This window comes from Geodermatophilus sp. SYSU D00525 (assembly GCF_054050475.1).
Window position 1 is genome coordinate 1 of sequence record NZ_JBJGZK010000025.1, and the last position, 56,475, is coordinate 56,475.

Below are 56,475 nucleotides of genomic sequence, written 5' to 3' on the forward strand. Positions count from 1 at the left end.
CGGGGGGAGGCCCTGCGCGCCCGCCGCGACCCCCGCGGCACGAGGAAGGGTGGCGCCCCCCCCCCGGCCCCCCCCCCCCCCCCCACGACACGCCGTCGGTCGGTGGTCACGGCGCCGTGATCGTCAGGACGGGCGGGGACGGCGTCAGCCCGTGGGCAGCAGGCCCTCGGCGGCGGCACGGGCGACGGCCTCGGTGCGGGAGCCGGCGCCGAGCTTGGCCAGGATGTTGCTGACGTGCACGCTGGCGGTCTTCTCGCTGATGTAGAGCTCGCTGCCGATCTGCCGGTTGGTGCGGCCGCGGGCGAGCAGGGCCAGCACCTCGGTCTCGCGCGGGGTGAACACCGCCGCCGTCTCCACCACCCGCCCGGCGCCGGGCAGCTCCAGCCGCGCCCGGCGGGCCAGCGCGGTGACCGCGGCCAGCAGCGGCGCGGCGCCCAGCTCGCGCGCGGTCCGGGCGGCGGCGGACAGTGGCTCCAGTGCGGCCTCGCGGTCGCCGGCAGCGACCAGCGCCTCGGCCAGCCGCCACCGGCTGCGGGCCTGCTCGTACACGTGCCCGTAGCCGAACGCCTCGACGGCGGCCGCCCACAGCTCCGGCGCCGGGCGCCCGGCCAGCCGCGCGGCCTCGGCCTCCACCCGGGCGGTCCACGCCGCCGCCTCGACGCCGTGCGGGCCGATCAGCCGGGCGTGCGCCTCGACCGCCGAGCGGGCGATCTCCACCAGCGACTCCCCCGCCGCCGTCCACTCCCGCTCCGCGGCGGCGTCCCCGGTGAGCCGGGCCGTGGCCGCCGCGTCGCCGACCGGCGCCAGCGCGGTCGCGGCGAGCCGGACGACGGCCAGCCGGTCGTCGCCCCACAGCCCGGTCAGCGTCTCCGTGGCCGACCGCGCGGTGGCCAGCGCGGTGGCGGGATCGCCGGCCCACGCGGCCACGTCGATCTCCGCGCCGGCGGTGGCCAGGAGCAGCAGCACGTGCGCGTCGAGCCGGCCGACCAGGCCGCGCGCCCAGGCGATCCGCTCCGCGGCGGCCGGGTCGCCGCGGCCGACCTGCACGAGCAGCCCGGCCGCGCGCACGTGCGCGGCCATCTCGGGCACCCGGGCCAGCCGGTCGGCCAGCGCCAGGCTGCCGTCCCAGTCACCGACGACGTACCGCGAGACGACGCCGAGGTGGCGCAGCTCCGCGGCGTAGAACGACCACTCGACGCCGAGCTCGGCGGCGCGTGCCAGCGCCGTGTCGCTCCAGCGCAGCGTCTCGCCCGAGCACCCGGCCTCGTAGGCGACGATCGCCAGGTTGAACAGCACCCGCATCTCGACGTCGGGGTCCCCCGACCGGCGGGCGCGGGCCAGCACCTCCTCCAGCCGCGCGGGCAGCTCCTCCCCGCCACGCGAGCGGGCCAGCGACACCGCGACGTCGGCCCACGCGCCGTCCAGCCCCAGCGCGTCGGCCGCGGCCAGCGCCTCCTCGGCGGCGGCGTCGCCCTCGGCTCGGCGGCCCACGTCGTAGCAGACGCGGGCGTGCGTGGCCGCGGCCCAGGTGCGCACCGGCGACGGCGGCACGGCCGGCACCAGCTCCATCGCCGCCGTGCTCTCCCGCAGCGCGGCGGCCTGGTCCTCGATGCGGCCCAGCGCCTGCGCCAGGGTCGAGTGCAGCCGCGCGCGCAGCTCCCGGTCGCCGTCCGGGCCGAGCAGCTCCTGCGCCGAGCGCAGCAGCGCCACCGCCCGGTGCAGCTCCCCGCCGCGGCGGGCGGCGGCCGCGGTGTCCAGCAGCAGCTCGGCCTGCGAGCGCCCGGCCCGCGCGGCCGCGTCGGGCACCGCCGGCCACAGCGCGAGCACCGCCTCCAGGTGCTGCAGCTGCTCGGCCGGGGCGGCCACCCGCCGCGCCTCGTCCGCGGCCTCCAGCGACGCCGACAGGGCACCGGCCAGGTCGTTGCTCTCCCGCAGGTGGTGCGCCCGCTCCGCGGCGGTGCCCGCGCCCGGGACGCCGGCCAGGTGGGCGGCGACGGCGGCGTGCAGCCGGACCCGCTCGCCGGGCAGCAGGTCGGCCAGCACCGCCTCGCGCACCAGGGCGTGGCGGAACCGGTAGGCGCCGTCGGGGTCGACGACGAGCAGGTGCGAGTGCACCGCCTCGCCCAGCGCCGCCTCCAGGTCGGCAGGCGCCAGCCCGCCCACCGCCGCCACGAGCTCGTGCCGCACCCGCCGCCCGGCGACCGCGGCCACCCGCAGCACCTGCTGCCCGGCCGGGGTCAGCTGCTCCACCCGGGCCAGCAGCACGTCGGTGAGCAGCAGCGGCAGCGACTCCCCCGCGAGTCCCGCGGCCAGCAGCTCCTCGGCGTAGAACGCGTTGCCCTCCGCGCGGGCCACGACGTCGTCGACGGTGCGGTCGGGCACGCCCGCGGCCAACCCTCGCACGAGCTGCTGGACGTCGGCGTCGGGCAGCGGACCGAGGTCCAGCCGCTCGACGCCGGGCAGCCGGACCAGCTCGGCGAGCAGCGGCCGCAGCGGGTGGCGGCGGTGCAGGTCGTCGGAGCGGTAGGAGGCGACGACGGCGACCGGCTCGCCGGCCAGCCGGGCCAGCAGGTAGCGGACCAGGTCGCGGCTGGAGCGGTCGGCCCAGTGCAGGTCCTCGAGCACCACCAGCAGCGGGGTGTCGGCGGCGAGCCCGGACAGCGCGGTGGCGACCGCCTCGAACAGCTGCAGCCGGCCGTCGTCGACCGGTGGGCGCAGCGCGCGGACCGGGCTGCCCAGGTCGGCCGCCTCGGGCTCGCGCGCGGCGGCCGACCGGGCGGCGAACAGCGCGGCGGCCCCGTCGCCGAGCTCGTCGGCGACGGGGCGCAGCAGGTCGACGAAGGGCAGGTAGGGCAGGCCGACCTCGCCGAGGTCGACGCAGTGGCCGGTCAGCACCCGCAGGCCGCGGGCGGCCGCGCGGCCCGCCAGCTCGTCGAGCAGGCGGGACTTGCCGACACCGGCGTCGCCGGCGACCAGCACGGCCGCGCCGCGGCCGGCGACCGCCCGGTCGACGGCGGCCAGGAGCGTGGCGAGCTCCGTCGCCCGCCCCACCAGGGGTCGCTCGTCCCACCGCGCCACGTCGGCGATCGTGGCACGGGCCACCGACGGGACGGCCACCAGCGCCGTCAGCGGGACCGCCGGGACCGCCAGGGGGCGCGGCGGGTGCGGGTGCCCCGGCCGAGCTCCTGCAGCACCTCACGCCGGTAGGCGAGCTCGGCCTCGAGTCCGGGGTTGGGATAGGTGTTCACGACGGTCTCCTCGGTGTCGTCGTCCGGTGGGTACGGCGACCACGGTCGTGCTGAGGCGACGGCGCGGGCATCGGGCGACCGGGCAGTCCTCACCTGCTCCCGGCGTCTGAGGCCCCCTCAGACGCACCCGGCGCGCGCCTGAGGGGCGGGGCGGCGAGGCTGGGCGCATGGCCGACCTCCGCCCGACCGTCTTCGTCCTGTTCGGCGCCACCGGCGACCTGGCCGCGCGCATGGTCCTGCCGGCCTTCGACGTCCTGCAGCGCCGCGGGCTGCTCCCGCCGGACTGGCGGATCGTCGGCAGCGGGCGCGGCGAGCGCTCCGACGACGAGTTCCGCGACCTGGTCCGGGACGCCCTGGCCGAGCACGGCGACGGGGAGCCCGCCGAGGGGCTGCCCGAGCGGCTGCGCTTCGCCGGCGGCGGCTTCGCCCCGGAGGACCCCGGGCAGCTGCCCGACGCCGTGGCCCGCGCCCGTGAGGAGCTCGGCGACGACGCCCAGCTCGTGCACTACCTCGCCGTCCCTCCCGAGGCGTTCGGCGGCATCACCCGGGCCCTGGACGCCCACGGCCTGGCCGACGGCGCCCGCGTCGTCTACGAGAAGCCCTACGGCACCTCCCCCGACGGGTTCCGCGAGCTCGACGAGCTGGTGCACGCGGTGCTCGACGAGGAGCAGGTCTTCCGCATCGACCACTTCCTGGGCAAGGAGGCCACCCAGGACCTGCACGTGCTGCGCTTCGCCAACGGGCTGTTCTCCTCGGTGTGGAGCCGCGAGCACGTGGCGCAGGTGCAGGTCGACGTCCCCGAGACCCTCGACGTCGCCGACCGCGCGGAGTTCTACGACGCCACCGGCGCCACCCTCGACATGCTGGTCACCCACCTGTTCCAGGTGGCCGCCGAGGTGGCGATGGAGCCGCCGGTGTCCCTGGCGCCGGGCGACCTGCAGGAGGCCCGCGAGGCGGTGCTGGCGGCGTTCCGGCCGCTGGCCCGCGAGGACGTCGTCCTGGGGCAGTTCACCGGCTACCGGGACCTCGACGACGTCGCCGACGACAGCGGCACCGACACCTTCGTCGCGGCGCGGCTGTGGGTCGACACCGACCGCTGGCGCGGCGTGCCGTTCCTGCTGCGCACCGGCAAGCGGATGGCCGAGAGCCGGCAGCAGGTGACGCTGGTGCTGCGCCGGCCCGACGGCCCGGTCGGCGCGGTGCCCGGCGGCGGGAACACCGTGTCGCTGTCGCTGTCGGGCGCCGGCGCGCTGGACCTCGGGCTGGTGGCCAAGCGCCCGGGGCCGGAGCTGGAGCTGTCGGTGGCGGAGGCGTCGCTGGACCTGGGCGCGGTGCCCGAGGGCGAGCCGCTGCCGCCCTACGCCACGCTGCTCTACGACGTCCTGGTCGGCGACCGGTCGCTGTTCACCACCAGCGGCGGGCTGGAGCGGGCGTGGCGGGCGGTCGCGCCGGTGCTCGGGGACGGGCCGGAGGTGCACCCCTACGAGCCGGGCTCCTGGGGGCCCGCGGAGGCGGCGGCCCTGGCCGGGCCCGGCGGCTGGGTGCTGGGGAGCTGAGGAGGGTCCGGACCGGGCTCTGGTCGCCTCGCGGCGAGAAGCACGACGCGGCTCCAGACCCCCGGCCGAGGCCGGGGCGGTGGTCCGCGAAGGCGGTATCCAATTGGCACCCGGGGACACAGATCGCCCGGTCCGGACCCCACCGACGGTACCCCGCTCCCGGCCGTGACACGCGCGGGTCAGCCGAATCCGCGGGAGTCCTGCTTGAGCGCCGTGTCGACGGTCAGCGCCGAGGCCAGCACCAGGCTCGCCAGCGGCTCGGGCAGCCGGGCGTGCACCCGCACGACGTAGTGGTCGGCGGTGGTGAACAGCGTGCGGGCCAGGCCCTCCCACGTCTTGGTGATGCGGGCGACCTCGGTGCCCAGGTGGTCGGTGACGGAGAAGTCCCAGGCCCGCCAGTTCTCGGCCTGGATCGCGCCGGCCGGCTGACCGCCCACCACCAGGTCGAAGCGGATCCGGCCGAACACGTTGGCCTGGACGACCTCCCCCACCGGCGCGCCCTCGGGCGTCTCGACGACGACCCGCGACTTGACCAGCTTCGCCGGACGGGTGAGCACCAGGACCGGCCCGTGGGCGTCGCGCACCTCGAGGCGGTGGGTGAGGTACTGGTCGAGGCTGCTCATGAACCGGACGACCTTCTTGGCCGCCGACTGCCCGACCTCGACGACGGCCCCGATCTGCGTGCCGTCGCCGGCGAGGACGGCGTACTCGTTGGTGAGCTCGACCAGCTTGGTCTTCTGGTTGACCAGCAGCACCGGTTGGTCGTGCAGCACCGAGCGGCGGGGCTGGGCGCCGTACTGCTGCTGGCCCCCGTACTGCTGATGGCCCCCGTGATGCTGCTGGCCGCCGTACGGCTGCTGGACCGGCTGGGCCTGCTGCTGGGGCTGCTGGTGGGCCGGTGCGGGGGTGGGCTGCGGCACGGGCTGCGGGGCCGGCTGCTGGACGTGCCCGGTCCAGGTCCGGCCGTCCCACCAGCGGGAACCGCCGCTGCCGGCGGGGTCGGGGTACCAGCCGGGCGGCGGGAGGGGCTGCGTCACGGCGGCGACGGTAACCGCCGCGCCTGTGCGTGCCAGACTGCCGAGCCGTGTCCGACCTGAGCCGTGCCGAGGCCGCCGTCCTGGACGCCGTCGACGAGGCCGCCGCGGTCGACCTGCTCTGCCGGCTGGTCGCCGTCCCCTCGGTCGGCGGCACCGCGGCCGAGAGCGAGGCGCAGGCCCTCGTCGCCGGCGAGCTCGACGCGCTGGGCTGCGACGTCGACCGCTGGGCGATCGACCTCGCGGCGGCCGCCACCGCGCCGGACGCGCCCGGCCAGGAGGTCGAGCGCGACGAGGCGTGGGGCGTCGTCGGCACGCTGCCCGGCGCCGAGGACGGCGAGCCGGCGCTGGTGCTGTGCGGGCACACCGACGTCGTCCCGACCGGCGACCGCGCGCTGTGGGCCGGCGACCCCTTCACCCCGCGGGTCGACGGCGGCGGGGTGCACGGCCGCGGCGCCTGCGACATGAAGGGTGGCCTGGTCTCGGCGCTCGCCGCGCTGGCCGCGATCCGGGCCGCGGGCGTGCGGCTGCGCCGGCCGGTGGCGCTGCACAGCGTCGTCGGCGAGGAGGACGGCGGCCTGGGCGCGTGGGCCACCCTCGCCCGCGGGCACCGCGGCGACGCCTGCGTCATCCCCGAGCCCACCGACGGCGCCGTCGTCACCGCCGCGGCCGGCGCGCTGACCTTCCGGCTGGAGGTGACCGGCCACGCCGCCCACGCGGCGACGCGCGACCGCGGCGTCAGCGCGGTGGAGCTGTTCGCCGAGGTGCACGCCGACCTGCGTGCCTTCGAGGCGGGGCGGCAGCATGACGCCGACCCCCGCTTCGCCGGCGAGCGGTTCCCGTTCGGGCTGTCCATCGGCACGGTGCGCGCCGGCGACTGGGCCTCCAGCGTGCCCGACCGGCTGGTCGCCGAGGGCCGCTACGGCGTGCGGCTCGGCGAGCCGGTCGAGGCGGCCCGCGCGGCCTTCGAGGAGCGGGTGGCGGCGTTCGGCGCCGGGCACCCGTGGCTGGCCGCGCACCCGGTGCGGGTCACGTGGACCGGCGGCGCGTTCGCCAGCGGGCAGCTGCCGCCGGGGCACGAGCTGCTCGGGCAGGTCCGGGGCGCCGTCGTCGACGCGGGCGGGGCGGCGCCGCCGGAACGTGCGGTCGCGGCCGGCACCGACCTGCGGCTGTACGCGGCCGCGGGCGTCCCCGCGCTGCACCTGGGCCCGGGCGACCTGCACCTCGCGCACGGCCCGGCCGAGCGGGTGCCGGTGGCCGACGTGACCGCCGTGGCCCGCGCGCTGGCGCTGCTCACCGTGCGCCGCTGCGGGGTCGCGTGATCGCTTACGGGGACTTCGCGGCCCTGACCGGCGACTCCCCCGCCGCGCGCGACGAGTGGGCCGCCGTCGTCGCCGCCTGGAGCGAGCCGCACCGCCGCTACCACGACCTGCACCACCTGGCCGCCGTCCTCGGGCTGGTCGGCGCGCTGAGCCCGGCCGCGGACGACCCGGCCGCCGTCGCGCTGGCCGCCTGGTACCACGACGTCGTCTACGACCCCACCCGCGGCGACAACGAGCAGGCCAGCGCCGACCGGGCGCGGGCGGGCCTGTCCGGCCTGGTGCCGCCGGCGCGGGTGGACGAGGTGGTCCGGCTGGTCCTGCTGACCGCCCGCCACGACGCGGCCGACGGCGACGCGGACGGCGCCGTCCTCTGCGACGCCGACCTCGCCGTCCTCGCCGGGCCGCCGGAGGCCTACGCCGCCTACGCCTCGGCCGTCCGCGAGGAGTACGGGCACCTGCCCGACGAGGTGTTCACCGCCGGGCGGATCGCCGTCCTGGAGTCCCTGCTGGCACTGCCGGCGCTCTACCGGCTGCCGGCGACGCGGGAGTGGGAGCCGCGGGCGCGGGCCAACCTCGCCGCCGAGCTCACCCTGCTGCGCGGTCGCGCTTCCTGACCCGCAGGCCCGCGGCCGTCAGCCGGGCGAGCAGCTCGCGCGCCCCGACCGGCTCGGCGCCGGCGGCCACCGCGATGTCGTAGAGGTCCTCCGGGACGTCGTAGTGGTCCCCCTGGAACGCCCGGCGCGGGATGCCGAGCTCGGCGGCGACGAAGGCGTGCAGCTCGTCGTGCGACACGTCGCTGACCAGGTGCGACCAGCGGCGCCCCCGCCACGGCCAGACGGGACTGTCGATCAGCACGGCCACGGGGTGCAGTCTGCCCGGCGACTAGCGTCGTCGCCGTGAGCGAGCAGATCCGCTGGGGCATCGTCGGGCCGGGGCGCATCGCGCAGAGCGTGATGGGCGACTTCGCGCACGTGGAGGGTGCGCGGCCGGTGGCCGTGGCGTCCCGCTCGGCCGACCGCGCGCAGGCGTTCGCGCAGCAGCACGGGCTGGAGCGCGCGTACGGCTCCTACGCGGAGCTGCTCGCCGACCCCGACGTCGACGTCCTCTACGTCGCCACCCCGCACCCGCAGCACCACGCGGTCGCGCTCGCCGCCATCGAGGCGGGCAAGGCGCTGCTGGTGGAGAAGGCGTTCACCGCCACGACCGCCGGCGCGCAGGAGGTGGTGGACGCCGCCCGGGCGAACGGGGTGTTCGTCATGGAGGCGATGTGGACGCGCTTCCAGCCGGCCGTCGTCCGCATGCGGGAGCTGATCGCCGACGGCGCGATCGGCGAGGTGCGCTCGGTGCAGGCCGACCTCGGCGTCGACCGCGTCTACGACCCCGCCGACCGGCTGTTCGCCCTCGAGCTCGGCGGCGGCGCGCTGCTCGACCTCGGCGTCTACGTCGTCTCCTTCGCCCAGATGGTGCTGGGCACCCCCGACACCGTCACCGCCGCCGGGTCCACCTACCCCACCGGCGCCGACGCCGAGGCGGCGCTGCTGCTCGGCTGGGCGGACGGCCGCTCGGCCACGCTCACCACCTCGCTGCGCTACCCGACGCCGGGGCAGGCGCGGGTGTTCGGCACCGGCGGCTGGATCGACGTCCTCCCCCGCTTCCACCACCCGGCCACGCTCGTGCTGCACCGCACGGGCGCCGAGCCCGAGGAGATCACCCGCCCGGCGACCGGCGTCGGGTACTCCCACGAGCTCGCCGAGGTCACCCGCTGCCTGCAGGAGGGGCGCACGGAGTCCGCGGTCGTGCCGCTGGCCGACACCCTCGCCGTGCAGGAGATCCTGGGCCGCGCCGCCGAGCAGCTCGGCGTGCGGCACCGCGAGGACCCGCACGTGCTCGGCTGATCAGGCAGCCACCCACGCCGCGCCGGTCGCCTCCTCCGGGGTCGGCACCCGGGTGGGCGTGCGGCCGGCCCGGCGGACCGCGCCGGCCAGGGTGACCGCGTCGACGACGGCGGCGCCGCCCGGGTCGTTGTTCAGGTAGACGAACGCGTCCTCGTCGTCGGCGTACGCCTCGGCCAGGCGCTGCGCCCACTGCTCGAGCACCGCCGGCGGGTAGGCCCAGCCGTCCGCGCCGGTGTGCAGGCGGAGGTAGCCCCAGCCCGCCGTCCGCCACAGCGGCGTCACCGGCCGCTCGGCGCGGTCGGCCCAGCACAGCGCGGCGCCGTAGCGCTCCAGCAGGGCCCGGACCTCGTCGGTCCACCACGTCTCGTGCCGGGGCTCGACGGCGACCCGGATGCCCGGTGGGAAGCAGGCGAGGCAGTCCCGCAGCAGGCCGGCGTCGGCCCTGAGCGTCGGCGGCAGCTGCAGCAGGACGACGTCGAGCCGGTCGCCGAGGCCCGCGGCGTGCTCCACCAGCCGGGCCACCGGCTCCTCGGGCTCGCGCAGCCGCTTGACGTGGGTGAGGAAGCGGCTGGCCTTGACCGCCCAGCGGTAGTCGGGCGGGGTGCGCTCGCGCCAGGCGGCGAAGGTGTCCCGGGCGGGCAGCCGGTAGAAGGCGGCGTTGCTCTCGACGGTGGCGAAGTGCCGCGCGTGGTGCTCCAGCCACAGCCGCTGCGGCAGGCGCTGGGGATAGAAGCGGCCGCGCCAGTCGCGGTACTGCCACCCCGAGGTCCCGATCACCACGGCCATGGGCAACCGCCTACCCCGGCCCGCCGGGTGGGACGCACCCCTTGCATTGGGGGGTCGTGCTCCCCCTCGCCACGGCTGCCTGCCGCACCGGCTCCGGACGAGCGTGTCGCCCACCACGAACCGGGCCCACGGAGGGCGCGGCGGCGACCACGGAGTAGGCGATGACCAGGACACGACCGACCCTGCACGGCGGTCGCGGGGGTGCGCACCGAGCCGTTCCCCCCGCGTCGCGAACGACCCGTTCCCGCAAGCGGCTGATCGCCGGCGGCCTGGCCGCCGTCGCGGTCACCGGCGCGGCGGTGACCTTCGCGGCCACCGCCCAGGCCGGCAACCCGCCCCTGGGACCGGGCAACATCGAGATCTTCCCCAAGCGCGACATGGTCGCCCTCGAGGGCTACACCGACCAGGCCGGCGAGACGGCGACCGTGACCGTCTCGCGCAACGGGCAGCAGGTCGGCATCGGCGAGGGCGTCGTCGACGCGACCGGTTTCCTGGAGTTCAACCACCCCGGTGGCTCGTGCTGGACCGGCGTGACGCCCGACATCCGGGGCGGTGACCTCGTCGAGGTGCGGTTCAGCGAGACCGCCTTCACCGACGGCGCCTACGTCAGCTCGGCGAAGATCACCAGCGTCACGCACACCGACTTCGCGGCCACGGCGACCGAGGGCGACGTCGAGGGGTCGGTGACCATCAGCGGCACCTACGGCGACGACTTCGGCACCCGGTTCGACCTCTCGCGCTTCGTCGTCGAGGTGGTCAACCCGGAGATGCGCCGCCCCGACCCCAGCACGCCCCCGACCCTCATCGGGGAGCGCGCCATCGGCTGGACGCCCGTCGTCGACCCCGCCGAGCCCAACGGCGGGCCCGGGTACGAGGTCACCGGCACCGCCGAGAACGGCACCTTCTCGGTGACCTTCGGCATGTACTCGGCCGCCGACGCCGAGCGCGTGCTCGACGGCGAGCACGTGGTGACCTCCTGGATGCAGGACTCGGGCGAGCTGGCCCTCGGCAACTCGCTCTACGAGTTCGGCGAGACGGACGGCCCCGGCTTCGGTGGGTGCCCCTCCGGCCCCGCCAACCAGGCACCGGTGCCGCCGACCACCGTCGAGGCCACGCGCAGCGGCACGGACGTCACGCTCTCCTGGACGACCCCGGCCCAGCCCGCGGACGCCAACCCGGTCTCCGAGTACCGGGTGGCCGTCATCGACACCGTCACCGGCCAGGAGATCGCCGTCCGCCAGGGCGCCAGCGAGGGGGAGAACTCGGCGACCGTCCACGGCCTCGTCGAGGGCCAGGCCTACCCGATGATCCTCGAGGCGACCAACGGCCTGTGGAGCCCGGTGGTCGAGCTCGGCACGCTGAACGCCGACGGCACCGTCACGCCGGCCGACGACCCGACCAACCCCGACACCGGCGGCGGTACGGGTGGCGGCACGGGTGGCGGCGGCACGGGTGGCGGCGAGACCCCGACCGACCCGGTCGCGGTCGCCCCCACGGCGCCCACCCTCACCCGGGTGCTGGCCGGCCACGAGTCGGTCAGCGCCGAGTGGACGGCGGCTCTGCCGGGCAACGCCACCAGCCCGCTCACCGGCTACGAGATCGTGGTCACGCCGCCGGCGGCCGCCGACGGCACCGCGGGCACCCCGGTGACCGCACGGGTCGCGGCCACGGCCACCTCGGGCGCGGTGACCGGCCTGACCAACGGGGTCGACTACACCGTCCAGGTGTTCGCCGTCGCCGGTGAGCAGCGCACGGGCAGCACCACGGCCACGGGTGTCAACGCGGTCGTCAAGCCGGCGGACGTGGTGACGATCAGCCGGGCCCAGTACCGCTCCGACCGGCGCGAGTACCGGATCTCCGGCACCGTCCAGGACACCACCGCCAACCGGGTGCACCTCCGGATCGGCGACGTCACGGGCAGCGGTGCGGTCATCCAGCTCAACGTGCCGGTCCTGGCCGACGGCACCTGGTCGGTCGACCTCCGCAACGGCCCGGTGCTGCCGGCCAGCAACCTGTTCAACGTGGTCTCGGACTCCGGCGGCAGCACGGTCGCCCCGATGACGCGATCGCGCTGAGCCAGGCCGGTCGCCGGGGCTTCCCCGGGCCCCGGCGACCGGCCGCACCCCGAGGGCCCGTCACCACCGCCGGTGACGGGCCCTCGGCCTGTGCGTGCCCGTGGTGGGGTGGGCACGTGGCCGACGCACCCGCCCGCTTCGAGGACCTCTGCATCGACGCCCGCGACCACCGGGCCCTGGCCGACTGGTGGTGCGCCGCCCTGGGCCACGTCCGCCGCGACACCCTCCCCGACGGCACGCCGCGCGAGCGCGACCGGCCCGTGCCGATCGAGGACCCCGCCGGCGCCGGGCCGCCGCCGGCCTGACCCACCTCGGGCCGGCACCTGCGGGGACCCCGCCGCCCGGGACGCGCCGGGGACGACGTCTCCCCCGCAGTCGCGCGCCGGCGAGCGTGAGCAGGACTCGGGAGCCGAACACACGGCCAGCGCCCTCTCCGCCGTCGGGAGGGGGCATCCGGCGTGTGTTCGGCCCGTCGAGACGCCCGTGAACGCCGACAGGGGCGGCCCCGCGCGATGCGGGACCGCCCCTGCCGGGCGTTGCTGGTGTTACGAGGGGGCGGGACTCAGAAGTCCATGCCGCCCATGCCGCCGTCGCCACCGGGCATGGCCGGGGCGGCCTTCTCCGGCTTGTCGGCGATGACGGCCTCGGTGGTGAGGAAGAGCGCCGCGATGGAGGCGGCGTTCTGCAGCGCCGAGCGGGTGACCTTGGCCGGGTCGATGATGCCGGCCGAGACCAGGTCCACGTACTCGCCGGTGGCGGCGTTGAGGCCGTGGCCCACCTCGGAGTTGCGCACCTTCTCCGCCACGACGCCGCCCTCGAGGCCGGCGTTGACGGCGATCTGCTTCAGCGGCGCCTCGAGCGCGACGCGCACGATGTTGGCACCGGTGGCCTCGTCACCCTCGAGGTCGAGCTTCTCGAAGGCGACGGCGGTGGCCTGCGCGAGGGCGACGCCACCACCGGCGACGATGCCCTCCTCGACGGCGGCCTTGGCGTTGCGCACCGCGTCCTCGATGCGGTGCTTGCGCTCCTTGAGCTCGACCTCGGTCGCGGCGCCGGCCTTGATGACGGCGACGCCACCGGCCAGCTTGGCCAGGCGCTCCTGCAGCTTCTCGCGGTCGTAGTCGGAGTCCGACTTCTCGATCTCGGCGCGGATCTGGTTCACCCGGCCGGCGATCTGGTCGCTGTCACCGGCGCCCTCGACGATCGTCGTCTCGTCCTTGGTGACGACGACCTTGCGGGCGCGGCCCAGCAGGGAGACGTCGGCGGTGTCGAGCTTGAGGCCGACCTCCTCGCTGATGACCTGGCCACCGGTGAGGATGGCGATGTCGGTCAGCATGGCCTTGCGGCGGTCGCCGAAGCCGGGGGCCTTGACGGCCAGCGACTTGAAGGTGCCGCGGATCTTGTTCACGACCAGGGTCGCGAGGGCCTCGCCCTCGACGTCCTCGGCGATGATGGCCAGCGGCTTGCCCGACTGCATGACCTTCTCCAGCAGCGGGAGCAGGTCCTTGACCGAGCTGATCTTCGAGTTGACGACGAGCACGTACGGGTCGTCGAGGACGGCCTCCATGCGCTCGGCGTCGGTGACGAAGTAGGGCGAGATGTAGCCCTTGTCGAAGCGCATGCCCTCGGTGAGCTCGAGCTCGAGGCCGAAGGTGTTGCTCTCCTCGACGGTGATGACGCCTTCCTTGCCGACCTTGTCCATCGCCTCGGCGATGAGCTCACCGATGGCCGGGTCGGCGGCGGAGATCGACGCGGTGGCGGCGATCTGCTCCTTGGTCTCGACGTCCTTGGCGGTCGAGAGGAGGTACTCGGTGACCGAGGCGACGGCCTTCTCGATGCCCTTCTTCAGGGCCATCGGGTTGGCGCCTGCGGCGACGTTGCGCAGACCCTCGCGGACGAGCGCCTGGGCCAGCACGGTGGCGGTGGTGGTGCCGTCACCCGCGACGTCGTCGGTCTTCTTCGCGACCTCCTTGACCAGCTCGGCGCCGATCTTCTCCCAGGGGTCCTCGAGCTCGATCTCCTTGGCGATGCTCACACCGTCGTTGGTGATGGTGGGAGCGCCCCACTTCTTCTCGAGGACGACGTTGCGGCCCTTGGGGCCGAGCGTCACCTTGACGGCGTCGGCGAGGGTGTTCATGCCCCGCTCGAGGCCGCGGCGCGCCTCTTCCTCGAAGGCGATCATCTTGGCCATGTGGTGATGTCCTCCATGCATGGATCGCTGCACGGCCGGGACCGGCGCCCGCGACGGACGACACCGGCGCGGCGGGCTCCCATGTGGCCCGCGCTCCTGTGCCTCACCGTTCCGACCTGATTGGCACTCGGCACTGTCGAGTGCCAACCGGAAGTCTGGCACTCGCCCCTGCCGAGTGCAAGAACGGGGGGTGGGTGGCGCCTGTTCCCGCGTGGGTCAGTCGGCGAACCGCGCCAGGACGGCGGTGAACGCGGCCCCGAAGAGCAGGAGGGGGACCAGCCAGGACCAGCCGTAGCCGGAGAACCCGATGACGGTCACCCACACCCAGCCGCTCTCGGGGTGGGAGGCGGTCAGGCCGGTCGCCAGCCAGGTCCACGGCAGGACCGCCCAGCACGCCGTGCCGGCCAGCCAGTGCCCGAGCCGGCCGGGGCGCCGCGGCCCGACCGCGCGCGCCACCACCACGACGACGAGCAGCGCGAGCGCCCACGTCGCCACGGGGACCACGAGCGGCGGTCCGGTCCACCGGCCGGCGTCGTCCTGGCCGCCGCTGCGCACCCCGGAGAGGTGCAGGACCCCGGAGACGGCCGACAGCAGGACGAGGACCGCGGCGTGGGCGGCCAGCAGTGACGGCGCCCAGCTGACCGGTGGGCCGGGAACGGCTGCGGCCCGGCTCCCACGGAGGGAACCGGGCCGCAGCACGGGGGTACGGAGGAGCTCAGGCGACGCGGACGCCGTCGGCCTGGGGGCCCTTCTCGCCCTGGACGACCTCGAAGACGACCCGCTGGCCCTCGTCGAGGCTCTTGTAGCCGTCCATCTGGATGGCCGAGTAGTGGACGAAGACGTCCTGGCCGCCGTCGACGGCGATGAAGCCGAAGCCCTTCTCGGCGTTGAACCACTTCACGGTGCCCTGTGCCACGTGTGCTCCCACGTTGGTGCGTGCGGACGGTCCCCGTGATCCGGGGACCGGGGTACAGCTCTTCCGCCCGTCGGACACGTGCGTGGAACTGACGACCGCGCGAGACGGTACAACAGGCACGCCGCCGTGGGGAGATCCTGGACACACGACTCGGGGACGATCGGGCGGGATGTCACCCGCCGGATCGACGTCGCCGGCGAGCCTACGCCCCCGCCGGGGGTCAGCCGATGAGCCCCGCGGACCGGACCGACCGCAGCGAGGGCTCCACGCGGTGGGTGAAGCCGACGACCGGCAGCAGCGGGTCGAGGGTCTTGAGGCCCTCACCGGTGTTGAGGACGACGGTCTCCCTGGTCGGGTCGAGCCGGCCGTCCTCGACCAGCTGCCGCAGCACCGCCACGGTCACGCCGCCGGCGGTCTCGGCGAAGACGCCGGTGGTGCGGGCGAGGTCGCGGATGCCCTGGACGATCTGCTCGTCGCCGACCCGGCCGACGGCGCCGCCGGTGCGGCGGATGGCGTCGAGCGCGTACGGGCCGTCGGCGGGGTTGCCGATGTTCAGCGACTTGGCGATGCCGGTGGGCTTGACCGGCTTGACGACGTCCCAGCCGTTGTCGAAGGCGGTGGCGATCGGGTCGCAGCCGGCCGACTGGGCGCCGAAGACCCGCCACTCGGTGTCCGCGACGATCCCCGCCTTCACCAGCTCCCGCCAGGCCTTGTCCACCTTGGTGAGCAGCGAGCCCGAGGCCATGGGGATGACGACCTGGGCCGGGATCCGCCAGCCGAGCTGCTCGGCGATCTCGTAGCCCATCGTCTTCGAGCCCTCGGCGTAGTAGGGCCGCACGTTCTGGTTGACGAACGCGGTGTCCTCGAACTCGTCGGTCTCGGCGAGCTCGCTGGTCAGCCGGTTGACGTCGTCGTAGGAGCCGTCGACGGCGACCAGCGTCTGGCCGTAGACCGCCGACTGCACGACCTTGCCCGGCTCGAGGTCGGACGGGATGAACACGAACGACGGCAGGCCGGCGCGGGCGGCGTGGGCGGCCACCGAGTTGGCCAGGTTGCCGGTCGAGGCCGCGGCGATCCTGCGGTAGCCCAGCCCCCGGGCGGCGGTGGCGGCGAGGCTCACCACGCGGTCCTTGAACGAGTGGGTGGGGTTGGCCGAGTCGTCCTTGACCCACAGCCCGCCGGTGAGGCCGAGCTCGGCGGCGAGCCGGTCGGCGCGCACGAGCGGGGTCATGCCGGGATCGAGGCTGACCCGGTCGCCCGGGTCCTGGCCCACCGGCAGCAGCGCGGCGTAGCGCCAGATGTTCTGCGGGCCGGCCTCGATCTGCTCGCGGGTGACGGCGGCCATCAGCTCGGGGTCGTAGTCGACCTCGAGCGGGCCGAAGCACTGCGCGCAGGCGTGCTCGGCGATCAGGCCGAAGGTGGCGCCGCAGTTGCGACAGACGAGGCCGCGGGCGGGGCTCGGGGCGACCGGGCCGCCGGCGGCGGAGTCGGCCTGGAGGGAACCGGGAGCGGTCAGGGTCATGCGACGACTACCTCCTCATCTTCCCCGCGTCGGGCCGTCGAGCCGCGCGGGACGGAATTGGCACCTCTCGCCGCTCGCGCGAGCGCGGTTGCCGGGGCTTCACCGGGCCGTGTCCCTCTGCCCCTCTGGATGAGTGGAACGGGCCCGACTCTACCCGGCTGCCGGGACCGCCCCGGGCCCCGGCCATGCTGGGCGCCGTGGCTGCGCGCATCGTCTACACCGACCTCGACGGCACGATGGTCGGACCGCGGGGGTCGTTCTGGCACGCGGCCGACGGTTCCCCCACCGCCGAGCCGGCCGCGGCCCTGCTGGAGCTGCACACCGCGGGGGTCGCGCTGGTGATCGTCAGCGGGCGCACCGCCGACCAGGTCACCGAGGCGGGGCGGATCTTCGCCGCCGACGGCGCGATCGCCGAGCTGGGCTCGCTGGTGACGTGGAAGGGCGGCCGGGAGCGGCACGGGCTGACCGGCGAGCTGCCCGCCGAGTACGCGGGCCGCACGCCGATGGACGTGATGGCCGAGCTCGGCGTCGTCGACGCGCTGTGCGCCGCCCACCCCGGCCGGCTGGAGTGGCACGCGCCCTGGCACACCACGCACGACGGCGACGCGCTGCTGCGCGGGTTCGTCGACCCGCTCGCCGTCGACGCGTGGCTGGCCGAGCGCGGGTTCGGCTGGCTGACGCTCAAGGACAACGGCGCGATCCCCGCCTCGGCCCGGCTGCAGCTGGCGCCGGAGGGACAGCTGGCCCGCGTCTACCACCTGATGCCGCGCGGCATCTCCAAGGGCGCGGCGATCGCGTGGGACCTCGAGCGGCGCGGCGTCGACCCCGCGGACGCCGTCGCGATCGGCGACAGCGTCAGCGACCTGGAGATGGCGCCCGCCGTCGGCCGGTTGTGGATCACCGCCAACGGCGCGGACGTCGAGGGCATGGCCGGGCTGCTGGGCGCCGTCCCCAACGTGTCGGTGACCGACGAGGCGATGGGCGTCGGCTGGGCCCAGGCGGTCAGAGCCTCGCTCTAGCTCGTGACGTCGCGCCGGGTGAAGTGGCGGAAGCCCAGCGCGGTGAAGACCGCGGCGTAGACCAGCGACTGGACCACGCCGCGGAACAGGTCCGAGGAGTCGACCGGTGTCTGCAGCAGGTCGGTCCAGGCGAACTCCTCCGCGGTGGGGAACCAGTCGCGGATCGACCCGAGCTGCTCGACCTGGTCGAGGATGGCGAACACGACCGTCGTGAACACCGCCCCGCCGACGGCGGCCAGCGGCGCGTCGGTGACCGTGGACAGCCAGAACGCCAGCGTGCCGACGACGAGCAGGTGCACGGCGAGGTAGCCGAGCATCCCGGCCAGCCGGAGGAACCCCTCGCCCTGCGACAGGGTCACCCCGATCGGCGTCTCGATCTCGCCGAACCCGAACGCGAGGCCGCCGGCGACCACCGCGACGACGGCGAGGGTGAGCAGCGCGCCCACCGACTGGACCAGCGCCGCGAGCCACTTCTGCCGGAGCAGCCGCGTCCGGGGCACCGGCGTGGCCAGCGTGTAGCGCAGCGAGCCCCACTGCGCCTCGCTGGCCACCGTGTCGCCGAAGAACAGCGCGTAGACCACGACGAGGAAGAACGACGTCGTCGCGAACAGCACGAACAGCGTGAAGTTCAGCCCGCTGGCGGTGGCGACGTCGACCAGGTTGATCCGGCTGTTGGTCTGCGCCTCCTCGCTCGCGCCCAGCTGCAGCGCCGCGATGAGCACCAGCGGCAGCGCCACCATCGCCACGAAGACGCCGATCGTGCGGCGCCGCTTGAACTGCCGGCGGAGCTCCACCGACAGCCGCAGCGTCCGCTCGGGCCGGTAGCCGGCGACGGCGCCGGTGGGCTGGACGTGCTCGGTCGCGGTCACGACTCCCCCACGAGTGCCAGGAACGCGTCCTCCAGGCGGCGGCGCGGCGTGAACTGGTCGACGGCGACGCCCGAGCCCACCAGCGCCTGCAGGGCCGCCGCGCGTGGGGTCCCCGGGCCGAGGTCGGCGACCAGGCCCTCGTCGGTGCGCTCGACGGCGACCCCGGGCAGCCCGGACAGGACGGCGGCCGCGCGGTCGGCGTCGGCGTCGTCGGCGAGCCCGACGAGCACCGCGCCACCGGTGCCGACGATCTCCTCGACCGTCCCCTGCGCGATCTTCTGCCCCTTCGCCATGACCACCACGTGGGTGCAGGTCTGCTCGATCTCGCTCAGCAGGTGGCTGGAGACGATGACCGTGCGGCCGGTGGCGGCGTAGTCGCGGAGCACCTCGCGCATGGCGTGGATCTGCGGCGGGTCCAGCCCGTTGGTCGGCTCGTCGAGGACCAGCAGGTCCGGCAGGCCGAGCATGGCCTGGGCGATCGCCACCCGCTGGCGCATGCCCTGGCTGTAGCGGCGCACCGGCCGGTCGATGGCGGCGCCGAGGCCGGCGACCGCGATCGCCTCCTCCACGTGCGCGTCCTCGGCCGGGCGGCCGGTGGCGGCCCAGTACAGGCGCAGGTTGTCGCGGCCGGACAGGTGCGGCTGCAGCCCGGTGCCCTCGACGAAGGAGCCCAGCCGGGACAGCACCGGCGCGCCGGGGCGGACCGCGTGGCCGAACACGGTGATCCGCCCGGAGTTCGGCCGGATCAGCCCCATGAGCATGCGCAGCGACGTCGTCTTGCCCGCGCCGTTGGGGCCGAGCAGGCCGAGCACCTGGCCGCGGCGGACCTCGAAGGACAGGTCGCGGACGGCGACGAAGCCGTCCTTGTACGCCTTGGTGACGCTCTCGAAGCGCAGCGGCACGTCCTCGCCGTCCGGCTCCACCTCCGAGGTGACCCGGCGCCGGCGGCGGCCCCACAGCACCGCGGCGAGCCAGCCGAGCAGGCCGAGCGCGACGACGGCGCCGAGCAGCCACCACCAGCGGGAGGTGCCGCCGTCGGCCTGCGGCTGCCCCTCGACGGTGGGCACGGCCAGCGCGGTGCCGCCGTTGCCGGCCCCGGCGAGGGCGACGGAGTAGACGGTGGCCTCGGCCGGCAGGGCGAAGGCCTGGTCGGTCGAGGAGACGACGACGCGCATCGTGTGCCCGGCCTCGAAGCGGTGCACGATGCCCGGCAGCGTGACTGCGACCTCCGTGGGCGCGGCCGGGTCGGTCGACAGGCCGGTGAGCGCCAGCGGGGCGACCAGCCCGCCGGGCAGCGTCTGCGCGCCGTCGGGGCCGACGTCGTAGAGCTTGGCGAACAGCGTGGCGCTGCCGGTGGGCGAGGCGACGGCGAGCTCGACGGTCGGCGCGCCGACCACCTCGACCGCCTCGTCGAGCGGGTCGCTGGCGAACGCGGCGAACTGGCCGGGGATCTCCACGGCCCGGCCGCCGAGCGCCGAGGCGAGCGCGCCCAGGCCCGGGACGGTGGTGATCGCCGCCGGGGTGCCACCGGCGGGCGTGACCACCGGCTGGGTGCCGCCGTCGAGGGCGACGCTCTCCCGCTGCGCCGGGTCCCCGCCGTCGAGGCCGGGGTAGGCGCCCGCGAGCACGCTCTGGGTGCCGCCCTGCACGCTGCCCAGCCCGCTGCCGAGGCCGGTGGGCGCGGGGAACTCGAAGCCGGTGCCGGGGTCCTCGCCGCGGGCGGGGTCGTCCTCGTCGCGCAGGTACCAGTCGAACCAGCCGGCGACCTGGTCACGCAGCTCGGCGGCCTCCCGCTCCGACGGCGGGGAGTCGTGGCCACCGGCGTACCAGACGACCTTGACCGGGGTGCCGTTCGCGGCGATGCCGCGGGCGTTGGCGTCGGCCTGGCCGAGGCCGAACAGGGAGTCCTCGGTGCCCTGGACCAGCAGGGTCGGCGCGGTGACGCGGTCGAGCACCGCGGCCGGGCTGCTGCGGTCGAGCACCGCGGCCACCTCGGGCGTGAGCGTGCCCGAGGCGGCGGCGGTCTGGTAGGCGGCGCACACGTCGGCGCGGAACCGGCCGCAGGTCAGCGCCTGCTCCACCGCCGCGGGGTCCACCGACGACGGGTCGACCGGCAGGGTCGGCGGGGCGTCGCCGGAGACCGGGGCCGCGTCGCCGGTGCCGCCGGTGCCGCCGGTGCCGCCGGTGTCCTCGCCGTCCTCGGTCTCGGCCGCTCCCCCGCCGCCGAGCGCGTCCAGCAGCCCGCCGGTGGGCGCGGCGCCCACGCCGAAGAACAGCCCCGCCCACAGCCGCTTGTAGACGCCGGCGTCGGCGGTCTGCGGCGTGGCGGCGGGGGTCTGCGCGTCGGCGGCGCCGGTCTGGGAGGGGAAGAGCGCGGCGGTCAGCGAGTTCCAGGTGATCTGCGGCGCGATGGCGTCGACCCGGTCGTCGTAGGCCGCGCCGAGCAGCGACAGCGCCCCGCCGTACGAGCCGCCGGCCACGCCCACCCGCGGGTCGCCGTCGCCGTCGAGGAGGACGTCGTCGCGGCCGGCGAGCAGGTCGAGCAGCGTGGACAGGTCGGCGACCTCGTAGCGCGGGTCGTCCAGGCCGATCTGGCCGGTGCTCGCGCCGAACCCGCGCGCGGAGTACGCGAGGACGACGTAGCCGCGGCCGGCGAGGTCCCGGGCGTCGTCGGCGACCGACTGCTTGCTGCCGCCGAAGCCGTGCGCGAGGACCACGGCCGGCGCGGGGTCGTCGGCGGTGGCCGAGGCCGGGAGGTAGAGCGTGGTGTCCAGCTCGACGGCGTCGGCGCCCGAGCCGGAGGGGATGCGCGCGTCCTCGGTCCGGACGTCCTCGGCGGCGGCCGCCGGGGTGGGCAGCGCTCCGACGAGGGTGCCGGTGAGCAGGAGGGCGAGCAGGGCGCCGGCCACCCCGCGGGCGCCGGGGCGCGGGCGGGGTGTCACGGGCCCGCGGAACGGACGCACGCTGCGGCCAACGGACGGTGCCGCGCCGGGGTTCCGCGGGTGTCGGGGCGGGGTGCGACGCGGAGCGGTCAGGGCTGGAGCCCGCCGGTGACGACGACGACCAGACCGGGGTCGGGCACGTCCGGCACCTCGAAGAACCGCACCGCGGGCCCGGTGGTGATGCCCGGGAAGGCCTCCATGAGCTGCAGGGCGGACTGGCGCTGCGACTCGTCGCCCTCGTCGAAGAAGACGGTCGTGGCGGCGACGTCCCCGCCCTGGTAGGCCCCGACACCGGCCGTCGTCCAGCCCTGGGCGGCGAACGCGGTGGCGACCTCCGCGGCCAGCCCGCCGGTCTGCGTGGCGTTGAGGACGGTCACCGGCACCCGCACCGGGGTGCTCGGCGCCTGCTCCACCGGGGGCAGCGGCTCGGCCGAGAGCGGGGGCAGCGGGCCCGACGAGGGCGCCGCCGACACCGACGCCGGCGCCGACGGCTCGCTCGTGGGTGTCGTGGCCGAGCCGGTCTCCTGCGCCGCCGGGGAGGTGAAGCTGTAGACGCCGAGCACGACCAGCGCGACGACGACGACCGCCAGCAGCGCGACCCCGGTGCGACGGCGCGGCGGCGCGTCCTCGCCGTCGGCGGCGCGCAGGGCGGCGCGGGAGACCCCGGCCCGGCGCGCGGCCCTGCGGCGCTCGGCCTCCAGGGCCTGCCGCTCGGCCTCCTTCGCCTGGCGCTCGGCGCGCACCGCGGCGCGGTTGCCCACGACGCCGGTGCCGCCGGTCGACGGCCCCGTCTCCGGCTCGGCGTCGCGGTCCCGCCGGTCCCCGTCGCCCCGTGCCCGGTCCCGGCGGCCCGCGACCTCGCGGTCGGGGATCGCCTCGGTCAGCGGCGCGGCCGGGGCGCGGTCGCCGGCCCGGTCGCGGGACACCTCGCGGTCGGGGATCGCCTCGGTCGCGGGGGCGGGCGCCCGGTCCGCGGACGCCACGCGGTCGCGGGACACCTCGCGGTCGGGGATCGCCTCGGTCGGCGGGGCGGCCGGCGTCGCGGTGCCCGCACCGGAGGGGCGGGTCCAGTCGCGGTAGCCGTTCGCGGCCGGGCTCCCGTCCGGGGTGCGGTCCCGGGGCTGCGCGGGCTCGGCCGCGGGCGGGGTCTGGGTCCGGCCCCGGGCCGGCGGGCGGGCCGGCTGGTCCCAGGGGTCCAGGGGCGCCGCCGCCGGCTCGGCGGCCTCGGCGTCGGGCCGGGGGACCGCCTGGAACGGCGCGACCGTGGTCTCGGGCGGCGCGGGGCGGGCCGACGCCTGGGGCGCCGGCCGGGAGGCGGCGGGGGGCTGGGGCGCCGGGCGGGAGACGGCCGGCGACTGCGCGGTCGGCGGCCCGGCCGCCGGGCGGGCCGGCGGCTGGGGCGCGGGGGCCTGCCGGGTGGCCGCGCCGGCGGCCACGGGCGCGGGCACCCGCGGGCGGGCCGCGGCGGGCGGCGCGGGGCGGGACCGGACGGCCGGCGCCTCGGGCTGCGGCGCGGGGACCGGCGGGCGCTCCGGCTCGGCCGGGCGGGCGGGGGCCGCCGGCCGCGCGGCCGCGGCGGGGCGCGCGGACCGGCCGGTGAGCCGGCGGCGGTCGGTCTCGTCGCCGGCGCCGAGCAGCGCGTCCCGGCGGCGGTCGGCGCGGCTGCGGCCGGGACCGGGCGTCGTCGGGTGGTCGCTCAGCTCGGCGGCGCCGGGGTCGACACGGGGACTGCGCGTCGTCGGCAGGTCGGGCAGGGGTTCGCTGGGGTGGTCGGTGCGCCGCCGGCCGCCGGCCACCGGGGCTGACGGCCGGTCCGGTTGGTCACCGCCTGGTGCCGCATGCCTGCCCACGGTCACCAAATCTAGAGGGCGGACGAGCCCTTGCCCAGCACGTGAGGCGAACGCCGCTGCCGCCGCGCGGTGCGCAGCCGGCGCAGGCGGCGGACGAGGAGGGGGTCGGCCTCGAGCGCGGCCGGGCGGTCGACCAGCGCGTTCAGCACCTGGTAGTACCGGGTCGGGGGCAGGCCGAACCGCTCGCGGATCGCGGTCTCCTTCGCGCCGGGCCGGCGCCACCACTGCCGCTCGAAGGCCAGCATCTCGTGCTCGCGCCGGGTCAGGCCCGCGGGTTGCGCGGGACCCTCACCGGACTCCGAGCCCCCCGGCGGGGAGACCGCGGGGTCGGGGTCGGGGGTCATGGTCGGGTCCGTTCGATCGGGGGGAAGCCGTCACCCACAACGGTAGGCCCGGGGGGTGACAGGCCACAGCCCGAGACGCGCGCGATCAGGCCGCGGCAGGCACCTGCTCGGCGGCCGCCCGGCGGCCGGCGGCCCGGGCCGAGCGCAGGCTGTCCACGGTGAACACCGCCAGCGCCGCCCAGACGATCGCGAAGCCGGCCAGCCGCGCCGGGGGCATCGGCTCGTGGAACACGAAGACGCCGAGCGCCAGCTGCATGAGCGGCGTGACGTACTGCAGCAGCCCGACGGTCGACAGCGGGATGCGGCGGGCGGCCGCGGCGAACAGCAGCAGCGGCACCGCGGTCGCGACGCCCGAGGCCACGAGCAGCAGGAGGTGGCCGGTGCCCTCGGACCCCGCGGTCCCCCGCCCGGTGGCCTGCAGCACGCCGAGGAGGACCAGCGCCGGCAGGAAGGTCACCGCCGTCTCGACGAACAGGCCCGGCGCCGCCTCCACCCGCACCAGCTTCTTGAGCAGGCCGTAGCTGCCGAAGGTGGCGGCCAGCGCCAGGGCGATCCACGGCGGCCGGCCGTGGTCGACGGTCAGGACGACGACGGCCACCGCGGCCAGCCCGACCGCGACCCACTGCAGCGGGCGCAGCCGCTCGGCGAACACGACGACGCCGAGCAGCACGCTGACCAGCGGGTTGATGAAGTAGCCGAGCGAGGTCTCGACGACGTGCCCGGAGTTGACGCCGTAGACGAAGACCAGCCAGTTGGCCGCGATGAGCACCGAGGCCCCGGCCAGGACGAGCAGCGTGCGCCGGTCGGTGACCGCCGCGCGGACCAGCCCCCACCTGCGCAGCGCGGTCAGCAGCACCGCCACGAACAGCAGCGACCAGACGATGCGGTGGGCGACGATCTCCACCCCGCCGGCCGGCTCCAGCAGCGGGAAGTACAGCGGGAACAGACCCCACAGTCCGTAGGCGGCGAGCCCCGCTGCCGTGCCCAGCCGCCGCTCGTCCACGGCGGGCACCGTACGCCGCGCGGTCAGGTGGTCTGGATGTAGTCGACGAGGTGGTCCCGCTCGTCCTGCAGCTCGTCGAGGCGCGCCTTGACGACGTCGCCGATGGAGACGATCCCGAGCAGCCGGCCGTCCTCGACGACGGGCACGTGCCGGATGCGGTGGTCGGTCATCGTGCGCGCGAGGTCGTGCACCGAGGCGCCGGGCACGCAGGTGCGCACCTCGGCGGTCATCAGCGCCGACACCGGCCCGTCGAGGACCTCCGGTCCGGAGGCGTGCAGGGCCCGGACGACGTCGCGCTCGGAGACGATGCCGTCGACGGCCCCTCCCCCGCGGGAGACCACGAGCGCGCCGATGCGGTGCTCGGCGAGCAGCGCGAGGGCGGCGCGGACGGGCTGGTCCGGCGCGACGGTGACGACGTCGGGGCCCTTGCGGCGGAGCAGCGAGGCGATCTGCACGGGAGCCCTCCCTCCGGCGAGGGTCGCAGTGTCCACCCGCCGCCGCGCGGGGGCAACGGCCCGGACGGGACGGTCCGGTCCGGGTTCCCGCGGTGGACGGCGGGGCCTACCGTCGAGGCGTGCGCACCCAGCACGCCGCGCCCGCGACGTCCCGCCGCCCCACCGTCCTGCAGTGGCTCCGCTACGCCGTCGGCGGCGGGCTGCCCCGGGAGCTGTCGCCGTGGGTCCTGTCGGACACCACCCGCCCGGGATGGCTGCGCCGGCACATCGCCCGCTCGCTGGTGCAGCTCGCCCCGCTGGTCGTGATCTGCCTGGTCGCCGTCCCCGTGGGGATGGGCTACCGGCTGACCGCGGCGGCCGGGGGGCTGATGGTGGGGCTGATGTACTCGCTGGCGTTCGTGGTGGAGACCACCGAGCACCGCGTCGCCAAGGCCGGCTACCCCGCCGGCACCGCCGCCCGGCTGCGCGAGGAGCGCGCCGAGCGGGCGCGGGCGGCCCGCGCCGAGCGGCACCACCCCTACCGCGTGGGCGGGGCGGGCAGCTTCGACTGAGCCGACGGGGGGACTCGAACCCCCAACCGCCCGATTACAAGTCGGGTGCGCTACCAGTTGCGCCACGCCGGCGGGACACGGGGACGGGTCCCGGCCTCCAGGATAGGGACCCTCGGCCGGCCCTTCGTCCCTGGACGGGCGACGACGGCCCCTGTCAGCGTCGTCCGCGCGGCCGGCTCGTCGCCGGGCCGGGTGGGGAGGCGCACCGTGGACCTGCGACGTGCCGCTCCGTGGGCCCGCGCGGCCGGGGTCACCGGGATGGCCGCGAATGCGCTGCTCGTGGCCTTCTACGCCGTCGAGGCCGGACGGCGCCGGGTGCTGCCGGTGTCCCTCGGATCCGCCAACGACGTCGTCGGGTCGGTCGGCACGGCGCTGATGGTGCCGGTGGTGCTGGCGGTCAGCCCGGGCCGGTGGGCCCGCCGGTCGGGGCTCGCCGCGACCGGCGTGCTCACCCTCGCCGGGCCGGCGCTCGTGCTCGGCGTGGTGCCCTTCCCCGTGCAGGCGCCGGTCGCCGTCGGTGCGTTCGAGGTGCTGGCCGGCTGGGTGGTGCTGACCTGCCGCGGCCGACGCGGGACCCTGCCGGACACGGTGACCCGGCTCGGCGTGCGGGCCGGTGGCGCGGTGCTCGCCGGCAGCGCCGCGGCCGGGGCCGGGCTGCTCCTGCCGGAGGGGTCCCTGCGCCGGCGGATCGCGTTCGCGGCCGGGGGCACACCCGCCGTGCTCGGTGGGCTCGCCGTGCCGGTGTGGTTCCTCCGCCTGGGCCGGGCGCTGTCCTCCGCCGTCCCGGCCGACGACACGGGTCGACCCTGAGGTCCCTGCTGCCGATGCTGACCGCGTGGCACCGATCGACGACCCGGCCGGGCTCCTGCCGCTGGACCGGACCCAGCTGGACGCGCTGCGCGAGCACCTCGACGACGTCATCGCGGCCGGCGGCTGCGACCGGACCCACCGCGCCACCGACGCCTGGGCCGCCGGGCACGGCATCGCCCTGGACCGGCTGCACGAGGGGCTCGAGGAGTACGGCGGGTTCTGCGACTGCGAGGTCGTGATGAACGTCGACCCCGCCGCCGTCTTCGACCCTCAGGCGGCCGCCGGGCCCTCGCGCAGGTAGCCGGCCGGATCGCTGCCGGGCAGCGGCCCCTCCGCCAGCCAGCGGGCGAAGCCGGCGGGGTCGCGGCGCTCGAGCTCGTCGAGGACGTCCTGGCGGCGGCGGACGACGGCCTGCCGCGCCACCGGGTCCAGCCGGCCGGCCAGCGCCGCCGTCGTGCTCAGCCACTCGCGGCCCAGGGCCGCGGTCGTCAGGGTCGCCACCGGCGGCAGGGAGGTGACCGTCCCGACGGCCTCCGCCGGGCGGGCGCCGGCCACCGGCCGCTGCGGCACGGCCGCGGCGAGCCCGCTGCCCGCCGGCGCGTCGTCGGGGGCGGCCGGCCGCGCCGGGCGGCCGGTGTGCAGCAGCCACAGCCCGAGCCCGCCGAGGAAGAGCACCGCACCGGTCAGCGCCGTGAGCGCCGGGCCGCCCAGCACGGCGACGCCGGACAGGAACAGCAGCACGCCGATCGTGACGGCGCCGGCCCGCCAGGCCGCCTCCAGCGGCGTGTAGCGCGGCGGCCGGCCGTCCTCGTGCGACTCGCGCGCCACGCCGCCGGCCAGGCAGGAGGTCACCACCGCGGCCAGCGCGACGGCGAGCAGCCCCGGGGGCCGCAGGGCGAGGCCGCCGACGACGGCGACCGCGACGGCGGTGAGGGCGGCGAGGCCCACGAGCAGGCGGGCGGGCAGACCGCGGGTGGACACGAACAGCCTCCAGGAGCGCAGGCCGGGCAGCGGGGACCCGCCCGCTCCCAGGGGAGCGACCGGGCTCCCCCTCTACCCCGCGACGCTCCCGTCGCACACGGTGGTCGGCGTGTCGCGGGCGGCCGGGTGGTGGACGGCAGGATCGGCGGCCGTGGGGACCTCCGTCGTCGAGCCCGGCCTGCCGCTGGCCGTCGTCCTGGTGCTGCTCACCGCGCTGGCGGCGGCGGGCGGACGGCTGTCCGGGCTGGGGCAGGAGCGGCCGGTCGTCGTCGCGGCGCTGCGGGCCACCGTGCAGCTGGCGGCGGTCTCCGCCGTGCTGCTGGTCGTCGTCCGCTCGCTGTGGCTGTCGGCGGCGTTCGCGTTGCTGATGGTCGGCGTCGCCGCGGTCACGGCGGCGGGGCGGGTCAGCGGCCTGCCGCTGCGGGCGCCCGGAGCCCCGCGCCGGGTGGGGGCCGCGGCGCTGGCGGTGGCCGGCGGCGCCGCGCCGGTGGTCGCGCTGGTGCTGGCCAGCGGCACGGTGCCGCTGCGCGGCGAGGCGGTGATCCCGGTCGCGGGCATCCTGGTCGGCGGCGCGATGACGGCGACGTCCCTGGCCGGCCGGCGGCTGCGCGAGGAGCTGACGATCCGCCGCGGGGAGGTCGAGGCGGCCCTGGCGCTCGGCCTGCTCCCGCGCGACGCGGTCCTCGAGGTCGCCCGGCCCTCCGCCGCGACCGCCCTGCTGCCGCCGCTGGACCAGACCCGCACCGTCGGCCTGGTCACGCTGCCCGGCGCCTACGTCGGCGTGCTGCTCGGCGGGGGCGGCCCGCTGGCCGCCGGGGCCGCCCAGCTGCTGGTCCTCGTGGGGCTGCTGGCCGCCGAGGTGGCGGCCGTCTGGGTGGTCACCGAGCTGGTCGCCCGCGGCCGGGTGCTGCCGGACCTCCCCCGCTGAGGACCTCCAGACACCTCACAGGCGCTCCGCAGTGCCCCGCCAGACGCCGGGCCGACAGTGGTCACCAGAGCGGCGGACGGCCGCCCAGGAGGAGGACCACAGCAGTGAACGGACACCCGTACCCGAACCCGGCGCAGCCGACCGGTGCGACCCCGGGCTGGACCCCGCCGCCGTCCGGCGACTCCTGGTACCCGCCGGCCGGCACCGCGACGGCGACCCTGCCGCCGCCGGCGCCCTCCCCCGCGCCGGCGCCGGAGGGACGGCGGGCGGGCCGGCTCCGGATCGGGGTCGCCGGCCTGCTCGCCGGGGCGCTCATCGGCGGCGGCGCCGGGGCCGGGGTCGTCGCCCTCACCTCCGACGGCGGCAGCAGCGGCAGCGGCACGGCGGCCGCGGCGCAGTCGGTGGTCATCACCGACCCGGAGAACGCGACCGCGGTGACCGCCGCGGCCGCCAAGGCCTCCCCCAGCGTCGTCACCGTCTACGTGACCAGCGGCTCGGGCTCGGGCAGCGGCTCGGGCGTGGTGCTCTCCGACGACGGCTACGTGCTCACCAACAACCACGTCGTCACGCTGGACAGCGGCACGGACAACGCCGCGATCCAGGTGCGCACCTCCGACGGCACCCTCTACGACGCCACCGTCGTCGGCACCGACCCGACCTCGGACCTCGCCGTGATCCGGCTGCAGGGCGCCGGCGGGCTCACCGCGGCCACGTTCGCCGACTCCGACGACGTGCAGGTCGGCGACCTCGCCGTCGCGATCGGCGCGCCGCTCGGCCTGTCCGACACGGTGACCGACGGGATCGTCAGCGCCACCGACCGCGCGGTGGCCACCGGCTCCACCCAGGACGACGCCACCGTCATCGACGCCCTGCAGACCGACGCCGCGATCAACCCCGGCAACTCCGGCGGTGCGCTGGTCGACGCCTCCGGCCAGGTCATCGGCATCAACACCGCGATCGCCTCGGTGGCCTCGGGTGCGCCCGGCTCGTCGTCGCAGAGCGGCAACATCGGGGTCGGGTTCGCCATCCCGAGCAACACCGCCCAGCGGATCGCCGAGGAGATCATCGACACCGGCTCGGCCACCCACGCCGTCCTCGGGGTCCAGGCGCAGACCGCCGGCGCGAGCGGCTCGTCCGAGGTGGGCACCGGCGCGCAGGTCGTCCAGGTGCAGCCCGGCGGGGCCGCCGCGGACGCGGGCCTGCAGGCCGGCGACGTCGTCACCGCGGTCGGCGACCGGGCGGTGACCACCTCCACCGAGCTGACCGCCGCGATCCGCGACTCGGCCCCCGGCGACCAGGTGGAGCTGACCGTCCAGCGCGGTGGTGGGACGACGACGGTCGAGGTCACCCTCGGCAGCAGCGCGGGCTGACCCCCTCCAGCCCGGGATGGCACCCTCCCCCGCCTCTAGGCTGGGGAGGGTGTCGTCGTCTGTGAGCGCCCCGCTCGCCTCCTCGCTCGACGACCCGGAGCGCGCTGCCGGACTACGGCGGATGAAACGGCTGGCCACGGGGCTGTTCCTCCTCGCGGCGGCCGTCTTCCTCGCCTGCGTGCTGCTCGGCGACACCGCCGGGCCCTGGGTCGGGTACGTGCGGGCCACCGCCGAGGCCTCGATGGTCGGCGCGCTGGCCGACTGGTTCGCCGTCACCGCGCTGTTCCGGCACCCGCTGCGGCTGCCGATCCCGCACACGGCGATCATCCCGCGCAAGAAGGACCAGATCGGCGCGAGCCTGGGCACGTTCGTGCAGGAGAACTTCCTGACCCGCTCGGTCGTCGAGGACCGGCTCGCCGCCGTCGACGTCCCCGGCCGGCTCGGTGGCTTCCTGGCCGCGCCCGGCCGCGCCGAGCGGCTGGCCGGCGACGCCGCCGCCGGGCTCACCGGCCTCACCGACCTGCTCCGCGACGACGACCTGCAGCAGGCCGTCTCCGGCCTGGTCGACCGCAAGCTGCACGCGACGCCCGCCGCGCCGGTGCTGGCCCGGGTCCTGGAACTGGTGGTCGACGGCGACCGGCACCAGGAGGTGCTGTCGGCGGCCCTGCGCTACCTCGCCCGGTTCCTCGAGGAGAACCGCGTCGTCTTCCGCGCCCAGCTCGGGGACGCCTCGCCGTCCTGGGTGCCCAACTGGGTCGACGACCGGGTGTTCGACCGCGTGTTCGCCGGCGTCGAGGGCTTCCTGGAGGAGGTCGGCGAGGACCGCGACCACGAGCTGCGACGGGTCTACGACGCCCGGCTGCGCGCCTACGTGCACGCCCTGCGCACCGACCCCGACACCGCCGCCCGCGTCGAGGGGTTCAAGAAGGAGCTGCTCGACCACCCGGCGGTGCGCACCTGGTCCTCGTCGCTGTGGACCAACGCGAAGACCTCGTTCCTCGCTGCCGCCGCCGACCCCGACTCCGAGCTGCGGTCCCGGGTGACCGGCATCATCCGCGACGCCGCCCGGCTGCTGCAGACCGACCCGCTCGTGCGCGAGCGGGTGCAGCGGCAGTCGGTGCGCGTGGCCGGCTACCTGGTGGAGCGCTTCGCCGGCGACCTGGCCGACGTCGTCGGCAGCACCGTCGCCCGCTGGGACACCGAGGAGACCAGCCGCCGCATCGAGCTGCAGGTGGGCCGCGACCTGCAGTTCATCCGCATCAACGGCACCGTCGTCGGCGGCCTCGCCGGGCTGGTGATCTACACCCTCGCCCAGCTCCTCGGCTGAGCCCACCCCGGCTCGGCTCAGACCAGCCGGAAGCCGCTCCACGCGAAGCCCGGCGAGACGACGCAGGTCACCAGCACCTCGTCCTCCGCCGGGTCGGTCGCCTGCCGGACGCCGGCGGGCACGAGCACCTGCGGCTGCGCCGCGTCCAGCACCGTGCGCTCGGCGCCCACGTGCAGCACCAGCGCGCCGGGCCCGTGCCAGAGCCACAGCTCGTCGGCGTCGACGGTGTGCGGCGCCGAGCGCTCCCCCGGCGCGAGCAGGAACAGGATCGCCGTCGCGGCCGGGCGGTCCCCGACCACCGCCGGTGAGGTCCAGGTGCGCCGGTACCAGCCGCCCTCGGGGTGCGGCTCCAGCCCGAGCCGGGCCGCGGTGGCTGCGACCGACGAGCGGGGCCCGGAGGGTCCCCGAGGAGGGACGCGTCCGCCGGAGCTCACGGCACCGGGGGGACGGCACCCGGCCGCGGCGCGGTCCGGCAGGACCGCAGTGTCACCGCCGGGCCTGGGCCGCGGCGTAGAGGGCGATGGACGCCGCGACGCTCACGTTGAGCGACTCGGTGTCGCGGGTGATGGGGATGCGGACGACGACGTCGCAGCGCTCGCGCACGAGCCGGGACAGCCCCGCGCCCTCCGCGCCGACGACCAGCGCCACCGGGTCGGCGAGGCCGTCGTAGTCGGCGATGTCCACGTCGCCGTCGCCGGCCAGGCCGACCGTCGTGAGCCCGGCGTCCTGGTAGGAGGCGAGCGCGCGGGCCAGGTTGACCGCGCGGGCCACCGGCAGCCGGGCGGCGGCGCCGGCGCTGGTGCGCCACGCCGAGGCGGTCATCCCGACCGCGCGCCGCTGCGGCACGACGACGCCGTGCGCGTCGAAGGCGGCCGCCGAGCGGACCACCGCGCCGAGGTTGCGCGGGTCGGTGACGCCGTCCATGGCCACCACCAGCGGCGGGCGGCCGGAGTCGCGGGCGACGTCGAGCAGGTCGTCGGGGTGGGCGTACTCGTAGGGCGGGACCTGCAGCCCGATGCCCTGGTGCAGCGCGCCGTTGGACATCCGGTCGAACTCGGCCCTGCCCACCTCCAGCAGCGGCAGGCCGCGGTCGGCGGCCAGCTGCACCGCCTCGGTCACCCGCTCGTCGGCGCGGGCGGTGTCCCCGGTGACGACGTACAGCGCCGTCGCGGGGATCCGCGCCCGCAGCGCCTCGACGACGGGGTTGCGGCCGAGCAGCAGCTCCGGCGCCTCCTCGGCGCGCTGGCGGCTGCGGTCGCGCTCGGCGCGGCGGCGGGCGTCGGCCTGCGCGCGGCGCTGCGCCGGGTGGCCCGTGCGCTTCTCGGCCGGCGGGGTCGCCCCGCGGCCGGCCAGCGACCGGCGGTTCTTGCCGCCGGTGCCGGCGGTGGCGCCCTTCTTGCCCGCGCCGCTCGTGCGGCCGCGGCGCTGGCTGTTTCCGGCCATCAGCGGGTCAGCTCCCATCGGGGTCCCTGCGGGGTGTCCTCGACCTGCACGCCGAGGGCGGTGAGCTGGTCGCGCAGCGCGTCGGCCGCCGCGTAGTCCTTGCGGGCGCGGGCGGCCTGGCGCTGCTCCAGCGCCAGCCGGACCAGGCCGTCGGTGACCTCGGCCAGCCGGTCGCCGGCGCCCCCGCCGGCCGCCCAGTGCGGGTCGAGCGGGTCCAGCCCCAGCACGCCCAGCATGCCCCGCACGGCGCCGAGCGCGTCGGCCAGCGCGGCGTCGTCGCCCTCGGCCAGCGCGGTGTTGCCGGCGCGGACGACGTCGTGCACCACGGCGACCGCGGCCGGGGTGCCGAGGTCGTCGTCCATGGCCTCGCGGAACGCCGCCGGCAGGCCGGTCGGGGTGTCCCGGCCGCAGCGCTCCGCGGCGCGCTGCACGAACGACTCCAGCCGCCGGTAGGCCGCCCCCGCCTCGGCCAGCGCGGTGTCGGTGAACTCGACGGTGGACCGGTAGTGCGGCGCCACCAGGTAGTAGCGCAGCTCGACCGGCCGCACCCGGCGGACCACCTCGTCGACCAGCGCGGTGTTGCCCAGCGACTTGCTCATCTTCTCGCCGCCGAGGGTGACCCAGCCGTTGTGCATCCAGTACCGGGTGAACGGCAGGCCGGCGGCCATCGACTGGGCGCGCTCGTTCTCGTGGTGCGGGAAGCGCAGGTCCAGCCCGCCGCCGTGGATGTCGAACTCCGCGCCGAGGTAGCGCCCCGCCATCGCCGAGCACTCCAGGTGCCAGCCGGGCCGGCCGGGGCCCCACGGGGTCGGCCAGCTCGCGGTCTCCGGCTCGCCGGGCTTGTGCGCCTTCCACAGCGCGAAGTCGCGCGGGTCGCGCTTGCGCTCGTCGGTGTCGGTGTCGGCGGCCGGCTGCAGGTCGGTCAGGGCCTGCCGGGTCAGCTCGCCGTAGCGGGGGAAGCTGCGGACGTCGAAGTAGGCGTCGCCGTCGACGGTGTAGGCGTGCCCGCGCTCCACCAGCCGCTCGACCAGCGCCACCATGTCCGTGACGTGCCCGGTCGCGCGCGGCTCGTAGGTGGGCGGCAGGACGCCGAGGGCGTCGTAGGCGCGGGTGCAGGCCAGCTCGTTCGTGTAGGCCCAGGCCCACCACGGGACGCCGTGCTCGGCGGCCTTGGCGAGGATCTTGTCGTCGATGTCGGTGACGTTGCGGACGTAGGTGACCTCGAGCCCGCCGGCGGTCAGCCAGCGGCGCAGGACGTCGAAGGCGACGGCGGCGCGCACGTGCCCGACGTGCGGCGGCCCCTGGACGGTGAGCCCGCAGACGTACACCGAGGCCTCGCCGGGACGCAGGGGCGTGAAGTCCCGGACCGCGCGCGCGGCCGTGTCGTACAGGCGGAGGCTCACTGCGCGGAGTCTACGGAGCGCAGCGTCAGCCCAGCGCGGAGTCCACGGAGCGCACCGTCAGCCCAGCGCGGAGTCCACGGACCCCGTCCGGACGACCAGCGCCGTCGCGAGGGCGGCCCGCCCCTCGCCGCGGCCGACCAGGCCCAGCCCGTCCGTGGTGGTGGCGGTGACGCTCACCGGGGCGCCCAGCGCCGCGGACAGCGCCGCCTCCGCCTCGGCCCGGCGCGGACCGAGCTTCGGCGTGGGCGCCACGAGCTGGACGGCCGCGTTGCCGACCCGCCACCCGGCGGCGGCCAGGGTCTCCCGCACGTGCTCGAGGACGGCGACGCCGCGGGCGCCGGCCCAGCGCGGGTCGTCGGTCCCGAGCAGCCCGCCGATGTCGCCGAGGCCGGCCGCGGACAGCACCGCGTCGGTGAGGGCGTGCGCGACGACGTCGCCGTCGGAGTGGCCGGCGCAGCCGTCGGCGCCGGGCCACTCCAGCCCGGCCAGCCAGCACTCCCGGCCGGCCTCGACCGGGTGCACGTCGACGCCGAGGCCGACCCGGGGCAGGTCGTCGCTCACCGGGCCGCCTGCAGCGCGGCCAGGTGCAGGTCGTGCGGCACGGTCACCTTCGCGGCGCGCTCGTCGCCGGCCACGGTGGTCACCGGGACGCCGTCGGCGCGCACCACGGCGGCGTCGTCGGTGAGCTCCGCAGCATCCACGAGGGCGTCGTCCAGCGCGGCGTACGCCGCCACCAGCACGGCGCGGTCGAAGCCCTGTGGCGTCTGCACCCGCCGCAACGACGCGCGGGGCACGGCCTCGGTGACCGTGCCGGCCGCGTCGACGACGACGGTGGTGTCCACGACCGGCAGCACCGGGACCACGGCGGGCGCGCCGGCGGACAGCGCGGCCAGCACGCGGGTGACGACGTCCGGCGGGGTCAGCGGACGGGCGGCGTCGTGCACGAGGACGGCCTCGGCGCGGGAGCCGGCGGCCGACAGCGCGGCACGGACCGAGGCGGTGCGGGTGGCGCCGCCGTCGACCAGCGCGACGCTGCCGGGCAGGACGGCGGCGAAGGCGTCGCGCTCGGCCGCGGGCACGGCGACGACGACCTCGGCGACGCCGCCGGCCAGCAGCGTGTCGACCGCCCAGGAGACCAGGGGGCGGCCGGCCAGCTCGACGAGCGCCTTGGGCTTGTCCGCCCCCAGACGCGAACCGCTCCCGGCCGCTGCGACGATGCCGACAGCGGACACGGGAGCGGTCCGGTGGAGCGAGGGTACGGGGGTCAGCTGGCGAGGACCTCGTCGAGCAGCACCTCGGCCTTGTCCTCGTTGGTCCCCTCGGCGAGCGCGAGCTCGCTCACCAGGATCTGGCGGGCCTTGGACAGCATCCGCTTCTCGCCGGCGGAGAGGCCACGGTCCTTGTCGCGGCGCCACAGGTCGCGGACGACCTCGGCCACCTTGTTGACGTCGCCGGAGGCCAGCTTCTCGAGGTTGGCCTTGTAGCGGCGCGACCAGTTGGTCGGCTCCTCGGTGTGCGGGGCCCGGAGGACCTCGAACACGCGGTTGAGCCCGTCCTGACCGACGACGTCACGGACGCCGACGATCTCTGCGTTGTCGGCCGGCACGCGCACGGTCAGGTCGCCCTGGGCGACCTTCAGCACGAGGTAGGCCTTCTCTTCACCCTTGATGACCCGCGTCTCGATCGCCTCGATCAGAGCGGCACCGTGGTGCGGGTAGACGACGGTCTCGCCGACAGTGAAGCCCATGTGTGTGTGACCCCTTTCGCTGTACCCAGGTTAGCACGGCACACTGGCGGCCGGAACGGTCCGCCGATGGATATCCGCAGGTCAGAGGCCTGGTGAAGTACCCGGGAGGGGTTGACAGCGCGTGGTCGGTGTGCCTGCACGGGCCTCGCGGGGTGCCTCGGTCCGTGCGCTCGTCCTGGCCACGCACGCGCCGCCGGCGGTCGCGGTCACCGTCGTGGCGACCCTCCTGGCGGTCACCGCGCAGGTGTCCCCGGGGCGCGTGGTGCTCGTGGGGCTGGCCGTCCTCGCAGGTCAGGCGTCCATCGGGTGGAGCAACGACTGGCTCGACGCCGACCGCGACCGCGCCGTCGCGCGCGCCGACAAGCCGGTCGTGCAGGGCGCCGTCGCGCCCGACACGCTGCGCTCGGCGGCCCTCGGCGCGGCCGCCGCGGCCGTCGTCCTGTCCCTGGCGCTGGGCTGGGTGCCCGGACTGCTGCTGCTGGTGCTCGTGGCGAGCGGTTGGGCCTACAACGCGGGTCTGAAGCGCACGGTGGCCTCCGGGCTCCCCTACGTCACCGGTTTCGGCGCCCTGCCCGCCGGGGTGGTGGCCGCGGCGCCGGGCACCCCGGCCGCGCCGTGGTGGCTGCCCGCCGCCGGCGCGGCGCTGGGCGCGGCGGCCCACCTGGCCAACGTGGCCCCCGACATCGCCGACGACCTGGCGACCGGCGTCCGGGGCCTGCCGCACCGGCTGGGTCCCCGCGTGTCGGCGGTGGTGGGTGCGCTGCTGCTCGGGACGGCGTCGCTGCTGCTCGTGCTGGGCCCGGCCGGCCCGCCCGCGTGGTGGGGCTGGGCGGGGCTGGTGCTGGCGGTGCCCGCGGTCGCCGTCGCCGCCCTGGCCGGGACGGCGCCCTTCCGCCGGCTGGCCTTCCCGGCGGTCCTGCTGCTGACCGTGCTCGACGTGGTGCTGCTGCTGGCGGGCGGGGCCGCGCTCACCTGAGCGCGGCCCCGCCGTCGGTCACTTCCGGCCGTTGCCGTTGCCGTTGCCGCCACCGTTGCCGTGGCCGTTGCCGCCGGTCGTGGTGGTGGCGACGGGCGCCTCGGGAGCGGGTGCCGGGGCGACGACCTCCGGCTCCTCGGTGACGGGCTCCGTCGCCGGCTGCTCGGCCTGACGGGCGGCCTCGCGGGCGGCCTGCCGCTCCGCGTTGCGCTCGTGGGCCTTCTCGCTGACCCGCTCACCGGTCACCCAGCCGTTGCGGGCGCCCTGGCTGACCCAGTCGCCGTGGGACTGCCCCTCGGCCGGGCCGGCCTCCCACTGGTCCCGGGTGACCTCAGGGGTGGCCACCGGCTCCTCGACGGCGGCCTCCTCCTCGGCGACCTCCTGCTCGGCGACCTCCTCGGCGGCGGTCTCGTCGGTGCTGCCGTCCCCGGCCACCTCGTCGGTCGAGCCGTCGACGGTCCCGTCGCCCTCGTCGCCGGCCGGCGCGCCGCCGGTGACGGTGTCGCCGGTGACGGTGCCGCCGGTGACGGTGTCGTCGACGACGGCCTCCGTGCCGTCGCCGGCCTCGGTGACGGCCGGGGTGGCGTCCTCGGGCGCGACGACGGCCGCGGCGGTGCCCGCGGTCAGGGCGACCGCGACGGCGCCGCCGGCCGCGGCGGCCTTGGCGACCGCGGAGAGCGCGGCGAACTTGGCGGCGAGGGAGGTGATGAACATGCGGGTTCTCTTCCGTGAGGCCCGGGCGGGGTGCCCGGTCGTCCGCGTGGACGGGTCCGACTGGTCGGTGAGCAGACCGGTCGCCAGGAGCTCGGCCAGGGCCGCGTTCGGGCGGCCCGGCGCGGAGGCGGAGGACCGGACCGCGTCGGTGAACGCGGTCAGGTACCGGGCACCCTCGGGCACGGGACGGCCGGCGAGGCAGGCCTCGAGGGCCTCCTCCGCGGCTCGGGCGTCGGCTGGCGTGGTCATCTCGCCCCCGTCATCGCCGGACGGGCCCGCAGGGGTGCGCGGCCCGTCGTCGTCTCCCTCGTCGGGGTGGTCCCGGCGGGCTCCAGCTCCTCGCGCAGCCGGCGCAGGCCGCGCCGCTGCAGCGCCTTGACCGAGGCGACCGACCGGCCCGTCACGGCGGCGACCTGCTCGACGGTGAGGTCGGCCAGGACCCGCAGCAGCAGGACCGAGCGCTGGTCCTCCGGCAGGCCCGCGCACAGCCGGTGCACCGCCTCGGCGCCCAGCCGGGTCAGGACGTCGTCCTCCACGTCCCCGCCGGCGACCTCGGGCAGCAGGTCCGCGCCCCCGTCGGCCAGCAGCGGGCGGCGGCTGCGCCGGCGCAGGTCGTCGACCAGCCGCCGGTGGGCGATGGTGAACACCCAGGACCGCAGCCCCGCCTCGTCGCCGGTGAAGCCGGACAGCCCGCGGAAGACCGCGAGGAACGTCTCGCTGGCCAGGTCGTCGGGGTCCGGGGCGCCGTGCAGCCGCAGATAGCCCGTGACCGCCGGGGACAGGTCCCGGTAGAGCACCTCGAAGGCCCACGCGGCGCCCGCCCGGGCCGCCGCGAGGACGTCGTCGAACGCGGCTCCGACCGCCATCAGCACCTCCCGTGCCGTCCCCCGTGCAGGGGGAGGCATCGGCAGGCCGGACGGGGAACTGGACCGCCCGTCCCCCGATCAGGGGGCGGAGGTGCCCCGGGCGGCGTCCCGCCCGACGACGAGCGGCAGGTCCTCCAACCGGTCCAGGCCCTCCAGCGGGCGGCGGATCAGCAGCACCGGCTGGCCGGGCGCGTCGAGGAAGTGCGGGCCGAGCGGGTCGGCGGAGGTCCACCGACGCGTACCGGGCGCCCGTTCGGGGAAGTCAGCGAGGGCAGGGTCGCGCGGCTCTCCACCGGCACCGGGTCCGGGGCGCCCCATCGGCCTCACCTCCCGGCGGACACGGTGGGCGGACCGTTAGGCTCGGCGCGACTCGGGCCATCGAGACGCACGGTGGCCGGCTGCTGTTTCCCCGTGGAGGTCGACCGCTGTGAACCGCGCGCTGCGCGCCGCCGTGATGGGTGCCCTCGTCCTCAGCCCGGTCGCGCTCGGCGCCTGCAGCGCCGGCCAGATCTCGCAGACCGGCACCCAGGACCGTGACAAGGTCGGCCCCCAGGCGCAGGTGGAGGACATCCTGCTGCGCCAGGTGCTGCTCGCCCCGCCCGAGAACGGCCGGTACGAGGAGGGCGACGACGCCGAGCTGATCATCACGATCGTCAACGCCTCCGACTCCGACGACACCCTCACCGGCATCGAGGGCGAGGGCTTCGACGGCGTGCTGGTCTCCTCGACCGGCCCCACCCCCTCGCCGTCGTCCCCGGCCGGCAGCTCCCCCACGGCCACCCCGACGCCGGGCAGCACCGGCGCCACCCCGGGGGCGTCGCCCTCCGCCGGCGCGACGGCGAGCACCCGGCTCTCGCTGGACGTCCCCGCCGACACCGCGCTGTACATCGGGGGCGAGGACGGCGCGACGGTCACGCTGCAGGACCTGGGCGAGGAGCTGACGGCCGGGCAGACCCTGACGCTCACCCTGTCCTTCGAGCAGGCCGGCGAGATCACCACGCAGGCGCTGGTGGCCGGCCCCGACGAGGAGATCGACCGGGGCGAGGCGTTCGACTTCCACGAGGGCGAGGAGCCGGAGAACCCGGAGAACGAGGAGGACACGCAGTCCGAGTGAGGCCTGCCGCGTCCTCCCCGGGAGTGTCGGTACCCCCACCTACCGTGGCGGTGTGCCCTCCGGAGTGAAGCCCGCCCGTCCCGCCCACCGCTGCACCGAGTGCGGCTTCTCGTCGGCGAAGTGGATGGGCAAGTGCCCGGAGTGCCAGGCCTGGGGCACGCTGGTGGAGGCCGGGCCCGCCGCGCCGGCGCTCCGCTCGGTCGCCGCGGGCCCGGTCACCGCGCCCGCCCGGCCGATCGCCCAGGTCCAGCTCGACGGCGCGCGGGCGGTGCCCACCGGCATCCCCGAGTTCGACCGCGTCCTCGGCGGCGGCCTGGTGCCCGGCGCGGTGGTCCTCGTCGCCGGTGAGCCCGGCGTCGGCAAGTCCACGCTGCTGCTCGAGGTCGCCCACCGGGTGGCGGAGTCCAACGGCCCCACGCTGGTGGTCTCCGGCGAGGAGTCCGCCGCGCAGGTGCGGCTGCGCGCCGAGCGGATCGGCGCCCTGCACGACCGGCTCTACCTCGCCGCCGAGACCGAGCTGTCGGCCGTCCTCGCCCACGTCGAGCAGGTCGCGCCCTCGCTGCTGGTGCTCGACAGCGTGCAGACCGTCCGCTCCTCCGCGGTCGACGGGACCGACGGCGGCGCCACCCAGGTCCGCTCGGTGGCCACCGCGCTCACCGCCGTCGCCAAGTCCCGCGGGATGACGACGATCCTCGTCGGGCACGTCACCAAGGACGGCGCGATCGCCGGGCCGCGGGCGCTGGAGCACCTGGTCGACGTCGTCGTGTCCTTCGACGGCGAGCGGCACTCCACGCTGCGCCTGGTGCGCGCCACCAAGAACCGGTTCGGCCCGGCCGACGAGATCGGCTGCTTCGAGATCGGCGACGGCGGCGTGGTCGGCGTCCCCGACCCCTCCCACCTGTTCGTCTCGCGCCGCACCGCCTCGGTGCCCGGCAGTTGCGTCACGGTGACCATGGAGGGCAGCCGGCCGCTGCTGGCCGAGGTGCAGGCCCTCGTCGCCACGAACACCGGCGGCGGCTCGCCGCGGCGGGCGGTGAGCGGGCTGGACTCCCAGCGGGTCGCGATGGTCAACGCCGTCGTCGAGCGGCGCGGCGGCGTCCGGCTGGCCGACGCCGACGTCTTCGCCGCCTCCGTCGGAGGGGTGAAGATCGCCGAGCCCGCGGCCGACCTCGCCCTCGCGCTGGCCATCGCCTCGGCGTCGCGGGACACGCCACTGCCCGAGGGCATGGTCGCCCTCGGCGAGGTGGGCCTGTCCGGGGAGATCCGGCGGGTCGGCGGGACCGGCCGGCGGCTGGCCGAGGCCGCCCGCCAGGGCTACCGGCTCGCGCTGGTCCCGCCGGACGCCGGCCAGGCGCCCAAGGGCATCCGGCTCATGGAGGTCCCCGACCTGGGGGCCGCCCTCGCCGGGCTCTTCCCCGGCTGAGCGCACTCCCCGCACCCCGCTCCCGACCGGCAGGTCGGCCTCCCACGTAGACTCAACCGCCGTACCGCGACGACGTCAGGAGCACCCGTGCCCCCCGCTGTGGACTCCGAGGTCGCCCTGCGCGAGCTGCTCGGCCGCATCGCCCCGGGGACCGCGTTGCGCGACGGCCTGGAGCGCATCCTGGCCGGCCGCACCGGCGCCCTCATCGTGCTCGGCTACGACCGGGTCGTGGAGTCCATCTGCACCGGCGGGTTCGCCCTCGACGTCGCGCTGTCGGCCACCCGGTTGCGCGAGCTGGCCAAGATGGACGGCGCGGTGATCCTGTCCTCCGACGGGCTGCGCATCGTGCGGGCCGGCGTGCACCTGATGCCCGACCCGACCGTGCCCACCGAGGAGTCGGGCACCCGGCACCGGACCGCCGAGCGGGTGGCCGTGCAGAGCGGGTTCCCGGTGATCTCGGTCAGCCAGTCGATGCACATCATCAGCGTCTACGTGGCCGGGCGGCGCTACACGCTCGAGCACCCGACGACCATCCTCGCCCGCGCCAACCAGGCCCTCGCGGCGCTGGAGCGGTACAAGCTGCGCCTCGACGAGGTCGCCAGCACCCTCTCGGCGCTGGAGATCGAGGACCTGGTCACCGTGCGCGACGCGATGAGCGTCAGCCAGCGGCTGGAGATGGTCCGGCGGATCGCCGACGAGATCGAGGGCTTCGTCGTCGAGCTGGGCACCGACGGCCGGCTGCTGGCCCTGCAGCTGGACGAGATGCTGGCCGGCGTCGAGGAGGACCGCGCGCTGCTGGTGCGCGACTACCTGCCCGCCCCGGGCACCCGCCGGCCGCGCACCATCGAGGACGTGCTCGCCGAGCTGCGGGGGCTGTCGGCCACCGAGCTGCTCGACCTGTCCGCCGTCTCGCGCTGCTACGGGCTGCCCACCTCGGCCGACGCGCTGGACTCCCCCGTCAGCCCGCGCGGCTACCGGCTGCTGGCCCGGGTGCCGCGGCTGCCCGCGGCGATCATCGACCGCCTGGTCGACCACTTCGGCGGCCTGCAGAAGCTGCTCGCGGCCACCATCGAGGACCTGCTCGCCGTCGAGGGCGTCGGCGAGGCCCGGGCCCGGGGCATCCGCGAGGGCCTGTCCCGGCTGGCCGAGACCTCGATCCTCGACCGCTACAGCTAGCCGGCGGCCCACCACCGACGGAGCGGGAACGGCCTCCCTGCAGGGGCCCGCCGCGAGCCTGCGAGCGGTGGGGGGCGGGGAGGTCCTTCGTCAGGTGATGCTGAGGACGGCGTCCGGGCTGGTCTTGGTGTCCAGCCGGGCGCGCAGCACGTACTGACCCGGGGCCACCGCGACGCGCGCCGCGGTGCAGGTCGGCTCGCTGGTCAGTCCGCTCCAGACCAGCGGGAACACCACCTGCTCACCGGGCTGCAGCGTGCGGGTGTCGCTGCTGGTCTCGGGCTGGCAGTCGTTGCTGCCCCACAGCCGGGCGCCGGCCGCGTCGAGCAGCACCATCTCCTGCACCTGCTTGTCCAGCACGCGGGTGCACGGCACCGCGGCGGTGTTGGTGACGACGAGCTCGAGCGTCGGCGAGGAGCCGGCGGCGACCGTGCCGGGCGTGCGCACCTCCAGCGCGACGACGTCGTCGCCGCACGGGGCGCCGGCCTGCTGGACCGGGCCGGCCGGCGCGGGGGGTGCGGCCGGCGTCGGGGTGGGCGGCGGTGTGGGGGTCTGCACGCCGGCCACCGACGGGAGGACCCGGTCGAGGGCGGGCGGCTCCGCCGAGGCCGACGCCGTCGACGCCGCCTCCGAGGTGCCGGCGGCCGAGGCCGGGCTCCCCGAGCCGCCGCTCACCAGCGCCACCCCGAGCCACGTCCCGCCGCCGAGGACGGCGACGAGCAGGAGGAGCACGAGCAGCCGCCGTCGCCAGTAGACGGCGGCCGGCAGGGGCCCGACCGGGTGCAGCACAGGGGCGACGGTAGTGCGCGCCTCCGGGCCGTCCCCACAGGGCACGCCGCGGCCGGGGGCCGGGCCCGGCGCGGGGCACACTGGACCCTCGTGAGCAGCACCGCCGGACTCGGGGACGCCCTCGTCGACTGGTACGACACGGCGGCCCGCGACCTGCCGTGGCGCCGGCCCGGCGTGGACCCGTGGGCGGTGCTGGTCAGCGAGGTGATGCTGCAGCAGACGCCGGTGGCGCGGGTCGAGCCGGTGTGGCGCGCCTGGACGGAGCGCTGGCCCACCCCGGCCGCGCTCGCCGCCGCGTCGCCGGCCGAGGTGATCCGCGCCTGGGGCAAGCTCGGCTACCCACGCCGGGCGCTGCGGCTGCGGGAGACCGCCGTGGCCCTCGTCGAGCGGCACGGGGGCACCGTCCCGGCCGACGTGGCGGCCCTGGAGGCGCTGCCGGGCATCGGGACCTACACGGCCCGGGCGGTGGCCTGCTTCGGCCACGGGACGCCGCAGCCGGTCGTGGACACCAACGTGCGGCGGGTGGTGGCCCGGCTGGTGCACGGCCGCGCCGAGGCCGGGCCCGCGCGCGCCTCCGACCTGACCGACGTCGCGGCGCTCGCGCCGGCGGACCGGGAGCGGGCGTGCCGGTTCTCGGTGGCGGCCATGGAGCTCGGCGCGCTGGTCTGCGTGGCCCGCACGCCGCGGTGCGCCGCGTGCCCGGTGCGGGACCGGTGCGCCTGGCGGCTGGCCGGCTGTCCCGCCGCCGAGGGGCCGCCGAAGCGGGTGCAGCGGTTCGCCGGCACCGACCGGCAGGTCCGCGGCCGGCTGCTCGACGTCCTGCGCGCCGCCGACGGCCCGGTCCCCGCCCCGGCCCTGGACGCCGCCTGGGACGACCCGGTGCAGCGGTCCCGGTGCCTGGACTCCCTGCTGGCCGACGGCCTGGTCGAGCAGACCGACGACGGGCGGTTCACCCTCCCCGCCTGAACCCCCTCAGCGGCGCCGTGGCGGCGTCGGGTGGGCACCCGAGGGGCGCGGGCGTCCTCCCCTCCCCGGGAACGCGACGGGGGCCGCCTCCCTCGCGGGAGACGGCCCCTGTCGGTGGACCTGCTGGGGCCGCTTACTCCTTGCGGAGCGAGGGGCCCTGGGTGCCCTCCTCGTCGTCGCCGACGGTCAGCGCCACCGGCGGCGTGTCGGGCAGGTCGATCGGCTTGCTCTCGCCGCGGAAGGTGAACTTCGCGTCGGTGCCCTCGCCCTCGACGTCCACCACGACGATCTGACCGGCGGTCAGCTCCCCGTAGAGGATCTTCTCCGACAGCGCGTCCTCGATCTCGCGCTGGATGGTCCGGCGCAGCGGCCGGGCGCCCAGCACCGGGTCGAACCCGCGGGCCGCCAGGAGCTTCTTGGCCTCCTGGGTGACCTCGAGCGACATGTCCTTGTTGCTCAGCTGGCCCTCCACGCGGGCGAGCATCAGGTCGACGATCTGGATGATCTCGGCCTCGGTCAGCTGGTGGAACACGACGATGTCGTCGATGCGGTTGAGGAACTCGGGCCGGAAGTGCTGCTTGAGCTCGTCGTGGACCTTCGTCTTCATGCGCTCGTAGTTCGACTGGTCGTCGTTCCCGGCCTGGAAGCCGAGGCCGACCGCCTTGGAGATGTCCCGCGTCCCGAGGTTGGTCGTGAGGATCAGGATCGTGTTCTTGAAGTCCACGATCCGGCCCTGACCGTCGGTGAGGCGGCCGTCCTCCAGCACCTGCAGCAGCGTGTTGAAGACGTCGGCGTGGGCCTTCTCGATCTCGTCGAAGAGGACCACCGAGAACGGCTTGCGCCGCACCTTCTCGGTCAGCTGGCCGCCCTCGTCGTAACCGACGTAGCCGGGAGGGGCACCGACGAGCCGCGACACGGTGAACCGGTCGTGGAACTCGCCCATGTCGATCTGGATGAGCGCGTCGTCCTCGCCGAACAGGAAGTTCGCGAGCGCCTTGGCGAGCTCGGTCTTACCGACACCCGAGGGGCCGGCGAAGATGAACGAGCCACCGGGGCGACGCGGGTCCTTGAGGCCCGCGCGGGTGCGCCGGATCGCCTGGCTGACGCTCTTGATGGCCTCTTCCTGGCCGATGATCCGCTTGTGGAGCTCGTCCTCCATGCGGAGCAGACGGGTCGTCTCCTCCTCGGTGAGCTTGAAGACGGGGATGCCGGTCCAGTTGGCCAGCACCTCGGCGATCTGCTCGTCGTCGACCTCGGCGACGACGTCCATGTCGCCGGCCTTCCACGCCTTCTCCCGCTCGGCCTTCTCGGCCAGGAGGGTCTTCTCCTTGTCGCGCAGCGACGCGGCCTTCTCGAAGTCCTGCGCGTCGATCGCCGACTCCTTCTCGCGGCGGATGCCGGCGATCCGGTCGTCGAACTCGCGCAGGTCCGGCGGGGCGGTCATCCGCTTGATCCGCATCCGGGCACCGGCCTCGTCGATCAGGTCGATCGCCTTGTCCGGCAGGAAGCGGTCGGAGATGTACCGGTCGGCCAGCGTGGCGGCGGCGACGAGGGCGCCGTCGGTGATGCTGATCCGGTGGTGCGCCTCGTAGCGGTCGCGCAGGCCCTTGAGGATCTCGATCGTGTGGGTGAGCGTCGGCTCGCCCACCTGGATCGGCTGGAAGCGGCGCTCGAGCGCGGCGTCCTTCTCCAGGTGCTTGCGGTACTCGTCGAGCGTGGTGGCGCCGATGGTCTGCAGCTCACCGCGGGCCAGCATCGGCTTGAGGATGCTGGCGGCGTCGATCGCGCCCTCGGCGGCACCGGCACCGACGAGGGTGTGGATCTCGTCGATGAACAGGATGATGTCGCCGCGGGTGCGGATCTCCTTGAGCACCTTCTTGAGGCGCTCCTCGAAGTCACCGCGGTACCGCGAGCCGGCGACCAGGGCGCCGAGGTCGAGGGTGTAGAGCTGCTTGTCCTTCAGCGTCTCGGGGACCTCGCCCTTGACGATCGCCTGGGCCAGGCCCTCGACGACGGCGGTCTTGCCGACGCCGGGCTCGCCGATGAGGACGGGGTTGTTCTTGGTCCGCCGCGAGAGGACCTGCATGACCCGCTCGATCTCCTTGGCCCGCCCGATGACCGGGTCGAGCTTGGAGTCGCGCGCGGCCTGGGTCAGGTTGCGGCCGAACTGGTCGAGCACCAGCGACGTCGACGGCGTGCCCTCCGCGGGGCCGCCGGCCGAGGCCGGCTCCTTGCCCTGGTAGCCGGAGAGCAGCTGGATGACCTGCTGGCGGACGCGGTTGAGGTCGGCGCCCAGCTTCACGAGGACCTGGGCGGCCACGCCCTCGCCCTCGCGGATCAGGCCGAGCAGGATGTGCTCGGTGCCGATGTAGTTGTGGCCGAGCTGCAGCGCCTCGCGCAGGGACAGCTCGAGCACCTTCTTCGCCCGCGGGGTGAAGGGGATGTGCCCGGACGGGGCCTGCTGGCCCTGGCCGATGATCTCCTCGACCTGCTGGCGGACACCCTCGAGCGAGATGCCGAGCGACTCGAGGGCCTTGGCAGCGACGCCCTCGCCCTCGTGGATCAGGCCCAGGAGGATGTGCTCGGTGCCGATGTAGTTGTGGTTGAGCATCCTGGCCTCTTCCTGCGCCAGGACGACCACCCGTCGGGCTCGGTCGGTGAACCGTTCGAACATCTGCTGCTTCTCCTCTGACCGGCTGGTCCGGCACGTCCCTCCCCACGAGCGGGGAGGAGCACCCGACGTCCGTCGGCGCGCTGGGGCACCGGTCATTCCACTGTAGTCACGGACCACGCCGTCCCGTCGGTCACGACCGGCGGTGCGGTGGGTGGCTTGCCCGGTCCAACCGATGGTGGCGGGGCGGTGTTCCGGGGGCGTTACGCCGACAGCGGACGGCGTGTCCCCCGGGGACGCCGACGGCCCGGCCCCTCGTCGAGGGACCGGGCCACCGGTGACGTGCTGGAACGGCCCCCTCGCAGGGGCCCACCCCGCGCGGGGCGAGGGGTGGGGGCGAGGGGGTCCTTTCCCTAGTGGGCGGCCTCGTAGGCCTCGACGACGCTGGCCGGGATGCGGCCGCGGTCGCTGACGTTGTGGCCGTTCTTGCGGGCCCAGTCGCGGATCGCGCCCGCCTGCTCGCGGTCCATCCGCCCGCCGCCGCCGGTGGCACGGGACCGGCCGGCGCCGGAGGCCCGACCACTGCCGCGGCCGACCTTGCGGGCGGCCTGCACGTACCGGGAGAAGGCGTCGCGCAGTTCCTTCGCGTTCTTCTCGGACAGGTCGATCTCGTAGTTCGTGCCGTCGAGCGAGAAACTCACCGTCTCGTCCGCGGGGAGGTCCTCGTCGAGGTCGTCACTCAGGATCACCTGGACCTTGCGCGCCATTCCGCTTTCCTCACTCCCTCTCGGCCCCCGTGGCCGGACAATTGCAGCCACCCGGAGCCGGGTGACGCGCACATTCCACCACAGGAGGAAGGGGGAAGAGCAATCCCCGACGGCGGGTCGCCCCTTTCGGGGAGGAATTCGGCGCAGCGGAACGGGATGAGTCAGGAAATGGGGCGGACCAACGGGAACAGGATCGTCTCGCGGATACCGAGGCCGGTGAGCGTCATCATCAGCCGGTCGATGCCCATCCCGACACCACCGGACGGCGGCATCCCGTACTCGAGGGCCTCGAGGAAGTCCTCGTCGAGCACCATGGCCTCGGGGTCGCCGGCCGCGGCCAGCAGCGCCTGCTGGGTGAACCGATCACGCTGGACGACCGGGTCGACCAGCTCCGAGTAACCGGTGCCGCGCTCGATGCCGGCGATGTAGAGGTCCCACTTCTCCGCCAGGCCCGGCGTCGTGCGGTGCGCGCGGGTCAGGGGCGAGGTGTCGACGGGGTAGTCGACGACGAACGTGGGCGCCTGCAGGGAGTCCTGCACCAGCGCCTCGAACAGCTCCTCGACCACCTTGCCGGGCAGCCACGCCGGGTCGACGCCGACGTCGTGCCGGCCGGCCAGCTCCCGCAGCCGCTCGACCGGCGTCTCCGGGGTGACCTCCTCGCCGACGGCGTCGGAGACCAGCGTGTAGAGCGGCACCTGCGGCCACTCCCCCGACAGGTCGATCTCGGTGCCGTCGTGGTGGCGCGCGACGTGGTCGCCGAACAGCGCCGCGCAGCACTCCTGGACCAGTTCCCGCGTGGTGCGCGCCACGTCCTGGTAGTCGGCGTAGGCCTCGTAGAACTCGAGCATCGCGAACTCCGGCGAGTGCGAGCTGTCGGCGCCCTCGTTGCGGAAGTTGCGGTTGATCTCGAAGACCTTCTCCAGGCCGCCGACGATGCACCGCTTGAGGAACAGCTCGGGCGCGATGCGCAGGTACAGGTCGAGGTCGAAGGCGTTCATGTGCGTGCGGAACGGCCGGGCGGCAGCACCGCCGTGCACGGTCTGCAGCATCGGCGTCTCGACCTCGAGGAACCCGCGGCCGGTGAGCCCGGACCGCAGCGCGGCCATCACCTGGGCTCGCTGCCGGACGGTGCGGCGCGCCTCGTCGCGGACGATGAGGTCCACGTAGCGGCGGCGGACCCGCAGCTCCTCGCTCATCGGCTTGTGCGCCACCGGCAGCGGGCGCAGTGCCTTGGCCGCCATCCGCCAGGAGTCGGCGAACACCGACAGCTCGCCGCGCCGCGACGTCCCGACCTCCCCCTCGACGAAGACGTGGTCGCCGAGGTCGACGTCGGCCTTCCAGGCGTCCAGCGCCTCGGCGCCCACGCGGTCGCGGGAGAGCATGACCTGCAGCTCGGCGTCGCCCTCGCGCAGCGTCGCGAAGCAGAGCTTGCCGGTGTTGCGGCTGAAGATGACCCGGCCGGTGACGCCGACCCGCTCGCCGGTCGTGGTGTCGGGCTCGAGGTCGGGGTGCTTGGCCCGGACGTCGGCCAGCGAGGTGGTGCGCTCCACCGTGACCGGGTACGGGTCGACGCCGGACGCGCGCAGCCGGTCGAGCTTGGCGCGGCGGACCCGGAGCTGTTCGGGGAGCTCGTCGTCCGGCAGGCCCGGGGGTTCGTCGGTCACGCCGTCCGAGCCTACGGCCGTGCGCCGCGACACCTCCGGCGACGTCCTAGCGGCGGCCGCCGGCCTGGGAGCGCTCGAAGGCCAGCCGAAGGCCGTGCACGGTGAGGTCGGGCTCGCGCTCGGCGACGGTGCGGCAGCTGTCGGCCACCAGCGGCGCCAGGCCCCCGGTGGCGACGACGACCGGCGGGTCACCGAACTGCGCGACCAGCTCGCCGGCGATCCGGCCGACCAGCCCGTCGACCAGCCCGGCGAAGCCGAGGACCACCCCCGACTGCAGCGCGGCGACGGTGTTCTTCCCGATCGCCTGCGCCGGGACGGTGAGCTCCACCGACCGCAGCTGCGCCGCGCGGGTGGCCAGCGCCTCCAGGCTGACCTCGACGCCCGGGGCCAGCGCGCCGCCGAGGAACTGCCCGTCCGGGCCGACGGCGTCGACGTTGGTGGAGGTGCCGAAGTCGACCACCACGACCGGGCGGCCGCTCCCGTCGGGCGCCCGGCCGAACAGCTCGTGCGCGGCCAGGGCGGTGACCACGCGGTCGGCGCCGACCTCGCGCGGGTTGTCCACGTGCAGCGGGACGCCGGTGCGCACGCCGGGGCCGATGAGCACGACCGGCACCTCGAGGGAGTCCAGCAGCTGCCGCAGCGCGGGCAGCAGCGCCGGCACCGTGGAGCACGCCGCGACGCCGGTGACCGGGGTGTCGCGCAGCAGCCCGCGCCAGAGCATCCGGATCTCGTCGGAGGTGGCCCGCGGGTGCGTGGTCACGCGCCAGCAGCCGACCCGCCGGGCGCCGTCGAAGGTGGCCAGCACGGTCTGGCTGTTGCCGACGTCGACGGTGAGCAGCACGCCGGTCAGCTCCGCAGGTCGAGCGCGAGGTCGAGGATCGGCGAGGAGTGGGTGAGCGCGCCGACCGAGAGGAAGTCCACGCCGGTCGCGGCGACCTCGCGGGCGACGGCGAGGGTGAGCCCGCCGGTGGCCTCGAGCTCCGCGCGGCCGCCGACCAGGGCCACCACCTCGCGCAGCTGCGCGGGCGGCATGTTGTCCAGCAGCAGGAAGTCCGCGCCCGCCTCGACCGCCTCGACCGCCTGCGCGGGGGTGTCCGCCTCCACCTGCACCGGCACCCGCGGCGCCCGCTCGCGGACCGCGGCCACGGCGGCGGCCACGGAGCCCGCGGCGGCGACGTGGTTGTCCTTCACCATCGCGACGTCGTAGAGGCCCATGCGCTTGTTCGACCCGCCGCCGCAGCGCACCGCGTACTTCTCCAGCGGGCGCAGCCCGGGGGTGGTCTTGCGGGTGTCGAGGACGACGGCGCCGGTGCCCGCGACGGCGTCCACCCAGGCGCGGGTGGCGGTGGCGATGCCGCTGGCCCGGCTGGCGATGTTCAGCGCGCTGCGCTCGGCGGCCAGCAGCGCGCGGACCGGCCCGCGGACGGTCAGCAGCACGTCGCCGCGGGTCACCCGGTCGCCGTCGGCCGCGCCGGCGGCGACCGTGGCGCCGGGCGCGAGGCGGGTGAACACCCGGGCGGCGACCGGCAGGCCGGCGACGACGCCGTCGGCGCGGGCGACGAGGTCGGCGGTGCCGTACTGCACCGGGGGCACGGTGGCGGCGCTGGTGACGTCGAGCGCGACGGCGAGGTCCGGCTCGGCGGGCAGGACGGCCCCGCCGGCGAGGTCCTCGGCCAGCGTGCGCTCGACCAGGTCGTCGACCCAGCCCGGCGACAGCCCGGTGCCCTCCAGCGACCGCGGGTCGGCGGTCACCACGGCTGCACCACGGGGGTCCCCACCGGCCGGCGGGTCAGGCGCAGCCGGCCGTCGTCGTCGAGGCGGACGTCGAGGTGCACCCGCCAGTCCTCCTCGGTCGCGGGGTGGTCCTCGCGCCAGTGGCAGCCGCGGGTCTCCTCGCGGGCGCCGGCGGCGGCGGTGAGGGCGCTCGCGACGGTGAGCAGGTCGGTGGCCTCCCAGCTCTCCACGCCGGGTGCGGCGCCGGGGCCGGTCACCAGCCCGGCGGCCAGCCCGGCCAGCACGCCGGTGGCCTCGGCCAGCCCGGCGCCCGAGCGCAGCGCGGCGACCCGGCCGGACATGGTCTCGGTGACGGTGCGCCGCCCGGCCGGGTCCAGCAGGCCCGCGGTCCCGGCGGCGGCCGCGCGGGCCGGCGCGGCCGGGGGCAGCGAGCGGGCCAGCTCCGCGCCGATGCGGGCGGCGAACACCAGCCCCTCGAGCAGCGAGTTCGACGCCAGCCGGTTGGCGCCGTGCACGCCGGTGCAGGCGACCTCGCCGCAGGCGTAGAGCCCGGGGACGGTGGTCCGGCCGGCGAGGTCGGTGACCAGGCCGCCGGAGGCGTAGTGGGCGGCCGGCGTGACCGGTACCAGGTCGGTGACCGGGTCGACGCCGATCGCCCGGCAGCTGGCCACGATGGTCGGGAACCGCTCGGCGAGGCCGGGCACGTGCCGGGCGTCGAGCCAGACGTGGTCGACGCCGTCGCGCAGCTGTACGCGGGTGATCGCCTTGGCGACGACGTCGCGCGGCGCGAGCTCGGCCTGCGGGTGGACGCCGAGCATGAACCGCTCCCCCGCCCCGTCGCGCAGCACCGCACCCTCGCCGCGCAGCGCCTCGCTGACCAGCGGCTGCTGCCCGCGGGCGCCCGGGCCGCGGTACAGCGACGTCGGGTGGAACTGCACGAACTCCAGGTCGGTGGCCACCGCGCCGGCGCGCAGGCCCAGGGCCACGCCGTCGCCGGTGGACACCGCGGGGTTCGTCGTCGCGGCGTAGACCTGGCCCATCCCGCCGGTGGCCAGCACGACGGCCCGCGCGCGGACGGCGCCCACGCCGTCCTCGGTGCCCTCGCCGAGGACGTGCAGGGTGACGCCGGCGGCCCGGCCGCCGGCGTCGGTGAGCAGGTCGAGCACCATCGCGTGCTCGACGAGGGTGATGCCGGGGTCGGCGTGCACGGCCTCGCACAGGGCGCGCATGACCTCGGCGCCGGTGGCGTCGCCGCCGGCGTGCACGATCCGGTCGGCGGTGTGCCCGCCCTCGCGGGTGAGCAGCAGCCGGCCGGAGGGGTCGCGGTCGAAGCCGGCGCCCCAGCCGATGAGCTGGTGCAGCCGCGCCGGGCCCTCGGTCACCAGGGTGCGGACCGCGTCGGGCTCGCACAGCCCGACGCCGGCGACCTCGGTGTCGCGGGCGTGCGCCTCGGGGCTGTCGGCCGGGTCGAGCACGGCGGCGATGCCGCCCTGCGCCCAGCGGGTCGAGCCGTCGTCGACGCGGACCTTGGTGACGACGGCGACCGACAGCCCCGCTGCCCGGGCGTGCAGCGCGACGCACAGACCCGCGACGCCGGAGCCGACGACGCAGACGTCGGCCGACAGCTCCCAGCCGGGTGCGGGAGCCGTCAGCCGGGTGGGCAGGCCCGTCACGGGCGCCGCCAGGGACGTCACCGGACGGGGACGCCGAGGTCGCTGCGCTGCTGGTCGGCCGCGCCGGGCACCGGGGCCGAGGGGTCCCCGCCCAGCTCGACGACGCGGTTGCCGCCGTCGACGTGCACGACCTTCGGGATGTGGCTCTTCGCCTCGGTCTCGTCCATGAGGCCGTAGCTGATGAGGATCACCAGGTCGCCGGGGTGCACCAGGTGCGCGGCGGCGCCGTTGATGCCGATGACGCCGCTGCCCCGCTCGCCCGGGATGACGTAGGTCTCCAGGCGGGCGCCGTTGGTGACGTCCACGATCGCCACCTGCTCGCCGGGGATGAGGTCGGCGGCGTCGAGCAGGTCCTCGTCGACGGTCACCGAGCCGACGTAGTGCAGGTCGGCCTGCGTCACCGTCGCCCGGTGGATCTTGGACTTGAGCATCGTGCGCATCATCGGGGGGCTCCCAGCTGGACGGCGGCGTTGTCGAGGAGGCGGGTGCTGCCGGCGCGGGCGGCCAGCAGCAGCCGGGCGGGGCCGGCGGCGGGGGCCGGGCCCAGGTCGGGGTCGGTGAGCGCGAGGTAGTCGGGCACCAGCTCGGGCGCGCCGGCCAGCACCCCGCGGGCGGCGGCGAGGACCGCCTCGGCGCCGCGCGGGCCGGCGTCCGCCCCGGCACGCAGCGCCCTGTTCAACGTCGCGGCCCGGGCGCGCTCTTCCGGCGCCAGGTAGCGGTTGCGGCTGGACAGCGCCATGCCGTCGTCCTCGCGGACGGTCGGCACGCCGACCACCTCCAGCGGCAGCGCCAGCTCGCGGACCATCGCCCGGACCAGCGTCAGCTGCTGGTAGTCCTTGTCGCCGAAGAACGCGAGGTCGGGCCGGGTGAGGCCGAACAGCTTGGCGACGACGGTCAGGACGCCGGCGAAGTGGCCGGGCCGCACCGCGCCCTCGAGGACCGACCCGAGCGGGCCGGGGTCGACGGTGACGCCGAGCGAGCCGGGCGGGTAGACCTCGTCGACCGGCGGGTGGAACACGATGTCGGCGCCCTCGTCGGTGAGCGCGGCGAGGTCGGCGTCCCACGTGCGCGGGTAGCGGTCGAGGTCCTCGCCGGGGCCGAACTGGGTCGGGTTGACGAACACCGACACGACGACGCTGCCGGCCCGCTCGCGGGCGGCGCGGACCAGCGCGCGGTGCCCCTCGTGCAGGGCGCCCATGGTCGGGACCAGCGCCACCGGGCCGGGCAGGGAGGCGCGCAGGCGGGCGAGGTCCGCGGTCGTCTCCGCGACGGCCGGGGCGGTGGGGTGGGTGGACGACACGGCCGCGGTGCTGGTGGTCACCGGGAGCCCGCCGGGTCGGCGGCCTCGTACAGCAGGTCGAGCAGCGGCGCGCCCTCGTGCCGCTTGAGCCGGCCGGCGGACAGCGCCCGCTCGGTGGTCCGCTGCGCCATGGCGACGTAGGCGGCCACCGACTCGGGAGCCCGGTCGGTGAGCGTCGCGAGGTGGTCGGCCACCGTGCCGACGTCGCCGCGGCTGACCGGGCCGGTGAGCCCGCGGTCGCCGCGGCGCAGGCCGTTGTCCAGCGCGGCGGTGAGCAGCGGGGTGAGCACCCGGGCCGGGGTGTCGACGCCGGCCTGGCGCAGCAGGTCGGCGGCCTCGGCGACGAGGGTGACCAGGTGGTTGGCGCCGGTGACCAGCGCCGCGTGGTAGAGCCGCCGGTCGTCCTCGGCGACGAAGAACGGCTCCCCGCCCATCTCCAGCACCAGGGTCTCGGCGACCGGCCGGTGCAGGGGACGGCTGGTGACGCCGAACGGCGCGCCGGCGAGCCGGTCGGCGTCCTCGGGGGCGCCGGTGAAGGTCATGGCCGGGTGCAGGGCCAGCGGCAGGACGCCGGCCTGCTCCGCGGGGGCGAGGACGGCCAGGCCGTGCGCGCCGGAGGTGTGGAAGGCGAGCTGGCCGGCCCGCCAGGTGCCGGTCTCGGCGAGGCCCGCGACGAGGCCGGGCAGCGTGTCGTCGGGGACGGCGAGGACCACGAGGTCGGCGGCGGCGACCACCTCGTCGGCGGGCAGCAGCGGGGTGCCGGGCAGCAGCCGGGCGGCGCGCTCGGCGGAGGCGGTGGAGACGCCGGAGGCGGCGACCACGTCGTGGCCGGCGGCGGCGAGGGCGGCCCCGAGGACGGCGCCGACGCGGCCGGCGCCGATGACGCCGACGCGGAGCCGGGCGGGGGCGCTGTCGGCGGGCTCGAGCCCGGCAGCGCGGGGGGTCCTGCGGGCAGCAGGCATCGGGACACCTCTCGTTCCAGTCCCTGGCGGGTACCGGACTCGGTGGGCGGACCGTCGTCGTCGGCGGTCCGGTGGTGCGAGGGCGGTGCGGGTCGTGCCGGCGGGGCGTCCGCTGCGACCGGGTGTGTCACGCGGGCGACGCGCCGAAGGCGAGTGTGAGTCGGCCCCCGGGCGCCTGCAACGGAACGGCACTGTGGCGTGGCTCACGCCACCGTCGCCGGGGTGGGCGGGGAGCCCGTCCGGGGCGGTCCTACGGTTGCGGCGGCACCGGCGCCGACGCGGTCGCCGGCGGACACGAGGGAGTGACGTGGGCACGTTCGAGGGATGCACCGCGCTGGTCACCGGCGGCAGCCGCGGCATCGGGCTGGCCATCGCCCGCAGCCTGGTCGACCGGGGGGCGCGCGTGGTGCTCACCGCCCGCAAGGCCGAGGCGCTCGAGGAGGCGGTCGCGGCGCTCGGCGGTCCCGACGTCGCCGTCGGCGTGCCGGGCAACGCCGGGGACGCCGCGCACCGCGCCGAGGCCGTGCGCACCGCGGTCGAGCGGTTCGGCAGCCTCGACCACCTGGTCGGCAACGTCGGGATCAACCCCGTCTACGGCCCGATGGTGGACCTCGACCTCGACGCGTTCCGCAAGATCCTCGACACCAACGTCGTCGGCACGCTCGGCCTGGTGCAGGAGGCCTGGCGGGCGTGGATGTCCGAGCACGGCGGCTCGATCCTCGTCGTCGCCTCGGTGGCCGGGCTCAAGGCCTCGCCGATGATCGGCGGCTACGGCGTCAGCAAGGCGGGGCTGGTCAACCTGGTCACCCAGCTGGCCGTGGAGCTCGGCCCGAAGGTGACGGTCAACGCGGTCGCCCCGGCGGTGGTGAAGACCCGCTTCGCCGGCGCGCTCTACGAGGGCCGCGAGGAGGAGGCCGCCCGCGCCTACCCGGCCGGCCGGCTGGGCGAGCCCGAGGACGTCGGCGAGGCCGCGGCCTACCTGCTCGGTGCCGGCTGGGTCACCGGCCAGACGCTCGTGCTCGACGGCGGCGCGCTCTCCCGCGGCCCGGCCTAGCCGGCGACCCTCCGGCCCCCTCGCAGGCAGAAGGACCCCGTCCTCCTCACCGCTCGCACGCTCGCGGCGAGCCTCTGGACGGGGCCTGGCGCGAGCCTGCGAGTGGTGAGGGGCGAGGGGGTCCTTCGTCAGGCGTCGCGGTAGCGGCGGCGCCGGCCGCCGGGAGTGACTCCGCTCTCGGCCAGGATCTGCGCGAGCCGTGCCGCGCCGGCCTCGTCGTCGGCCGGCGCCCCGTACCTGCCGTGCCCCGCGGCGGCGGCGTGCACGGAGGGGCGCTCGAGGGTCAGCTGCTCCTGCGGCGCCGGGGGCAGCAGGTCGGCGGGCAGGTCGGTGCGCCGGCGGCGCGGGACCGGCGGGGGCGCCACCACGCGCGCGACCGGCTCGGGCTCGGGCAGGAGCTCGGGCAGGGGCTCCGGCGCGGGGAGCGGGACGGCGACCGTGGCCGGCACCGCGGTGCCGGCGCCGTCGGACGGGGCCGCCCAGCCGCCCAGCTCCCGGGGGACGGCGGCGTGCCAGGCGGCGGTCGCCGGCTCCAGCGGGTCGCGGCCGGTCCGCACCGACTGGGTGCGCATGACCACCCGCTCGATGTGCATCTCGCCCGAGTGGTGCAGCTCGCCCGGTGGGTGCAGCTCGCCCGCGGACCGCTCGGTCAGCTCGGCGCGCAGCCGGCCGACGTCGGCGCGCAGGCCGGCCAGCTCGGCCAGGTCGCCCCGCAGGGCGCCGATGGCGGCGACCTCGGCGTGCAGCGCGCCGAGGCCCGCGAGGTCGCCGCGCAGCCCGGTCAGCTCGGCGCGCAGCCCGTCGAGCTCGCGGCGCATCGACGCCTCCGCCTCGCCGCGGACCCGCGCCTCCAGCTGCAGCTCCGACTGCCGGTGCGCGGCCGCGTCGCGCTCGCGCTCGGCCTCGTGGGCCCGGCGCAGCTGCGCCTCGAGGGCGGCGACGTCGGCACCGCCGGCCGCCGGCTCCGGGCGGCGCCCGGCCGCGAAGGCGGCGCCCAGGCAGGCCCAGGCGACGGCGACCACGGCCACCCGCAGGACCTGCGGGTCGTCGCTGAGGAAGACGACGGCGGTCGCGGCGGTGGCGAGCACGCACCCGAGCACCT

At 76.4% G+C, this 56,475-nt stretch carries 55 protein-coding genes, 1 tRNA gene and 1 riboswitch (1 of these 57 only partly in view); of the genes, 19 read left to right on the plus strand and 37 right to left on the minus strand.

The window, feature by feature from the left end:
- Positions 1-144 precede the first annotated feature (144 nt).
- Together ACI796_RS18130 and ACI796_RS18135 are read right to left on the minus strand one after the other, a co-directional pair.
- Positions 145-3,117, minus strand: a complete 2,973-nt coding sequence (locus ACI796_RS18130; protein ID WP_456942617.1) for an ATP-binding protein — start codon at positions 3,115-3,117, stop codon at positions 145-147.
- 8 nt (positions 3,118-3,125) lie between these two features.
- The gene (locus ACI796_RS18135; protein WP_456942618.1) at positions 3,126-3,248 is read right to left on the minus strand and encodes a hypothetical protein; all 123 of its coding nucleotides are present in this window, start codon (positions 3,246-3,248) and stop codon (positions 3,126-3,128) included.
- Between the two features lie 167 nt (positions 3,249-3,415).
- Between ACI796_RS18135 and ACI796_RS18140 the strand changes: the two genes are divergently transcribed.
- A complete protein-coding gene (locus ACI796_RS18140; RefSeq protein WP_456942619.1) occupies positions 3,416-4,804 on the plus strand; it encodes a glucose-6-phosphate dehydrogenase in 1,389 nt (462 codons plus the stop codon).
- Positions 4,805-4,983: 179 nt separating this feature from the next.
- Here ACI796_RS18140 and ACI796_RS18145 read toward each other — a convergent pair whose 3' ends face one another.
- The gene (locus tag ACI796_RS18145) at positions 4,984-5,841 is read right to left on the minus strand and encodes a phospholipid scramblase-related protein (RefSeq protein WP_456942620.1); all 858 of its coding nucleotides are present in this window, start codon (positions 5,839-5,841) and stop codon (positions 4,984-4,986) included.
- 47 nt (positions 5,842-5,888) lie between these two features.
- Here ACI796_RS18145 and ACI796_RS18150 point away from each other — a divergent pair, with 47 nt between their 5' ends.
- Both ACI796_RS18150 and ACI796_RS18155 read left to right on the plus strand, forming a co-directional pair.
- Positions 5,889-7,160, plus strand: a complete 1,272-nt coding sequence (locus ACI796_RS18150) for an ArgE/DapE family deacylase (protein WP_456942621.1) — start codon at positions 5,889-5,891, stop codon at positions 7,158-7,160.
- Positions 7,157-7,774, plus strand: coding sequence for an HD domain-containing protein (locus ACI796_RS18155; protein WP_456942622.1), 618 nt, complete (start codon positions 7,157-7,159; stop codon positions 7,772-7,774). Before ACI796_RS18150 ends, ACI796_RS18155 begins: the two co-directional genes overlap by 4 nt.
- On the opposite strand, the gene ACI796_RS18160 is transcribed toward ACI796_RS18155, so the two are convergent.
- Positions 7,746-8,021 (minus strand): DUF4031 domain-containing protein, encoded by a 276-nt coding sequence (locus tag ACI796_RS18160; RefSeq protein ID WP_456928057.1) that lies wholly within the window; start codon positions 8,019-8,021, stop codon positions 7,746-7,748. The genes ACI796_RS18155 and ACI796_RS18160 overlap by 29 nt on opposite strands.
- A gap of 35 nt (positions 8,022-8,056) precedes the next feature.
- On the opposite strand from ACI796_RS18160, the gene ACI796_RS18165 reads away from it, so the two are divergent.
- Positions 8,057-9,055 carry a Gfo/Idh/MocA family protein gene (locus ACI796_RS18165; RefSeq protein ID WP_456942623.1) on the plus strand — a complete coding sequence of 333 codons (999 nt, stop codon included), beginning with the start codon at positions 8,057-8,059 and terminating at the stop codon, positions 9,053-9,055.
- Here ACI796_RS18165 and ACI796_RS18170 read toward each other — a convergent pair whose 3' ends face one another.
- Positions 9,056-9,841, minus strand: a complete 786-nt coding sequence (locus ACI796_RS18170; protein ID WP_456942624.1) for a DUF72 domain-containing protein — start codon at positions 9,839-9,841, stop codon at positions 9,056-9,058.
- A 161-nt stretch (positions 9,842-10,002) separates the two neighbouring features.
- Here ACI796_RS18170 and ACI796_RS18175 point away from each other — a divergent pair, with 161 nt between their 5' ends.
- Both ACI796_RS18175 and ACI796_RS18180 read left to right on the plus strand, forming a co-directional pair.
- Positions 10,003-11,916, plus strand: a complete 1,914-nt coding sequence (locus ACI796_RS18175) for a fibronectin type III domain-containing protein (protein ID WP_456942625.1) — start codon at positions 10,003-10,005, stop codon at positions 11,914-11,916.
- 116 nt (positions 11,917-12,032) lie between these two features.
- The gene (locus tag ACI796_RS18180; protein ID WP_456942626.1) at positions 12,033-12,221 is read left to right on the plus strand and encodes a VOC family protein; all 189 of its coding nucleotides are present in this window, start codon (positions 12,033-12,035) and stop codon (positions 12,219-12,221) included.
- A 257-nt stretch (positions 12,222-12,478) separates the two neighbouring features.
- Here ACI796_RS18180 and groL read toward each other — a convergent pair whose 3' ends face one another.
- From groL to thrC, 4 genes are all read right to left on the minus strand, one after another.
- Entirely contained in the window at positions 12,479-14,107 is a 1,629-nt protein-coding gene (gene groL / locus ACI796_RS18185; protein ID WP_456942627.1) for a chaperonin GroEL, read from the minus strand.
- Between the two features lie 216 nt (positions 14,108-14,323).
- Complete coding sequence (locus ACI796_RS18190) at positions 14,324-14,806, minus strand: hypothetical protein (protein WP_456942628.1); 483 nt, start codon at positions 14,804-14,806, stop codon at positions 14,324-14,326.
- A gap of 16 nt (positions 14,807-14,822) precedes the next feature.
- A complete protein-coding gene (locus ACI796_RS18195) occupies positions 14,823-15,023 on the minus strand; it encodes a cold-shock protein (protein ID WP_075013019.1) in 201 nt (66 codons plus the stop codon).
- 220 nt (positions 15,024-15,243) lie between these two features.
- Entirely contained in the window at positions 15,244-16,545 is a 1,302-nt protein-coding gene (gene thrC, locus ACI796_RS18200) for a threonine synthase (RefSeq protein ID WP_456942629.1), read from the minus strand.
- 12 nt (positions 16,546-16,557) lie between these two features.
- A riboswitch (SAM riboswitch) is annotated at positions 16,558-16,681 on the minus strand.
- A 61-nt stretch (positions 16,682-16,742) separates the two neighbouring features.
- Between thrC and ACI796_RS18205 the strand changes: the two genes are divergently transcribed.
- Complete coding sequence (locus ACI796_RS18205; protein WP_456942630.1) at positions 16,743-17,564, plus strand: HAD family hydrolase; 822 nt, start codon at positions 16,743-16,745, stop codon at positions 17,562-17,564.
- On the opposite strand, the gene ACI796_RS18210 is transcribed toward ACI796_RS18205, so the two are convergent.
- The 6 genes from ACI796_RS18210 to ACI796_RS18235 all read right to left on the minus strand — a co-directional run bounded on the left by ACI796_RS18210 (position 17,561) and on the right by ACI796_RS18235 (position 25,027).
- Positions 17,561-18,433, minus strand: a complete 873-nt coding sequence (locus ACI796_RS18210) for an ABC transporter permease (RefSeq protein WP_456942631.1) — start codon at positions 18,431-18,433, stop codon at positions 17,561-17,563. The two genes, ACI796_RS18205 and ACI796_RS18210, sit on opposite strands and share 4 nt — an antisense overlap.
- Positions 18,430-21,375, minus strand: a complete 2,946-nt coding sequence (locus ACI796_RS18215) for an alpha/beta fold hydrolase (RefSeq protein ID WP_456942632.1) — start codon at positions 21,373-21,375, stop codon at positions 18,430-18,432. Before ACI796_RS18215 ends, ACI796_RS18210 begins: the two co-directional genes overlap by 4 nt.
- An 89-nt stretch (positions 21,376-21,464) precedes the next feature.
- Entirely contained in the window at positions 21,465-23,171 is a 1,707-nt protein-coding gene (locus ACI796_RS18220) for a LytR C-terminal domain-containing protein (RefSeq protein ID WP_456942633.1), read from the minus strand.
- Positions 23,172-23,236: 65 nt separating this feature from the next.
- Complete coding sequence (locus ACI796_RS18225) at positions 23,237-23,569, minus strand: DUF3263 domain-containing protein (protein WP_456942634.1); 333 nt, start codon at positions 23,567-23,569, stop codon at positions 23,237-23,239.
- 85 nt (positions 23,570-23,654) lie between these two features.
- Positions 23,655-24,572 carry an EamA family transporter RarD gene (rarD, locus tag ACI796_RS18230; RefSeq protein WP_456942635.1) on the minus strand — a complete coding sequence of 306 codons (918 nt, stop codon included), beginning with the start codon at positions 24,570-24,572 and terminating at the stop codon, positions 23,655-23,657.
- Positions 24,573-24,595: 23 nt separating this feature from the next.
- On the minus strand, positions 24,596-25,027 hold the full coding sequence (locus tag ACI796_RS18235) for a CBS domain-containing protein (RefSeq protein ID WP_456942636.1): 432 nt from the start codon (positions 25,025-25,027) through the stop codon (positions 24,596-24,598).
- Positions 25,028-25,146: 119 nt separating this feature from the next.
- On the opposite strand from ACI796_RS18235, the gene ACI796_RS18240 reads away from it, so the two are divergent.
- Entirely contained in the window at positions 25,147-25,578 is a 432-nt protein-coding gene (locus ACI796_RS18240) for a DUF5313 family protein (RefSeq protein ID WP_456942637.1), read from the plus strand.
- Here the strand turns inward: ACI796_RS18240 and ACI796_RS18245 are convergent.
- Positions 25,578-25,650 (minus strand) — tRNA-Thr (locus ACI796_RS18245). The genes ACI796_RS18240 and ACI796_RS18245 overlap by 1 nt on opposite strands.
- Positions 25,651-25,785: 135 nt before the next feature.
- Between ACI796_RS18245 and ACI796_RS18250 the strand changes: the two genes are divergently transcribed.
- Entirely contained in the window at positions 25,786-26,388 is a 603-nt protein-coding gene (locus tag ACI796_RS18250; RefSeq protein ID WP_456942638.1) for a hypothetical protein, read from the plus strand.
- Between the two features lie 25 nt (positions 26,389-26,413).
- Complete coding sequence (locus ACI796_RS18255; protein ID WP_456942639.1) at positions 26,414-26,689, plus strand: DUF2695 domain-containing protein; 276 nt, start codon at positions 26,414-26,416, stop codon at positions 26,687-26,689.
- On the opposite strand, the gene ACI796_RS18260 is transcribed toward ACI796_RS18255, so the two are convergent.
- Positions 26,659-27,369 carry a hypothetical protein gene (locus ACI796_RS18260; protein WP_456942640.1) on the minus strand — a complete coding sequence of 237 codons (711 nt, stop codon included), beginning with the start codon at positions 27,367-27,369 and terminating at the stop codon, positions 26,659-26,661. The two genes, ACI796_RS18255 and ACI796_RS18260, sit on opposite strands and share 31 nt — an antisense overlap.
- A 151-nt stretch (positions 27,370-27,520) precedes the next feature.
- Between ACI796_RS18260 and ACI796_RS18265 the strand changes: the two genes are divergently transcribed.
- From ACI796_RS18265 to ACI796_RS18275, 3 genes are all read left to right on the plus strand, one after another.
- A complete protein-coding gene (locus ACI796_RS18265) occupies positions 27,521-28,297 on the plus strand; it encodes an ABC transporter permease (RefSeq protein WP_456942641.1) in 777 nt (258 codons plus the stop codon).
- 104 nt (positions 28,298-28,401) lie between these two features.
- Complete coding sequence (locus tag ACI796_RS18270) at positions 28,402-29,667, plus strand: S1C family serine protease (RefSeq protein ID WP_456942642.1); 1,266 nt, start codon at positions 28,402-28,404, stop codon at positions 29,665-29,667.
- Between the two features lie 49 nt (positions 29,668-29,716).
- Positions 29,717-30,994 (plus strand): DUF445 domain-containing protein, encoded by a 1,278-nt coding sequence (locus tag ACI796_RS18275; RefSeq protein WP_456942643.1) that lies wholly within the window; start codon positions 29,717-29,719, stop codon positions 30,992-30,994.
- 17 nt (positions 30,995-31,011) lie between these two features.
- Here the strand turns inward: ACI796_RS18275 and ACI796_RS18280 are convergent, their stop codons facing one another.
- The 6 genes from ACI796_RS18280 to ACI796_RS18305 are packed head-to-tail and all read right to left on the minus strand — an operon-like array spanning position 31,012 to position 35,587.
- Positions 31,012-31,428 carry a cupin domain-containing protein gene (locus tag ACI796_RS18280; protein WP_456942644.1) on the minus strand — a complete coding sequence of 139 codons (417 nt, stop codon included), beginning with the start codon at positions 31,426-31,428 and terminating at the stop codon, positions 31,012-31,014.
- Between the two features lie 52 nt (positions 31,429-31,480).
- Positions 31,481-32,437, minus strand: a complete 957-nt coding sequence (gene rlmB / locus ACI796_RS18285) for a 23S rRNA (guanosine(2251)-2'-O)-methyltransferase RlmB (protein WP_456942645.1) — start codon at positions 32,435-32,437, stop codon at positions 31,481-31,483.
- A complete protein-coding gene (cysS, locus tag ACI796_RS18290) occupies positions 32,437-33,840 on the minus strand; it encodes a cysteine--tRNA ligase (RefSeq protein ID WP_456942646.1) in 1,404 nt (467 codons plus the stop codon). The genes rlmB and cysS overlap by 1 nt, the downstream gene beginning before the upstream one ends.
- A 57-nt stretch (positions 33,841-33,897) precedes the next feature.
- Positions 33,898-34,401, minus strand: coding sequence for a 2-C-methyl-D-erythritol 2,4-cyclodiphosphate synthase (gene ispF / locus ACI796_RS18295; RefSeq protein ID WP_456942647.1), 504 nt, complete (start codon positions 34,399-34,401; stop codon positions 33,898-33,900).
- Complete coding sequence (ispD, locus tag ACI796_RS18300) at positions 34,398-35,072, minus strand: 2-C-methyl-D-erythritol 4-phosphate cytidylyltransferase (protein ID WP_456942648.1); 675 nt, start codon at positions 35,070-35,072, stop codon at positions 34,398-34,400. Before ispD ends, ispF begins: the two co-directional genes overlap by 4 nt.
- 32 nt (positions 35,073-35,104) lie before the next feature.
- The gene (locus ACI796_RS18305) at positions 35,105-35,587 is read right to left on the minus strand and encodes a CarD family transcriptional regulator (RefSeq protein ID WP_073418385.1); all 483 of its coding nucleotides are present in this window, start codon (positions 35,585-35,587) and stop codon (positions 35,105-35,107) included.
- Between the two features lie 130 nt (positions 35,588-35,717).
- On the opposite strand from ACI796_RS18305, the gene ACI796_RS18310 reads away from it, so the two are divergent.
- The gene (locus ACI796_RS18310; protein ID WP_456942649.1) at positions 35,718-36,563 is read left to right on the plus strand and encodes a UbiA family prenyltransferase; all 846 of its coding nucleotides are present in this window, start codon (positions 35,718-35,720) and stop codon (positions 36,561-36,563) included.
- 18 nt (positions 36,564-36,581) lie between these two features.
- Here ACI796_RS18310 and ACI796_RS18315 read toward each other — a convergent pair whose 3' ends face one another.
- The 3 genes from ACI796_RS18315 to ACI796_RS18325 all read right to left on the minus strand — a co-directional run bounded on the left by ACI796_RS18315 (position 36,582) and on the right by ACI796_RS18325 (position 38,461).
- Positions 36,582-37,526, minus strand: a complete 945-nt coding sequence (locus tag ACI796_RS18315) for a hypothetical protein (RefSeq protein WP_456942650.1) — start codon at positions 37,524-37,526, stop codon at positions 36,582-36,584.
- The gene (locus tag ACI796_RS18320; protein ID WP_456942651.1) at positions 37,523-38,143 is read right to left on the minus strand and encodes an RNA polymerase sigma factor; all 621 of its coding nucleotides are present in this window, start codon (positions 38,141-38,143) and stop codon (positions 37,523-37,525) included. Before ACI796_RS18320 ends, ACI796_RS18315 begins: the two co-directional genes overlap by 4 nt.
- A 78-nt stretch (positions 38,144-38,221) precedes the next feature.
- Positions 38,222-38,461 carry a hypothetical protein gene (locus ACI796_RS18325; protein WP_456942652.1) on the minus strand — a complete coding sequence of 80 codons (240 nt, stop codon included), beginning with the start codon at positions 38,459-38,461 and terminating at the stop codon, positions 38,222-38,224.
- Positions 38,462-38,570: 109 nt separating this feature from the next.
- Between ACI796_RS18325 and ACI796_RS18330 the strand changes: the two genes are divergently transcribed.
- The 3 genes from ACI796_RS18330 to disA all read left to right on the plus strand — a co-directional run bounded on the left by ACI796_RS18330 (position 38,571) and on the right by disA (position 41,856).
- A complete protein-coding gene (locus tag ACI796_RS18330; protein ID WP_456942653.1) occupies positions 38,571-39,257 on the plus strand; it encodes a hypothetical protein in 687 nt (228 codons plus the stop codon).
- Between the two features lie 52 nt (positions 39,258-39,309).
- Positions 39,310-40,680 carry a DNA repair protein RadA gene (gene radA, locus ACI796_RS18335; RefSeq protein WP_456942654.1) on the plus strand — a complete coding sequence of 457 codons (1,371 nt, stop codon included), beginning with the start codon at positions 39,310-39,312 and terminating at the stop codon, positions 40,678-40,680.
- 87 nt (positions 40,681-40,767) lie between these two features.
- A complete protein-coding gene (disA, locus tag ACI796_RS18340) occupies positions 40,768-41,856 on the plus strand; it encodes a DNA integrity scanning diadenylate cyclase DisA (protein ID WP_456942655.1) in 1,089 nt (362 codons plus the stop codon).
- A 90-nt stretch (positions 41,857-41,946) separates the two neighbouring features.
- Here the strand turns inward: disA and ACI796_RS18345 are convergent, their stop codons facing one another.
- Positions 41,947-42,642, minus strand: coding sequence for a MucR family transcriptional regulator (locus tag ACI796_RS18345; RefSeq protein WP_456942656.1), 696 nt, complete (start codon positions 42,640-42,642; stop codon positions 41,947-41,949).
- A 90-nt stretch (positions 42,643-42,732) separates the two neighbouring features.
- On the opposite strand from ACI796_RS18345, the gene ACI796_RS18350 reads away from it, so the two are divergent.
- Entirely contained in the window at positions 42,733-43,608 is an 876-nt protein-coding gene (locus tag ACI796_RS18350) for an A/G-specific adenine glycosylase (RefSeq protein WP_456942657.1), read from the plus strand.
- A gap of 133 nt (positions 43,609-43,741) precedes the next feature.
- Here ACI796_RS18350 and ACI796_RS18355 read toward each other — a convergent pair whose 3' ends face one another.
- The 9 genes from ACI796_RS18355 to ACI796_RS18395 form a co-directional block, all read right to left on the minus strand.
- On the minus strand, positions 43,742-46,282 hold the full coding sequence (locus ACI796_RS18355) for an ATP-dependent Clp protease ATP-binding subunit (RefSeq protein ID WP_456942658.1): 2,541 nt from the start codon (positions 46,280-46,282) through the stop codon (positions 43,742-43,744).
- 350 nt (positions 46,283-46,632) lie between these two features.
- The gene (locus ACI796_RS18360; RefSeq protein ID WP_456942659.1) at positions 46,633-46,986 is read right to left on the minus strand and encodes a histone-like nucleoid-structuring protein Lsr2; all 354 of its coding nucleotides are present in this window, start codon (positions 46,984-46,986) and stop codon (positions 46,633-46,635) included.
- 161 nt (positions 46,987-47,147) lie between these two features.
- Complete coding sequence (lysS, locus tag ACI796_RS18365) at positions 47,148-48,650, minus strand: lysine--tRNA ligase (protein WP_456942660.1); 1,503 nt, start codon at positions 48,648-48,650, stop codon at positions 47,148-47,150.
- Between the two features lie 46 nt (positions 48,651-48,696).
- A complete protein-coding gene (locus tag ACI796_RS18370; protein WP_456942661.1) occupies positions 48,697-49,491 on the minus strand; it encodes a type III pantothenate kinase in 795 nt (264 codons plus the stop codon).
- A 5-nt stretch (positions 49,492-49,496) separates the two neighbouring features.
- Complete coding sequence (gene nadC, locus ACI796_RS18375; protein WP_456942662.1) at positions 49,497-50,402, minus strand: carboxylating nicotinate-nucleotide diphosphorylase; 906 nt, start codon at positions 50,400-50,402, stop codon at positions 49,497-49,499.
- Positions 50,399-52,057 (minus strand): L-aspartate oxidase, encoded by a 1,659-nt coding sequence (locus ACI796_RS18380; RefSeq protein WP_456942663.1) that lies wholly within the window; start codon positions 52,055-52,057, stop codon positions 50,399-50,401. Before ACI796_RS18380 ends, nadC begins: the two co-directional genes overlap by 4 nt.
- Positions 52,058-52,074: 17 nt before the next feature.
- A complete protein-coding gene (gene panD, locus ACI796_RS18385; protein ID WP_456942664.1) occupies positions 52,075-52,500 on the minus strand; it encodes an aspartate 1-decarboxylase in 426 nt (141 codons plus the stop codon).
- Positions 52,497-53,378 carry a pantoate--beta-alanine ligase gene (gene panC, locus ACI796_RS18390; protein ID WP_456942665.1) on the minus strand — a complete coding sequence of 294 codons (882 nt, stop codon included), beginning with the start codon at positions 53,376-53,378 and terminating at the stop codon, positions 52,497-52,499. Before panC ends, panD begins: the two co-directional genes overlap by 4 nt.
- Positions 53,375-54,319, minus strand: coding sequence for a Rossmann-like and DUF2520 domain-containing protein (locus tag ACI796_RS18395; protein ID WP_456942666.1), 945 nt, complete (start codon positions 54,317-54,319; stop codon positions 53,375-53,377). The genes panC and ACI796_RS18395 overlap by 4 nt, the downstream gene beginning before the upstream one ends.
- Positions 54,320-54,626: 307 nt before the next feature.
- On the opposite strand from ACI796_RS18395, the gene ACI796_RS18400 reads away from it, so the two are divergent.
- On the plus strand, positions 54,627-55,373 hold the full coding sequence (locus tag ACI796_RS18400; RefSeq protein WP_456942667.1) for an SDR family oxidoreductase: 747 nt from the start codon (positions 54,627-54,629) through the stop codon (positions 55,371-55,373).
- 128 nt (positions 55,374-55,501) lie between these two features.
- On the opposite strand, the gene ACI796_RS18405 is transcribed toward ACI796_RS18400, so the two are convergent.
- Positions 55,502-56,475, minus strand: the 3' portion of a protein-coding gene (locus ACI796_RS18405; RefSeq protein ID WP_456942668.1) for a DUF6779 domain-containing protein. It continues 34 nt past the right edge of the window; the window shows 974 of its 1,008 coding nt (coding positions 35-1,008); its start codon lies beyond the right edge, outside the window; the stop codon is at positions 55,502-55,504.

What these genes read in the sequence shown, in the direction of transcription:
- panD (WP_456942664.1), bottom strand. Translation starts at nt 52,500, where the DNA reads ATGATGCGCACGATGCTCAAGTCCAAGATCCACCGGGCGACGGTGACG.
- ACI796_RS18360 (WP_456942659.1), bottom strand. Translation starts at nt 46,986, where the DNA reads ATGGCGCGCAAGGTCCAGGTGATCCTGAGTGACGACCTCGACGAGGAC.
- ACI796_RS18140 (WP_456942619.1), top strand. Translation starts at nt 3,416, where the DNA reads ATGGCCGACCTCCGCCCGACCGTCTTCGTCCTGTTCGGCGCCACCGGC.
- groL (WP_456942627.1), bottom strand. Translation starts at nt 14,107, where the DNA reads ATGGCCAAGATGATCGCCTTCGAGGAAGAGGCGCGCCGCGGCCTCGAG.
- ACI796_RS18325 (WP_456942652.1), bottom strand. Translation starts at nt 38,461, where the DNA reads ATGGGGCGCCCCGGACCCGGTGCCGGTGGAGAGCCGCGCGACCCTGCC.
- ACI796_RS18395 (WP_456942666.1), bottom strand. Translation starts at nt 54,319, where the DNA reads ATGCCTGCTGCCCGCAGGACCCCCCGCGCTGCCGGGCTCGAGCCCGCC.
- rlmB (WP_456942645.1), bottom strand. Translation starts at nt 32,437, where the DNA reads ATGGCCGGAAACAGCCAGCGCCGCGGCCGCACGAGCGGCGCGGGCAAG.
- ACI796_RS18305 (WP_073418385.1), bottom strand. Translation starts at nt 35,587, where the DNA reads ATGGGCTTCACTGTCGGCGAGACCGTCGTCTACCCGCACCACGGTGCC.
- ACI796_RS18355 (WP_456942658.1), bottom strand. Translation starts at nt 46,282, where the DNA reads ATGTTCGAACGGTTCACCGACCGAGCCCGACGGGTGGTCGTCCTGGCG.
- ACI796_RS18320 (WP_456942651.1), bottom strand. Translation starts at nt 38,143, where the DNA reads ATGGCGGTCGGAGCCGCGTTCGACGACGTCCTCGCGGCGGCCCGGGCG.
- ACI796_RS18225 (WP_456942634.1), bottom strand. Translation starts at nt 23,569, where the DNA reads ATGACCCCCGACCCCGACCCCGCGGTCTCCCCGCCGGGGGGCTCGGAG.
- ACI796_RS18175 (WP_456942625.1), top strand. Translation starts at nt 10,003, where the DNA reads ATGACCAGGACACGACCGACCCTGCACGGCGGTCGCGGGGGTGCGCAC.
- ACI796_RS18170 (WP_456942624.1), bottom strand. Translation starts at nt 9,841, where the DNA reads ATGGCCGTGGTGATCGGGACCTCGGGGTGGCAGTACCGCGACTGGCGC.
- thrC (WP_456942629.1), bottom strand. Translation starts at nt 16,545, where the DNA reads ATGACCCTGACCGCTCCCGGTTCCCTCCAGGCCGACTCCGCCGCCGGC.
- ACI796_RS18315 (WP_456942650.1), bottom strand. Translation starts at nt 37,526, where the DNA reads ATGACCACGCCAGCCGACGCCCGAGCCGCGGAGGAGGCCCTCGAGGCC.